The sequence below is a fragment of the Methylomicrobium lacus LW14 genome, assembly GCF_000527095.1.
Classification (GTDB): domain Bacteria; phylum Pseudomonadota; class Gammaproteobacteria; order Methylococcales; family Methylomonadaceae; genus Methylomicrobium; species Methylomicrobium lacus.
Genome location: NZ_AZUN01000001.1, coordinates 1 through 57671, shown reverse-complemented (window position 1 = coordinate 57671; position 57671 = coordinate 1). Strand labels below are relative to the sequence as shown.

At 55.1% G+C, this 57671-nt stretch carries 45 protein-coding genes and 1 CRISPR repeat array (1 of these 46 running past the window's edge); of the genes, 20 read left to right on the top strand and 25 right to left on the bottom strand.

Translation table 11 applies throughout. From position 1 onward, the window contains the following. A protein-coding gene (locus METLA_RS0100225) for an SRPBCC family protein (RefSeq protein ID WP_024296635.1) crosses the window boundary here: on the bottom strand, nt 1-30 show its 5' portion. The gene continues 435 nt to the left of window position 1, outside the view; the window shows 30 of its 465 coding nt (coding positions 1-30); it begins with the start codon at nt 28-30; its stop codon lies off the left edge, out of view. A gap of 156 nt (nt 31-186) precedes the next feature. On the opposite strand from METLA_RS0100225, the gene rimO reads away from it, so the two are divergent. Further along, nucleotides 187-1497: a 30S ribosomal protein S12 methylthiotransferase RimO gene (rimO, locus tag METLA_RS0100220; protein WP_024296634.1), complete on the top strand. Its 1311-nt coding sequence runs from the start codon at nt 187-189 to the stop codon at nt 1495-1497. Nucleotides 1498-1674: 177 nt separating this feature from the next. After that, complete coding sequence (locus METLA_RS0100215; RefSeq protein WP_024296633.1) at nt 1675-2721, top strand: hypothetical protein; 1047 nt, start codon at nt 1675-1677, stop codon at nt 2719-2721. Nucleotides 2722-2725: 4 nt separating this feature from the next. On the opposite strand, the gene METLA_RS0100210 is transcribed toward METLA_RS0100215, so the two are convergent. Genes METLA_RS0100210 through METLA_RS0100200 form a run of 3 tightly spaced genes read right to left on the bottom strand, consistent with a single transcriptional unit; the run spans nt 2726 to nt 4601 of the window. After that, on the bottom strand, nt 2726-2935 hold the full coding sequence (locus METLA_RS0100210; protein WP_024296632.1) for a dodecin: 210 nt from the start codon (nt 2933-2935) through the stop codon (nt 2726-2728). After that, on the bottom strand, nt 2932-3612 hold the full coding sequence (murU, locus tag METLA_RS0100205) for an N-acetylmuramate alpha-1-phosphate uridylyltransferase MurU (RefSeq protein ID WP_024296631.1): 681 nt from the start codon (nt 3610-3612) through the stop codon (nt 2932-2934). Before murU ends, METLA_RS0100210 begins: the two co-directional genes overlap by 4 nt. Then, entirely contained in the window at nt 3609-4601 is a 993-nt protein-coding gene (locus tag METLA_RS0100200) for an aminoglycoside phosphotransferase family protein (protein WP_024296630.1), read from the bottom strand. The genes murU and METLA_RS0100200 overlap by 4 nt, the downstream gene beginning before the upstream one ends. 109 nt (nt 4602-4710) lie before the next feature. Between METLA_RS0100200 and METLA_RS0100195 the strand changes: the two genes are divergently transcribed. From METLA_RS0100195 to rnd, 4 genes are all read left to right on the top strand, one after another. Then, nucleotides 4711-7671 carry an LPS-assembly protein LptD gene (locus METLA_RS0100195; RefSeq protein ID WP_024296629.1) on the top strand — a complete coding sequence of 987 codons (2961 nt, stop codon included), beginning with the start codon at nt 4711-4713 and terminating at the stop codon, nt 7669-7671. Then, a complete protein-coding gene (locus METLA_RS0100190) occupies nt 7671-8957 on the top strand; it encodes a peptidylprolyl isomerase (protein ID WP_029646262.1) in 1287 nt (428 codons plus the stop codon). Before METLA_RS0100195 ends, METLA_RS0100190 begins: the two co-directional genes overlap by 1 nt. Before the next feature lie 79 nt (nt 8958-9036). Next, nucleotides 9037-9627 carry a DbpA RNA binding domain-containing protein gene (locus METLA_RS0100185; RefSeq protein ID WP_024296627.1) on the top strand — a complete coding sequence of 197 codons (591 nt, stop codon included), beginning with the start codon at nt 9037-9039 and terminating at the stop codon, nt 9625-9627. Between the two features lie 159 nt (nt 9628-9786). Beyond that, the gene (gene rnd / locus METLA_RS0100180; RefSeq protein ID WP_024296626.1) at nt 9787-10953 is read left to right on the top strand and encodes a ribonuclease D; all 1167 of its coding nucleotides are present in this window, start codon (nt 9787-9789) and stop codon (nt 10951-10953) included. A 178-nt stretch (nt 10954-11131) separates the two neighbouring features. Here rnd and METLA_RS0100175 read toward each other — a convergent pair whose 3' ends face one another. The 5 genes from METLA_RS0100175 to adk all read right to left on the bottom strand — a co-directional run bounded on the left by METLA_RS0100175 (nt 11132) and on the right by adk (nt 17778). Then, nucleotides 11132-13834, bottom strand: a complete 2703-nt coding sequence (locus METLA_RS0100175; protein ID WP_245598705.1) for a motility hub landmark protein FimV — start codon at nt 13832-13834, stop codon at nt 11132-11134. A 79-nt stretch (nt 13835-13913) separates the two neighbouring features. Next, a complete protein-coding gene (locus tag METLA_RS0100170) occupies nt 13914-14936 on the bottom strand; it encodes an aspartate-semialdehyde dehydrogenase (RefSeq protein WP_024296624.1) in 1023 nt (340 codons plus the stop codon). A 101-nt stretch (nt 14937-15037) separates the two neighbouring features. Beyond that, nucleotides 15038-15673: a 3-isopropylmalate dehydratase small subunit gene (gene leuD / locus METLA_RS0100165; RefSeq protein WP_024296623.1), complete on the bottom strand. Its 636-nt coding sequence runs from the start codon at nt 15671-15673 to the stop codon at nt 15038-15040. Beyond that, nucleotides 15670-17091 carry a 3-isopropylmalate dehydratase large subunit gene (gene leuC / locus METLA_RS0100160; RefSeq protein ID WP_024296622.1) on the bottom strand — a complete coding sequence of 474 codons (1422 nt, stop codon included), beginning with the start codon at nt 17089-17091 and terminating at the stop codon, nt 15670-15672. The genes leuD and leuC overlap by 4 nt, the downstream gene beginning before the upstream one ends. Before the next feature lie 48 nt (nt 17092-17139). Then, a complete protein-coding gene (adk, locus tag METLA_RS0100155; protein ID WP_024296621.1) occupies nt 17140-17778 on the bottom strand; it encodes an adenylate kinase in 639 nt (212 codons plus the stop codon). A gap of 212 nt (nt 17779-17990) precedes the next feature. Between adk and METLA_RS0100150 the strand changes: the two genes are divergently transcribed. Further along, complete coding sequence (locus METLA_RS0100150; RefSeq protein WP_024296620.1) at nt 17991-19241, top strand: HlyC/CorC family transporter; 1251 nt, start codon at nt 17991-17993, stop codon at nt 19239-19241. A gap of 9 nt (nt 19242-19250) precedes the next feature. Here the strand turns inward: METLA_RS0100150 and METLA_RS0100145 are convergent, their stop codons facing one another. Then, entirely contained in the window at nt 19251-19910 is a 660-nt protein-coding gene (locus METLA_RS0100145; protein WP_024296619.1) for a protein-L-isoaspartate(D-aspartate) O-methyltransferase, read from the bottom strand. Next, nucleotides 19907-20665, bottom strand: coding sequence for a 5'/3'-nucleotidase SurE (gene surE / locus METLA_RS0100140; protein ID WP_024296618.1), 759 nt, complete (start codon nt 20663-20665; stop codon nt 19907-19909). The genes METLA_RS0100145 and surE overlap by 4 nt, the downstream gene beginning before the upstream one ends. A 76-nt stretch (nt 20666-20741) precedes the next feature. On the opposite strand from surE, the gene METLA_RS0100135 reads away from it, so the two are divergent. After that, nucleotides 20742-21317 (top strand): Smr/MutS family protein, encoded by a 576-nt coding sequence (locus METLA_RS0100135; RefSeq protein WP_024296617.1) that lies wholly within the window; start codon nt 20742-20744, stop codon nt 21315-21317. On the opposite strand, the gene truD is transcribed toward METLA_RS0100135, so the two are convergent. Further along, nucleotides 21311-22339 (bottom strand): tRNA pseudouridine(13) synthase TruD, encoded by a 1029-nt coding sequence (gene truD / locus METLA_RS0100130; RefSeq protein WP_024296616.1) that lies wholly within the window; start codon nt 22337-22339, stop codon nt 21311-21313. The two genes, METLA_RS0100135 and truD, sit on opposite strands and share 7 nt — an antisense overlap. Nucleotides 22340-22616: 277 nt before the next feature. On the opposite strand from truD, the gene METLA_RS0100125 reads away from it, so the two are divergent. From METLA_RS0100125 to METLA_RS0100115, 3 genes are all read left to right on the top strand, one after another. Further along, nucleotides 22617-24722 (top strand): Ig domain-containing protein, encoded by a 2106-nt coding sequence (locus tag METLA_RS0100125; RefSeq protein WP_024296615.1) that lies wholly within the window; start codon nt 22617-22619, stop codon nt 24720-24722. Nucleotides 24723-24798: 76 nt separating this feature from the next. Beyond that, a complete protein-coding gene (locus tag METLA_RS0100120) occupies nt 24799-26376 on the top strand; it encodes a PD40 domain-containing protein (RefSeq protein ID WP_161635365.1) in 1578 nt (525 codons plus the stop codon). A 268-nt stretch (nt 26377-26644) separates the two neighbouring features. Then, entirely contained in the window at nt 26645-28900 is a 2256-nt protein-coding gene (locus METLA_RS0100115; protein ID WP_024296613.1) for a TonB-dependent receptor, read from the top strand. A gap of 1 nt (nt 28901) precedes the next feature. On the opposite strand, the gene METLA_RS0100110 is transcribed toward METLA_RS0100115, so the two are convergent. The 9 genes from METLA_RS0100110 to METLA_RS0100075 form a co-directional block, all read right to left on the bottom strand. Further along, entirely contained in the window at nt 28902-29540 is a 639-nt protein-coding gene (locus tag METLA_RS0100110) for a response regulator (RefSeq protein WP_024296612.1), read from the bottom strand. Beyond that, the gene (locus tag METLA_RS23670) at nt 29540-29665 is read right to left on the bottom strand and encodes a hypothetical protein (protein ID WP_281171914.1); all 126 of its coding nucleotides are present in this window, start codon (nt 29663-29665) and stop codon (nt 29540-29542) included. Before METLA_RS23670 ends, METLA_RS0100110 begins: the two co-directional genes overlap by 1 nt. Nucleotides 29666-30070: 405 nt before the next feature. Then, nucleotides 30071-30685: direct repeats of the CRISPR family, unit length 37 nt; unit sequence GCTTCAATGAGGCCCCGGCTCTATGCCGGGGAAAACA. A gap of 204 nt (nt 30686-30889) precedes the next feature. After that, the gene (gene cas2, locus METLA_RS0100105) at nt 30890-31186 is read right to left on the bottom strand and encodes a CRISPR-associated endonuclease Cas2 (RefSeq protein ID WP_024296611.1); all 297 of its coding nucleotides are present in this window, start codon (nt 31184-31186) and stop codon (nt 30890-30892) included. Next, nucleotides 31186-32907 carry a CRISPR-associated endonuclease Cas4/Cas1 gene (locus METLA_RS0100100; protein WP_024296610.1) on the bottom strand — a complete coding sequence of 574 codons (1722 nt, stop codon included), beginning with the start codon at nt 32905-32907 and terminating at the stop codon, nt 31186-31188. Before METLA_RS0100100 ends, cas2 begins: the two co-directional genes overlap by 1 nt. 102 nt (nt 32908-33009) lie before the next feature. Next, nucleotides 33010-33531: an REP-associated tyrosine transposase gene (locus METLA_RS0100095; protein WP_024296609.1), complete on the bottom strand. Its 522-nt coding sequence runs from the start codon at nt 33529-33531 to the stop codon at nt 33010-33012. A 133-nt stretch (nt 33532-33664) separates the two neighbouring features. Then, nucleotides 33665-35173 (bottom strand): type I-G CRISPR-associated protein Csb2, encoded by a 1509-nt coding sequence (gene csb2 / locus METLA_RS0100090; protein ID WP_024296608.1) that lies wholly within the window; start codon nt 35171-35173, stop codon nt 33665-33667. A gap of 3 nt (nt 35174-35176) precedes the next feature. Continuing rightward, on the bottom strand, nt 35177-36178 hold the full coding sequence (gene cas7g / locus METLA_RS0100085; RefSeq protein ID WP_024296607.1) for a type I-G CRISPR-associated RAMP protein Csb1/Cas7g: 1002 nt from the start codon (nt 36176-36178) through the stop codon (nt 35177-35179). A 121-nt stretch (nt 36179-36299) separates the two neighbouring features. After that, entirely contained in the window at nt 36300-38495 is a 2196-nt protein-coding gene (gene cas8g1 / locus METLA_RS0100080; protein ID WP_024296606.1) for a type I-G CRISPR-associated protein Cas8g1/Csx17, read from the bottom strand. Next, entirely contained in the window at nt 38485-40851 is a 2367-nt protein-coding gene (locus METLA_RS0100075; RefSeq protein ID WP_024296605.1) for a CRISPR-associated helicase/endonuclease Cas3, read from the bottom strand. Before METLA_RS0100075 ends, cas8g1 begins: the two co-directional genes overlap by 11 nt. 339 nt (nt 40852-41190) lie before the next feature. On the opposite strand from METLA_RS0100075, the gene METLA_RS21185 reads away from it, so the two are divergent. Beyond that, nucleotides 41191-42051 carry a helix-turn-helix transcriptional regulator gene (locus METLA_RS21185; RefSeq protein WP_024296604.1) on the top strand — a complete coding sequence of 287 codons (861 nt, stop codon included), beginning with the start codon at nt 41191-41193 and terminating at the stop codon, nt 42049-42051. Between the two features lie 95 nt (nt 42052-42146). Here the strand turns inward: METLA_RS21185 and METLA_RS0100065 are convergent, their stop codons facing one another. The 3 genes from METLA_RS0100065 to METLA_RS0100055 form a co-directional block, all read right to left on the bottom strand. Beyond that, complete coding sequence (locus METLA_RS0100065) at nt 42147-42680, bottom strand: hypothetical protein (RefSeq protein WP_024296603.1); 534 nt, start codon at nt 42678-42680, stop codon at nt 42147-42149. Nucleotides 42681-43116: 436 nt separating this feature from the next. After that, nucleotides 43117-45528: a phosphoenolpyruvate synthase gene (gene ppsA / locus METLA_RS0100060; RefSeq protein WP_024296602.1), complete on the bottom strand. Its 2412-nt coding sequence runs from the start codon at nt 45526-45528 to the stop codon at nt 43117-43119. Nucleotides 45529-45612: 84 nt separating this feature from the next. Then, nucleotides 45613-46209, bottom strand: a complete 597-nt coding sequence (locus tag METLA_RS0100055; RefSeq protein ID WP_024296601.1) for a Uma2 family endonuclease — start codon at nt 46207-46209, stop codon at nt 45613-45615. 294 nt (nt 46210-46503) lie between these two features. Here METLA_RS0100055 and gcvT point away from each other — a divergent pair, with 294 nt between their 5' ends. The 4 genes from gcvT (at nt 46504) to METLA_RS0100035 (ending at nt 52594) form a co-directional block, all read left to right on the top strand. Next, nucleotides 46504-47580 carry a glycine cleavage system aminomethyltransferase GcvT gene (gcvT, locus tag METLA_RS0100050; RefSeq protein ID WP_024296600.1) on the top strand — a complete coding sequence of 359 codons (1077 nt, stop codon included), beginning with the start codon at nt 46504-46506 and terminating at the stop codon, nt 47578-47580. A 3-nt stretch (nt 47581-47583) separates the two neighbouring features. Then, nucleotides 47584-50478: an aminomethyl-transferring glycine dehydrogenase gene (gene gcvP / locus METLA_RS0100045; protein ID WP_024296599.1), complete on the top strand. Its 2895-nt coding sequence runs from the start codon at nt 47584-47586 to the stop codon at nt 50476-50478. 148 nt (nt 50479-50626) lie between these two features. Next, complete coding sequence (locus METLA_RS0100040; RefSeq protein WP_024296598.1) at nt 50627-51655, top strand: hypothetical protein; 1029 nt, start codon at nt 50627-50629, stop codon at nt 51653-51655. 132 nt (nt 51656-51787) lie between these two features. After that, nucleotides 51788-52594: an SDR family NAD(P)-dependent oxidoreductase gene (locus METLA_RS0100035; RefSeq protein ID WP_051459721.1), complete on the top strand. Its 807-nt coding sequence runs from the start codon at nt 51788-51790 to the stop codon at nt 52592-52594. Nucleotides 52595-52695: 101 nt separating this feature from the next. On the opposite strand, the gene METLA_RS0100030 is transcribed toward METLA_RS0100035, so the two are convergent. Continuing rightward, on the bottom strand, nt 52696-53022 hold the full coding sequence (locus METLA_RS0100030) for a hypothetical protein (RefSeq protein WP_024296596.1): 327 nt from the start codon (nt 53020-53022) through the stop codon (nt 52696-52698). Nucleotides 53023-53377: 355 nt separating this feature from the next. On the opposite strand from METLA_RS0100030, the gene METLA_RS0100025 reads away from it, so the two are divergent. From METLA_RS0100025 to METLA_RS0100010, 4 genes are all read left to right on the top strand, one after another. Next, a complete protein-coding gene (locus METLA_RS0100025) occupies nt 53378-54595 on the top strand; it encodes a porin (RefSeq protein WP_024296595.1) in 1218 nt (405 codons plus the stop codon). A gap of 220 nt (nt 54596-54815) precedes the next feature. After that, a complete protein-coding gene (locus tag METLA_RS0100020; RefSeq protein WP_024296594.1) occupies nt 54816-56099 on the top strand; it encodes an ammonium transporter in 1284 nt (427 codons plus the stop codon). Between the two features lie 51 nt (nt 56100-56150). Then, nucleotides 56151-56477, top strand: a complete 327-nt coding sequence (locus METLA_RS0100015) for a hypothetical protein (protein WP_024296593.1) — start codon at nt 56151-56153, stop codon at nt 56475-56477. 262 nt (nt 56478-56739) lie between these two features. Continuing rightward, complete coding sequence (locus METLA_RS0100010; RefSeq protein ID WP_245598704.1) at nt 56740-57417, top strand: phytochelatin synthase family protein; 678 nt, start codon at nt 56740-56742, stop codon at nt 57415-57417. The last annotated feature ends 254 nt before the right edge of the window (nt 57418-57671 follow it).

Below are 57671 nucleotides of genomic sequence, written 5' to 3'. Positions count from 1 at the left end.
CCAGCGCGTCGTTAATGAGAAATCGGACATACGCACAGACTCCCCGTCCCAAGCCATTTTGACCAGGCTTTGCTTAACGGATGGCCACCAGCCTTCCGCACATTTTTAATAAAAAACAAGCTTTTCAATTTTTAATCGCGCCCGCACTCATATAAACTAAGCAGGTTTTACACTCATGAGAAAAGAATGACTGCTCCAAATATTGGATTCATCAGTTTGGGCTGCCCGAAAGCGCTGGTCGACAGCGAGCGGATTTTAACCAAGCTGCGATCCGAAGGCTATACGATTTCGCCCACTTATAAAGACGCCGATCTGGTGGTCGTGAATACCTGCGGCTTTATCGACGCCGCGGTCGAAGAATCGCTGGACAGCATCGGCGAGGCGCTCGCCGAAAACGGCCGGGTGATCGTGACCGGCTGTCTCGGCGCACGGGAAAGCGAAATTCGCGCCAGGCACCCCGAAGTCTTGAAAGTGACCGGCGCGCATGCGCTCGAGGAAGTGATCGCCTCGGTGCACGAATATCTGCCGCCGCCGCACGACCCCTTCACCAGCCTGGTGCCGCCGCAAGGCATCAAACTGACGCCGCGGCATTATGCCTATCTGAAGATCTCGGAAGGCTGCAATCACCGCTGCACCTTCTGCATCATCCCGTCGATGCGCGGCGATCTGGTCAGCCGACCGATCGATGACGTGATGCGCGAAGCCGAGCGCCTGGCATTGGCCGGCGTGAAGGAACTGCTGATCGTCTCGCAGGACACCAGCGCCTACGGCCTGGATTTGAAATATCAGGAATTCGACTGGAAAGGCCGTCAGGTGCGCACCCGTTTCTACGAGTTGGCCGAGGCGCTTGGCGAACTCGGCATCTGGGTACGGATGCACTATGTCTATCCTTATCCGCACGTCGATGAAGTAATTCCGTTAATGGCCGAAGGTAAAATTTTGCCTTACCTGGACATTCCGTTCCAGCATGCGAACAGCCGGATTCTGAAACTGATGAAACGCCCGGCGGCCACCCAGAACAATCTGGAGCGCATCAAGGCCTGGCGCGCGATTTGTCCGGACATCACTTTGCGCAGCACGTTTATCGTCGGCTTTCCGGGCGAAACCGAGGAAGAGTTCGAGGAACTCTTGCAATTTTTGACCGAGGCGCGACTCGACCGGGTCGGCTGTTTCGCTTACTCGCCGGTCAAGGGCGCGGCCGCCAACGATTTGCCGAATGCGGTGCCGGAAGCAGTCAAAGAAGAACGTCTGGCCCGTTTCATGGCGCATCAGGCCGAGATCAGCGCCGCCCGCCTGCAGCGACGGATCGGCCGAATCGAGACCGTCTTGATCGACGAAGTGGTCGAAGAAGGCGCGGTCGCGCGCAGCAAGGCCGATGCGCCGGAAATCGACGGCCAGGTCTATATCGACGGCGCCACGCACCTTAGAGTCGGTGACTTGGTGCAAGTCGAACTGGAAGAAGCCGACGATTACGATTTATGGGGCCGCTTGGTATAAAATACACTCCTAAATCAGTGCTTAATAAAACGTAGCTGCGGCGAATGGCGCCGCTCGATTCCGACCGGATCGATCCGCCGCCATTCCCGCCCTACTTTGCATTTGAGTGAATTTACACGCTTCATGCCCTTAAGGAATTCATACACCATCATGTAAATCAATGCGGGATCATTTTTTATGTCTGCTCAAGCCGTTTCCTCACAAGATTTTTCAGCACCAGCCCGGATAACCGTTTCGTTTCGCCTGATTCTGGCGCTGTATCTGATCATTCCGGTCTGCATCCTGCTCCAGTTGTTCGACGGCTGGTTCTGGCAGTATTTTCTGAAAGAAAATCTGCCCAGCAACACCGGGCATTTTTTGCTATATCAAATTTTGTTCGGCACGCCGCACATCATCGCCAGCGCGATTCTGTTGTGCAGCAACGGCGATTATTTGAAGCTTTATAAGCCCCGCATTTTCCGGATGACGCTCGCGCTCGCAATCATCTTCGGCATCGGCAGTCTGTATCTGCCCTACTCCGTTTTTTACGTCGCGGTCGCCGCCTGGACCGTCCTGCATGTGTTGAAGCAGCAGCATGGCCTGGCGCGAGGGCTGTGCAAACTACCCGCTGCGCATTTCTATGGCTTGCTTGGACTCAGCGTCGGCGCGGGCCTGTTGATTTATCTCGGCATCTTTCTGCAAGCGAGACTGACGCCGGACCAAGTCGAATGGATCAAACTCATCGCCGGCAATTTGTGCGTGCTGCTCGCGCTCGGCACCGTGTACTGCCAACGCCTGGTATCGGCCGCATTCGGCAAATGGTTTATGTGGTCCAATACCTTGCTGGTGTTGAGCAGTTATTATCTGTTCATCCAGCAATACTATTTTTTGGCGATTCTCGGGCCCCGGCTGGTGCATGATGCGACCGCCTATTTCTTTTATGTGACGCACGATTACAACCGCCACCAGCAACAGCCGCAAAACTGGCTCTACCGTCAGGCCAAAAGCTGGCACGTGCACTGCTTCATCGTGTTGCCGGCGCTGTCTTTCGGCCTCGCCTTCGTGCTGCAAGCCTATGGCGACCAACTGGTCAGCCTGCTTACCAACTACTGGTTCGGCATCGAGATCCGCAAAGCAGTTACCCTGGGCCTGTTGGGTTACCTGGGCCTGATGCACTATTACACCGAGTCTTTCACCTGGAAGCAGGACTCGCCGTACCGGCGTTACATCGCCTTCAGCAAATGAGGACTCATTCGTTCAGCGCAAAGCCGACCTTGATCGTGACCTGCCAATGCGCGATCTTGCCGTTTTCGATTTGGCCGCGCGTTTCGACCACTTCGAACCAGCGCATGTTCTGAATCGTTTTCGAGGCGCGAGCAATCGCGTTCTCGATCGCGTCCTGCAAACCGACGGAGGAAGAACCGGTCAGTTCGATTTTCTTGTAGATATGATCGCTCATGAGGATGCTCCTGTTTGGGAATAGTAAATATCAAGAGTCTCTAGGCGCTCTGGAGTTCCAATATCCATCCAGAACCCGTCATATTTCTGCCCGGAAACCCGCTGCCGGCCGATCGCCCAGCGCAGCAACGGGCCGAGCTTGCTGACGCCCGCCGGCGTATCGCCAAACAAGGCGGGATCGTAAATTCCGATGCCGCTGAAGGTAAAGGTCTCTTTGCCGCTTTCGATCACGCCCCCCTCGCCGTCCAGGCCGAAATCGCCCTGGGCGTGATGCTCCGGATTATCGACCAGAATCAGATGCGCCAGATCGACCGGCACCTGATGCAAGGTTTCAAACGGAAAATCGGTCGCAATATCGCCATTCACGACCAGAAACGGCTCTTTGCCCAATAACGGCAACGCGTGGATGATGCCGCCGGCGGTTTCGAGCGCCTGCGCGCCCTCGGGCGAATAGCGGATGCGCGCGCCGTAGCGCTCGCCGTAGCCGAGCGCGGCTTCGATCTGCGCGCCGAGGTGCGCATGATTGATCACGATCTCGGTAAATCCTGCGCCGACCAATTGGGCGATGGTATGCTCGATCAAGGCCTTGCCGGCCACTTTTAACAAGGGCTTCGGCGTGTGATCGGTCAACGGGCGCATCCGCTCGCCGCGTCCGGCGGCCAGTATCATCGCTTTCATGCGGCGACCTCCGGCAACGGCAATACCTTCTCACGCAAAAATTCGGCGAATTCGGCGAACTCGGGATAGGCATTGGCCTGCGCAAGCACATAGCTCAAGGTGCGCGGAATATCTTTCAGATAGCCGGGTTTGCCGTCGCGCAGGTTCAAGCGCGCAAAAATGCCGATCGCTTTCAGATGGCGCTGCATACCCATCCAGTCGAACCAGCGCCGAAATTGTTCAAGACTGCAATCGATCAATTGCGCAGAGAGCAGCCGTTGATAATAGCCGCTCATCCAGTCTTCGACCTGCTGCTCGGGCCAGGCGATATAGCAATCTCTCAGCAGAGACACCAGATCATAGGTGACCGGGCCTATCACCGCATCCTGAAAATCGAGAACGCCGGGCGAGTCCGCGTCCAGCGCCATCAGATTGCGCGAATGATAATCCCGATGCACGCAGAGCTGCGGCTGCTCCAGCGCCGCGGCGATCAAGTGCTCATGCAGCGGACCGCGGATTCCGGACGGCATCTCGATATCGAGCCACTGCCCCAGGAACCACTCATCGAAAATACCCAACTCACGCGTCAACAGCGCGTGATCGTAACTTGGCAAACCGCAGGATGCGATCGACGTCCCGGTCTGCAAGCGGAACAGACTGTCCAGCGCGTCCTGATACATCGCCCCGGCATTCTCCGCCGTCACCCGGCCCAGAAAATCGGCGCTGCCGAAGTCTTCGAGCAGCAGAAAGCCTTCCTCGGGATTTTGCGCAAAGATCTCGGGCACGTGCACGCCGGCCGCTTTCAGCAAATGATCGACCCTGATGAACGCCGCCACGTTTTCTTTCTCGGGCGGCGCGTCCATCACCACAAACTGACCTTCGGGGCCCTTGACTCTGAAATAGCGCCGAAAACTGGCGTCGCTGGAAGCCGGCTCGCAGCCGGTTATCGTCATCAACAGGTCATGCCGAAGCCAGTCGAGCAGGCCTAAGATGCGTAAATCTTCAATCATGATGATCCAGTTAGATTAGTTTATTACGGGCAGGTAAATTAAGGTAAAATGTCAGTCTGGCATTTTAGTCTATTTACGAAACGTTTCGCTACTGATACCCCAACACCGCATGCATTTTTGGCTCATCCTGTTTTTTTTCGCGTTACTGCAGACTCCGGGTTTTGCGGATGACGCCGCCTGGAATTGCCATCAGGACAAAAACAGCAAGGAATGGGTTTGCTCCGGCGAAAAAGCCCAGCCTTCCACCGACACCGACACCGACACCAACACCGACACCAACACCAACACCAACAACGAGCCCTTAGCGCAGCAGCCCGCACCGGTGCCGCCTGCGCCGACCGAAGTGAAGGAAACCGCCGCCAGCGAATCGGCGCCGGCGCCGATTCCGGAAACCCCAGCCGAAGCCAAACCTGAGCTTCAGCCGAAACCGGTCGCCGAAAAACCGATTCCGGTGCAAGCGACCGTGCACAAGGCCATCGCCGTTAAGGAAAACCTGCGCCAGGAAGATACCCGGCAGGCCGGCTGGCACTGTAAATCCGGAGACGGCAGCCAGGACTGGGATTGCAACCTGACCGGCCCCGACCCGCAAGGCCAGCCGCGCACCGTCGCTGCCGAGAAACACGGCTTCAGCCTGCTCGATCCGGCATTCGACGCAAAGCAGGAGCAGGTATTCGGCTCACTGGCCTCCCAGCTCAAATACGATCCGTGGGCAAATTGCAGCATCGAGCCGGGAGCCCCCGGCGGATTTACGCCGGGCCGGCATTTGCGAGACGTGTCGCCACTGGATGTACATGCCAATTATGGCGAAGTCTTCGACAATGAAATCAGCAGTTATGAGGGCAATGTTGAAATTACCCGCGCCGACCAGCACTCGCTGTCACACACCGCACAGTATGACAGCGTTTCGCAAAACTTAGATCTGCAAGGCGAGGTGTATTACAGCGAGGACAATTTATCGATTTACAGTAACTCCGCGAATCTAAAACTGGCGCAAGACCAGGCGACCTTGAGAAACGTGCAGTTCATCAATCCGTCCGCGCCGCTCAGAGGCCGCGCCGCCGCCGCGTACCGGGAAAGCAAATCGCTTTCGCGTTACAAGGACGTCGCCTACACCACCTGTCCTCCGGGCAATACGGACTGGGTCGTGCATGCATCCGATCTGAAAGTGAACGACGCCACCGGTAAAGGCGCCGCCAAAAATGCCTGGGTCGAATTCAAAGGCACGCCGGTCTTTTACTCGCCGTATTTGTCTTTCCCGGTCGATAACCGGCGTTTATCGGGCTTCCTGGCGCCTTCCTACGGCAATACGCAACTGGGCGGCTTCCACGCTACGGTGCCTTATTACTGGAACATCGCGCCGAACTATGACGCCACCTTTAAACCGCGCTATTATACGAAACGGGGCTTGATGCTGGCCGGCGATTTCAGACTATTGACTCCCTACTCGAACAGCAAATTGGGGCTTGAAGTTGTACCGAATGACCAAGAGCGCCATATCTCGCGTTTTCTGGGGTCGTTCAAAAACAACAGCCAGTTCGGCCAGTACATCAGCTCGAATCTGGATCTGAATTATGTTTCGGACAAGGAATATTTCGGTGAGCTCGGCAACGCGCTGAGCTTTCCAAATTTCAGTCACATCAAAAGCACGGCCGATTTGGGCTACAGAGATAGAAGCAAAGGTATTTCGTTGGTCGGCCGTCTCGAGAATTATCAAACGATCGATAAAACATTGACCGGCCACAAACGTCCCTATCGGCGACTGCCTCAAATCAATCTCGACCTAAATCACGCCTTCGATTTTATGCCGCTGAATGCGGCTCTGGATGGCGAATACGTCTATTTTCAACATCAAAATCTTGTCAACGGCCAGCGTTTAAATATCAAGCCTTCGATCAGTTCGCCGCTGCACAACGAATGGGGCTTTTTAACACCCAAAGTTTCACTACAGCACACAGATTATCAGCTCTCTGAAAAAAGTAGTACGGACCCTAATAATGTCCCCAAAAACTGGCCTGGTGCTGTCACCCGCACCTTGCCGATCTTTTCAATGGACAGCGGCATGACGTTCGAACGGGATCTCGGCAGCGCCGGCTCGTCCTTGAAGCATACGATCGAACCGCGGTTGTTTTATTTATACATCCCTAAAAAGGACCAAACAAATATTCCTTTGTTTGATACCTCGAACTACGACTTATGGTTCAGCAATCTGTTCCGTGAAAACCGTTTCAGCGGCACCGACAGGGTCCAGGATGCCAATCAAATCACCGCCGCACTGACGACGCGCCTGCTCGATCCTGAAAGCGGCCGTGAAAGATTGAAATTCAACATCGGGCAGATTTTTTATTTCCAGGACCGCGAAGTGACCGCGCCAATCAGGATTCGCAACCTGCCTGATTTCGTGACGGTCCCTGAGGAAGGCTTTGAAACACCTCCCGAAACCGACAGTGTGTCGCCGCTGATTGCCGAACTCAGCAGCGAATTTACCGAGCACTGGTCCGGAGAAACCGGTATCCAGTGGAACCCACAGACCAATGACATCGTCAGAGGCAAAGCGGTGCTCCATTTTGTGGATGAGTCCGAGAGGATTCTGAATCTGGGCTTCCATTATCGACGTACCGATCTCGTTGAACGAACCTTAATAGCAAACCAAAACATTTGGCAGCAGTCCGCCGCCGATAATAATTATAATCCGCTGACCGATCCGGCCGTGCTGCACAGCAACGATCTAGTGCAAAGCGACGTAAGCTTCCGCTGGCCTCTGCTCGACAACTGGTACGCGATCGGCCGCTGGCAATATTCATGGCTTTATAACAACACGCAGGAAACCTTTATCGGCGTCGAAAAAGAGAATTGCTGCTGGCGTTTCCGCCTGATCGGCCGCCGCTATATCAACAATATCAATACGGTTAATAGCGCGAATACGCAGCTAGCGGAAGGCACCAGCCAATCCGGAGTTTTCTTTCAGGTTGAGTTCAAAGGCTTGACCGGCCTGGGTGAAAGGCTCGACACCTTCTTAGAACAAAGTATTTTCGGCTATCAAAGCCGCCAAAATGAATTGACCACACCGTAATGAAACAATTTTTTATTGCTTTTTTTCTGCTCCATTGGCTAGCTGGCGCCAATGTCGCCCGCGCCGAAATGCTCGACAACATCGTCGCGATCGTCGAGGAAGACGTAGTATTGGAACACGAACTGGAAAAAGAAACTGATATGATCGCGCAGCGTATGCGCGCCTCCAATGTCGAGATGCCGCCGGCGTCCACGCTGCGCCGCCAAGTACTCGAAAAACTGATTGTCGACAGGCTGCAGAAGCAATTGGCCGAAAAAGCCGGCATCACGGTCAGCGACGAAATGCTGAACAGTTCGGTCACCGAAATCGCGCGCAATAACAATATGAGCCCTGACGAGTTCAGAAACGAACTGATCAGCCAAGGCATGGCCTATAAAAGCTTTCTGGATAATGTGCGCAATGAAATCATGGTCAATCAGTTGCGCGCGCGCGAGATTGGCGCCCGCATCAAGGTGACCGACCGGGAAGTCGAACACTATCTCGAAACCCAGGGCAAAGTCGGTTCCGACTCGGTACAATACCATTTAGGACACATTCTTATCGCCCTGAAAGAAGGCGCTTCCGCCGCGGAGATACAGGCCGCCAAAAGCAAGGCCGATGACATCGTCGCCAAGCTGCGCGAAGGCCAGGATTTTACCCATACCGCGGTCAGCAACTCGGACGATGACAATGCTTTGTCAGGCGGCGATCTGGGCTGGCGCAACCTGAACGATATCCCGAGTATTTTTGCCGATACCGCGAAAAAAATGAGTGTCGGCGCCGTATCCGATCCGATACGCAGCCCCAGCGGCTTTCATGTGATCAAGCTGCTCGAGTCGAAAGGCAGCGAAAACCACATGGTCACCAAAACCGAAGTTCGGCACATTTTGATCAAAACCAACGAATTAATCGACGATAATGAAGCCAAAAAACGCTTGCTGGCGTTGAAGGAGCGCATTACCGATGGCGATGACTTCGCCGCGCTCGCGCGCGCGCACTCGGACGATAAAGGCTCGGCCTTGAAAGGCGGCTCCCTGGGCAGGGTGAGCCCAGGCGACTTGGTCAAAGAATTCGAAAATACGATGAATGAACTGGCGATCAAACAAATCAGCGACCCGGTGCAGACTCAATTCGGTTGGCACTTGATCCAGGTGCTCGATCGCGAAACCAAAGACAATAGCAACGAACACCAAAAAAATATGGCCCGGGAGGCGATACGCAAACGGAAAATCGAAGAAGAAACCGAACTCTGGCTGCGCCGTATTCGTGATGAAGCCTATGTCGAAATATTTGAAGACAGGCTCTAATCCAAACCTGACGCCTGATTCCGCCGCCATTTTTTGCTGACATTGACTTGAATAGTCCACCCGAGCGCTCATTTCCAGGATGAACAATACCGATAAACCCAGCCTATCAACAGGCTTGGATGGCCAAATACAACAGATCATCAACAGCGAGGATCTCGGCGGCCAAAGAGCCCATCTGAAGAATCTCAGCGCAAGCCTGGGGGCCGATCCCTTGGACTGCGCCGCTGCCCTGCTGTTTTTACTGCAAAACCCGGCGAGATCTCAGGCCGCCGCCATTCCTCCCGCCCAAGCGCAGCGGGGGGCCGGCGCACTTCGGCAAGCCATACCGCAAACGATAAAAATGGTCCGTTATCGGCTCGATGTCGGCCGTCAACATCAAGTCACGGCCGAAGAAATCAAAAAAGTCTTGGTGGAAGAATCGGGGGTCGATAAAAACAATATCGCCAATATCGACATTCAGGACTTTTACACGCTGATCGAATTGCCCGATGAAATGCCGCCGGACATCTTTCAACATTTAAAAGCGGTCGAGATCAATCGCCAAGCCCTGGATATTCGGCGGGTAAAAAACCGGCGCCCCAAAAAGCGCGGCAATTCGCGTTATGGACGCCATCGTCAGCAGAGCGCCAAACCACAGTCCGAAGCGGCCGGCTTTTCCGGTAAAAATTGAATCGCTTTCGTTGGCTCGCGCGCATTTCCTCGGCGCTTCTCTGCGAATATGAAAACGATTAAACCAGCGCATCCGGCTCAATTCTCCGGCGCAAGACCATGATCCCGTTCTTATTGCAACGATCTTTATGGGCGGCCGCCTCAATTTAAGGTTCGACACGTGAATACAACTGCCATTGAATACATCGACACCCCCGCAAAACTTTCTGAAATTTGCGCGCGCATCAAATCGGCTCCATGGATCGCACTCGATACCGAGTTTTTACGCGAGAAAACCTATTATCCGAAGTTCTGCTTATTACAGATCGCCACGCCTGACTGGGTGGCTTGCATCGACCCAATCGCCCTCACCCAACTCGACGAACTTTTTGAGGTCTTATACAACCCCGACCTCATCAAGGTGCTGCATTCCAGCCGCCAGGATCTGGAAATATTTTATCAATTGACCGGAAAACTGCCCTCGCCGATCTTTGACACGCAAGTCGCGGCGCCTTTACTGGGTTACCAGGACAATCCGGGCTATGCGATGCTGGTCTCGCACCTGTTGAACGTGAACCTGAACAAGGCCCACACGCGCGCGGATTGGAGTAAACGCCCGCTCACCGAAGCGGAAATCCAATATGCCGCAGACGATGTGATTTATCTGTGCAAAATCTATCAAATCATGCTCGACAAGCTGAGTGCATTGGGGCGTCTCGATTGGCTGCAGCTGGATTTTGCCGAACTGTCCAATCCGGGGCTTTACGAAGTCGTGCCGGAGCACGCCTGGCATAAAATCAAGGGCAAAAACAAACTGACCGGCAAGCAACTTTCGATCATCCAGGCTCTCGCCGAATGGCGCGAAAGCACCGCGCAAAGCGAAAACCGCCCGAAAGGCTGGCTGATCCGCGATGAACTGTTGTTCGATATCGCGAAACTTCAACCGGAAACGGTGGGAGAGCTGGCACAAGTCCGCGGCATCAACGAACGCACAGTCAACCGTTATGGCGCCGCCTTGTGCAAGATCATCGGCGCGGCGAAAAACCGTCCGCCGATTCCCCTGCATGAGGATGGCCGCCCCGTCAAGAAAACCCAGCAGCAGGAAGCGATCGTTGACCTGTTGACCGCAATCGTCAGGATCAGGGCCGAAGAGAACGCCTTGAATCCGAACATCCTCGCCACCCGAAAAGACTTGGAAGCCTTGCTGTTCAATAACGACGATGGCGACTGCCCGTTACTGCACGGATGGCGATACAGCATGGCCGGCAAGGAATTGCTCGGAATTTTGCAGGGCGAATTGCTGCTCGGGATCAAAGAGAATAATCTTCAGATCATTGCCAGGGAATGACCTTGGCAATGCCGTGTGATGGCGTGGTAGGAAATTAGGGAGATTTTGCGCTGAGATCCGCCACGCTTCGCATATATGAGCGCTTCGCGGCAAATCAAAAGCGCTTGGCGGCATCGATCCGGGAGCAAGCCTATTGGCTTTGCTTCCGGATCGATGCCGCAGTCAAAAAAGAGGGGGGTTAAATCAACTCATCAAGCAGGACTTGCGCCAGCTTTTTTTGTTCGGAGCTGCCTTTTTCAAGCACTTCGGTGACGATGTCCTTGGCCGACTCATTATCGCCCATGTCCCGATAGGCTCTGGCGAGATCCAGCTTGGTCTCCAGCTCATCCATATCGGTCAAATCGGAAACCCCTGAGATTTCAAGGTCTTCGTCCTCTGATCCTTCATCTCCGAGCGAGGAAAAATCAAAATCAAAGTTAAAATCGTCGGGAAAAACACTGTCCGCATTGCCGTCGGCAGACTCTGTCGTCAAATCGAGCTGCTCGATCGTTGCCGTTTCGAAATCATCCAAGGGTTCCACCGCCGCGGATGAAGCCAGATCGAAAGCCAAAGACTCAAAATCAAATTCATTTTTATCGGCGGATAACTGAAGATCAGCCGAAGCATCCGGGCTTGAGGCGGCGGATGTCGATGCCTCTGCGGAGAACTGACCGAGGTCGAAATCGATGCTGGCATTGTTACGCGGTTCATCTTGATCAACCGTGTTTTCTACAGCAAAAGCGGCCGGATCGAAATCCGCAAACGCGTTGTCGGCAGTGGCTTGTTCCGGCTCGGCTGGCTCTGCAAAAGAAGCTTCGAATGCATCCAGATCAAAGCCGATATCGAAATCCTCTTGCGAAGGCGCGTCCTGCTTGGCCAGGCTGACCGGTTCAGGCTCGACGGCAACCGCTTTGCCTGCACTCGGAAGCGTTGACGCACCGGGTGAAAACAATGCCGAATCAGGACACATTTCCAGCCCCATTTCAGAGACCTTTTCCCAAAAACCCGGGTCCTGGCTTTTTCCGGCCGCGACTAATTCTTTCGCAAACGCTTCGAAACCTGTTTTGTTTTCGCTGGCATAGTAAATTTCAAGCAGCTTCAGCTTACACTCATCCCGTTCGGAATGGGCTTCGATCGCGTTGCGTATCAGCTCTTCGGCCTGCTGATAACGCCCGTAAGCCAGATAGACATCCGCCTCGGAGATCGGGTCGATTTCACCTTGATCGTTGTCGAAGGCGTCAAAATCGCTCGGCGTGAACTCGCTTAGGAAAGAACTCTCGCCAACCGGATTGACTTCGTAGGCGGTCTTTTCATTCAGCACCGGCATCGAAAAACCTGACTCGGTTTCCGGCGCTTTGTAAATGATGGACGGCGAAAACATGCTTTCGGTATTCAGCGAGTCTTCGCTTTCGCTTCGACGTTTCCGCCACCAAAACCACCCCAACAACGAGAGAACGGCCGCACCGGCACTGCCGATCAAGGCCAAGGGCAACGGCTCCTCGATCGGCTCAGGCACAGACGCAGGGCGGACAACCGGTTTATGAACCGGAGCCGGTTTTGCCGCCAGATCAGGCGCAGACGGCGACGGCTGAGCCGATTGCGCCGGAGTTGGAGTTACAGGTTCAGAGACCGGCTTCGCAGCTTGCTCGGCGGCAGCTTGTTCGGACGGCAGCGGAGCCGCCGCCGGGTCCGGTTGCGCTTGAGCGACGGTCGCTGCCGGCTGAGCCGGTGTGACGCCAGGCGCGGCTGCCGGCTGAGCCACAGGTTGAGTCTGATTCTGCAACGCGGCCAATTGCTGCTCTTTTATCGTCAGCAAGGCCTGTATTTTCGCCAACTGCTGCTCCATCGTCGCTAATCTTGCCTCCATTTCGGCGTTGGCCTTGGCGCTGGATGACGCGCCTTCCGCGTTGACCGCGTCGGTTTTGGCCGCATTTTGCTCCTGTCCCGGAGTAATGACCGCTTTTTCAGCCACCGTCGCTTCGGCAGGCGCCGCCAAAGTCAACTGATTCTCGATCGGTTTTTCAGCTGAACCCTCTTGTTTCAGGGCCGTTTCGTTGACATTGCTCGCAACCGATTGCGCCGGATTTTTCCAGGCTTGGGTTTGACGATTGAATTCGGCTAAGGCTTCCTGATGCGACAATTTGACGACGGTCTCGCGATCTGGAATCTTGACTTTGACCCTGGCCTGCAGGGCGTGCATATTGTCTTTATAGAATGCGCCCGGATTGGTCTGATAGATCGCGACCATCATTTGCTCGACCGAGACTCTGTAGGGCCTGCTCGCCTTTTCGGCAATGCCCCACAGCGTGTCGTTCTTCCGGGTCGGTCCGTAGACCCCCTTGACAATGTCATCTCTGCGCGCCTGACGCACTGGGTTTGGTGCCAAAGCGGGCGCCGAAGCCAGCGGACGCGGCTCCGGCGCAAAGGATGATGCCGGGTTAGCAGATGGCGCCGAGTAAGCCTGTGTACTGGCAATCGTCTCCGGAACCCGCATCATGGGCACGGTCGGCTGCGCATAGGCGGCCGGCGGGTCAACCATCAGCGAAAATTGACGATAGGAAGTGCCTTTCGGCCAAGTCACCTGTAACAACAGATCTAAAATCGGCTCTTTTAACGCTTCCCGCGATCTGACCCGGATCACCGCCGAGCCGTCGGCGCGCACGCTCGGCTCGAAGCTGATGTTCGACAAGAAATACGACCACGGCACGCCGCGCTCATCAAATTTATCGGGGGGCGCAAGGCTGACTTTCACGTCGGAAACTCTTTCGCCCGCCGACAACATCAAGGAAATCTCGGCATCCAGATTTTGATTGAGGGCCGAATGCAATTTAATTTCCCCTATGCCTAACGGATAGGCGGCTGCCGGTGTCAATAACGATAATACCGCTAAAGTCCTGGTCAAATTGCTTACGTTACTCTCTTTCACAATAATTACCTCGGTCTATCGCCGCAAACAGTTCAAATATGCTGTTAAGCTTAGACTAGATGTAATTTTTTACCAGCACCTCCGCGATTTGCACGCTGTTCAAGGCGGCGCCCTTGCGAACGTTGTCGCCGACCACCCAAAGGTCGAGTCCCAAGGGGTGCGAAACGTCTTCCCGGATACGCCCGACGAACACGTCGTCATGGCCTGAAGACTCGGTCACCGCGGTCGGCCAGCCGCCGTTTTTGCGTTCGTCGACCACTTTTACGCCCGGCGCGTGCGCGAGCAGTTCCCTGGCCTTTTCGGCGCTGATTTTGTGACGCGTTTCAATATGCACCGCTTCGGAATGGCCATAAAAAACCGGCACCCTGACCGCCGTCGCATTGACCTTCACCGAGGCATCGCCGAGGATCTTCTGGGTTTCCCAGACCATCTTCATCTCTTCCTTGGTATAGCCGTTGTCCATGAACACATCGATCTGCGGCAACACATTGAACGCGATCTGCTTCGGATAGACCTTGCTCTCGATCGGCTGGCCGTTCAGCAGTTTCGCCGTTTGGCTCACGACTTCATCAATGCCTTTCTTACCGGTGCCGGAAACGGCCTGATAAGTGCAGACATTGATGCGGTCGATGCCGACCGCATCGTAAATCGGCTTCAGCGCGACTAACATCTGAATTGTAGAGCAATTTGGATTCGCGATGATACCCCGGTTTTTATAGTCGGCGATTTTTTCCGGATTGACTTCCGGAACGATCAGCGGAATATCGTCTTCATAACGGAAATGCGAGGTATTGTCGACGACGATGCAGCCGGCCGCCGCCGCTTTCGGGGCGTATTCGGCGGACACCGAGCCGCCGGCCGAAAACAGGCCGATCTGCGCCTTCGAAAAATCGAATGTCGCCAGATCCTCGACTTTTAACGAGCCGCCCTTGAACGGAATGCGCTTGCCGACCGACTTGCTGCTGGCCAGCGCGTAGACTTCGCCAACCGGAAAATTGCGCTCTTCCAAAATCGACAGCATGGCTTCGCCGACGGCGCCGGTCGCGCCGACCACTGCAACGTTATAAACTTTTGACATTGAACAACCCTTCGAAAACAGCCGACGCACGGCTTATGCTGAAATAAAAACGCAGGCGGATGAAGCAGACCGCTTCATCCGCCAATGGCATGGAACCGGGATCAGCCTGCAAACAACCAAGGCGCGCGCTTGGCGCGTTTGACTTCATACTCTCTGATCTTGTCCGCCTGTTGCAGAGTCAAGGCAATATCGTCGAGCCCGTTCAGCAAACGATGCTTGCGGGCCGGATCGATATCGAAGCGAATCACCCGGCCGGACGGCGTGGTGATCGTTTGCGCGGCCAGATCGATCGTCAAACGGTAGCCCGGAACCAGTTCCTGGAACAAGCTATCCACCTCGGCGGCCGGCAACGCGATCGGCAACAGGCCGTTCTTGAAGCAGTTGTTGTAAAAAATGTCCGCGAAGCTCGGCGCGATGATCGCGCGGAAACCGTAGTCTTCCAGAGCCCATGGCGCATGCTCGCGCGACGAGCCGCAGCCGAAGTTTTCGCGGGTCAGCAGGATTTCCGAGCCTTGGTAGTCCGACTGGTTCAAGATGAAATTCTCGTTCAGCGGACGATTAGCGCAATCCATCTCGGGTTCGCCGCGATCGAGATAACGCCACTCGTCGAACAAATAAGGGCCGAAGCCGGCCCGGCGGATCGATTTCAAAAATTGTTTCGGGATGATCGCATCGGTGTCGATATTCGCGCGGTCAATCGGCGCAACCAGTCCTGTTATTTGTGTAAACGCTCTCATTGACGTACCTCCTTCTCCCAAGTGCTCACATCGACAAAATGACCCGCAATCGCGGCCGCTGCCGCCATTTCCGGACTGACCAGATGCGTGCGTCCGCCGTAGCCTTGCCGGCCCTCGAAATTGCGGTTCGAGGTTGACGCGCAGCGTTCGCCCGGCTCCAGCCGGTCCGCGTTCATCGCCAGACACATCGAACAGCCGGGATCGCGCCATTCAAAGCCCGCCTCGGTGAAGACCTTGTCCAGGCCTTCCGCTTCGGCCTGATGCTTGACCAGACCGGAACCCGGCACGACCATCGCCAGCTTGATGCTCGACGCCACCTTCTTGCCTTTCGCAACCGCGGCGGCCGCGCGCAAATCCTCGATACGGGAGTTGGTGCAGGAGCCGATGAAAATCTTGTCAAGTTTGATGTCGGTAATCGCCTGGCCCGGTTTCAGGTCCATGTATTTCAAGGCCTGAATCATGCTTTGCTTCTTGGTCGCATCCGCTTCGAGCGCCGGATCCGGCACCTTGTCGTCGACCGCGACCACCAACTCCGGCGACGTGCCCCAGGTCACCTGCGGCCGGATCGAAGCGGCGTCGATATCGATGGTCTTGTCGAATACCGCATCCGGGTCCGAATGCAGATTCTGCCATACGCGTTCGGCCATGAACCAGTCGTTGCCTTTCGGCGCATACGGACGGCCCCGGTAATACTCGATCGTGGTTTCGTCGACGCCGATCAGGCCCGCGCGCGCGCCGGCTTCGATCGCCATATTGCAAATCGTCATGCGGCCTTCCATCGACAAGGCACGGATCGCCTCGCCGGCAAATTCGAGCGTATAGCCGTTGCCGCCGGCGGTGCCGATCTTGCCGATGATCGCCAGTACGATGTCTTTCGCAGTCACGCCGGGGCCGGTCTTGCCATTGACCCGAATCAGCATGTTTTTGGCTTTTTTCTGCACCAGACATTGCGTCGCCAACACGTGCTCGACCTCGGAGGTGCCGATGCCGAACGCCAACGCGCCGGAGGCGCCGTGCGTCGAAGTATGCGAATCGCCGCAGACGATGGTCATGCCTGGCAAGGTCGCGCCCTGCTCGGGGCCGATCACATGCACGATGCCTTGACGCTCATCTGCCATGCTAAATTCGGTAATGCCGAATTCGGCGCAGTTCTTTTCGAGGGTCTCGACCTGCAAACGTGAAACCGGATCGGCGATGCCCTTGTCGCGATCGGTGGTCGGCACGTTATGGTCGGCCACCGCCAGGTTTCTGTCGGTACGCCACGGTTTGCGTCCGGCTAGGCGCAAGCCTTCAAAAGCCTGCGGCGACGTCACTTCGTGCACCAGTTGGCGGTCGATATAAATCAATGAAGAACCGTCGTCCTCGGTATGGACGACATGATCTTCCCATAATTTGTCATATAAAGTTTTACCCGGCATAGCTCTTATGTGTAGTTGGGCCGATGGGTACGGCGGAATGAAAGTGAATTAGTCTAAGACGGCAAGCAGTTTGGCGGTGATCTGCCCGACATCGCCGACACCGGCGATCGTAGCGAATTTAGCGCTTTGGCCCGCGGCGGAATAGTAGCCGACCAGCGGCTTGGTCTGATTATGATAAACCTCTAGGCGCTTGCGGACCGTTTCTTCCTTGTCGTCGTCGCGCTGAATCAATGGCTCGCCGGTCACATCATCGACACCCTCGACTTTCGGCGGATTGAAGATCACATGATAACTGCGCCCCGAGACCGGATGCACACGCCGGCCAGCCATCCGTTTGACGATTTCCTCGTCGTCGACCGCGATTTCGACGACATGGCTGATGTCGATGCCCATCGCCTTCAAGCCTTCGGCCTGTGCGATCGTGCGCGGAAACCCGTCGAGCAGGAAGCCGTTCGTGCAGTCATCCTGCGCGATCCGCTCCTTGATCAAACCCAGAATGATGTCGTCGGACACCAATCCGCCCGCATCCATCACTTTTTTGGCTTCAATTCCCAAAGGCGTTCCGGCTCTGACCGCGGCGCGCAGCATATCGCCCGTCGAAATCTGGGGAATATCATACTTTTGAGTAATGAACTGAGCCTGAGTTCCCTTGCCGGAACCCGGACTCCCTAAGAGGATGATGCGCATGAAATAACTCCCGGTTTTGCGTCGTTAAAAAGGCTTCTGCGTAAGAAGCTTGACCGCATATTCTATAACAATTCAGTTATAAACTGTTGTAAAATTTGATCACTTTTTGACAGGACATATTGACATTCGCGCCTGATTGCCGCAAGAAACTTGACAAAAATTTCTCACTTCGTAGAGACTAAACACTTCTTCCCTCACAGAGACTCCCTTCCTTGAACGATTTACCCCTCGGCCTGCTATGGGGCTTGCTTGCCCTGATGCTCGTTTTATCCTCATTTTTTTCCGGGTCCGAAACCGCTTTGATGATGTTGAACCGGTACCGGCTCAAACATCTGGTCAAATTAAAGCATGCCGGCGCGGTCAAGGCGCACACCCTGCTGCAGCGTCCCGACCGCCTGATCAGTCTGATTCTGCTCGGCAACGTATTTGTGAATATCGCGGCTTCCTCGATCGCGACGGTGATCGCGATCCGGCTCTATGGCGAGGATGAGTCCGTCATTACGATTGCAGCCGTGTTGTTGACGCTCGTGGTGTTGATTTTTTCCGAAGTCACGCCGAAGACGCTGGCCGCGGTCAAGCCTGAAATGCTGGCTTTCCCGGCCGCCTGGATTTATGTCCCGCTGCTGAAGGCGGCTTATCCCTTGGTGTTAAGCATCAACCTGATCGCTAACCTGCTGCTCCGTATGGTCGGAGTCCGGGTACACAAACACAATCACGAAACCTTGAACAAGGACGAACTCCGCAGCATCGTGGCCGAAGCGGAAAGCCTGCTGCCCACGCGCTATCAAAAAATGCTGCTCGGCATTCTCGATCTCGAATCGGCCACGGTCGAGGACATCATGACGCCGCGCAACGACATTTACGGCATTGATCTGGAATTGCCGACCGAAGACATCATCAACCAAATCAAGAACAGCCCGCACACCCGTCTGCCGGTCTATAAAAAAAGTATCGACCGGGTGGTCGGTTTTTTGCACTTACGCAACGTGCTGATCAAGGTCAATCAGGAAAACTTCGATAAGACCCAGCTGATGAATGCGCTGACCAAACCGGCATTCATTCCGGAAAGCACGCCGATTCATGAGCAAATTCAGCATTTCAAGATCGAGAAGCTGCGGATCGGTCTGGTCGTCGATGAATACGGCGACGTGCAGGGACTGGTGACGCTCGATGATCTGTTGCAGGAAATCGTCGGCGGACTGGTCGTCGATGAAGTCATCTTCAGAAAACAGACCGACGGCAGTTATTTGGTCGATGCCGGCATCACCGTCCGCGAATTGAACCGGCTGATGCAATGGGAACTGCCGACCGAAGGCCCCAAAACGCTGAACGGACTGATCATCGAATTCATGGAAACGATCCCGGAGGAAGGCACCGGCATCAAGCTGCATGGCTATCCGCTCGAAATCATCAAGCGCGACCAGAGTTCGGTCAAACTGGTCAAGTTTTTGTCTGGAAAATAAGACGCAGGCTCACGCCCGGCCGGCCAGAAACGGCACGAAGTTGACCGGCTCCAGCTCTTCGACTTCATAGCCGTTTTCGGTTCTGAACACGCGCAGCAATTCCTGGCGTTCGCCGCGTCCGATCGGGATGATCATCACGCCGCCGACCGCCATTTGTTCGAGCAGCATTTCGGGAATTTCGGAGGGCGCGGCGGCGACCAGGATGCCGTCATAAGGCGCATGTTCGGGCCAGCCCCAGCCGCCGTCGCTGTGCTGATAGCTGATATTTTTCAGCTTCAGGCTCCACAAATGATCTTTGGCCTTCTTCTGCAACGGCATGATGCGTTCGACCGTGTACACATGCTCGACCAGTTGCGCCAGAATCGCGGTCTGGTAGCCGCAACCGGTGCCGATTTCGAGCACCTTGTGGAGACCTCCGAATTCGAGCAGCAATTCGGTCATCTTGCCGACGATATAGGGCTGCGAAATGGTCTGATTGAATCCGATCGGCAGCGCGGTATCTTCATAGGCCCGGCTCGACAACGCCTCGTCGACAAAAATATGCCGCGGCGTCCGCCCCATCACATCGAGCACTTTATTGCTCTTGATACCCTGTTCGAGCAAACGCCGGGCCATCCTTTCCCGCGTCCGCCGGGAGGTCATGCCGATACCTTGTAGGGTTGGATTCATGCGCTGGTTTCCTCCGAAAGCCAAGTCCTGATCGTATTCACCCTATCATACCAGGTCAAATCCAGTTGCAGCGGCGTAATAGAGACATAGCCCGCACTGACCGCATCGAAATCGGTGCCGGGCCCCGCATCCTGTTCCGCGCCCGGAGGACCCACCCAATAGATCGCGCGTCCGCGCGGATCGCTCTGTTTGATCACCGGTTCCGACTTGTGCCGCTGCCCCAGGCGGGTTGCCCGATAGCCTTTCAGCGCTTCGAGCGGAATATCCGGCACGTTCACATTCAGCAAGGTATCCTGCGGCAAGGGCTTGGCGAGCAGACGCTTCAACAACACGACCGCGACCTCGGCCGCGGTCGCAAAATGTTTCGGCTCCTCGCTGCAAACCAGTGAAATCGCGACCGCCGGCAAACCCAAAAAGCGGCCTTCGGTCGCCGCGGCGACCGTGCCCGAATACAACACGTCATCCCCCATATTGGCGCCGTGGTTGATGCCGGCGATCACCATGTCCGGTTCCGGTTCCAACAGCCCGGTAATCGCCAGATGCACGCAATCGGTCGGCGTGCCGTCGACCTTGATGAAACCGTTGTCGGCGACATGCGCGCGCAGCGGCAGGTCCAGGGTCAATGAATTACTGGCCGCGCTGCGATTGCGGTCGGGCGCCACGACCGAAATATCGGCGTACGGGCGCAAGGCCGCGGCCAGCGCGGCAAGCCCTTCGGCCAGATAGCCGTCGTCATTACTCAACAAAATATGCATTTATCGTTCGCTCAAAAGCCGAATTCGCTATAAAATCCCGAAATATTAGCAACAATGCCCCACAAAATCAGCTTTCGTGACAAAAAAAATCCAGGATTCCGCAGACAGTGAGTTGTTTCGTCTTGCCATCGGCACAGTGCGCGCGATAAAAGACGACAAGATAACCCGCGCGAAAGCTGAAAAACCGAAACCCTACCCGAAAAACAAGCCGGTCGAGATCGAAAACCGGCTTGTCGAGCATCACGATTACGACCTGGACACGGTCAGCATCGAAGACCGGCTCAGTTATATCGCGCCGGGCCTGCAAAAAAATGTGCACGCCAAGATGCGCAAGGGCCAGTTCGGCCTGGACGCCGAAATCGATCTGCACGGCCTGACCAGCGCCGAAGCGAAGCGGCAACTGCTGGTCTTTTTGCATCGAGCTGTCACCGACGGCTACCGCTCCGTTCTGATCATTCACGGCAAAGGCTATCGCTCGCAAGACAACCTGCCGGTCCTGAAAAACAACCTGAATCTCTGGCTGCGCCAGCACCAGGACGTGTTGGCGTTTTGCTCGGCCAAGCCCAGACACGGCGGCGCCGGCGCGGTGCTGGTGCTGTTGCGGTTGGCGGAAAAATTCGCCAAAAAAGACGAGGCCGAGTGGGACTATTGATCATCCCAAGCCAGCACCTCCCTGAGCAGCGCGGTCGCATAACTGCCGGCTGGCAGCGAAAAGCTCAAGTGTAATTGATCCTCCGCAAACCGCCACGCCAGATCGGGCACATTGACCCGTAATGGCCGCCGCTCGCTTTCGACGCCGCTGTTTTGCAGCCCCTCCGCCAGCTCGGGAAAGCGCTCGATCACTTCGGCTTCCAAAGCCGACGCCGCCTCGGACACCCCACTGTCGCCCTTCCCCCACAACACGCCGGTCGGATGAATCTCGCCGGCGTTGAGGCGCCCGGCTATCGCCTGATCTTGTGCGTCGGCCTTGAAGCGGCTGTGCGAACGGTCGAACATATACACATCGCCCGGCAGCGGCAGATTCCAGTTTTGCGCCGCGACCCTAGCCGCCAGCAGCTGATTGAAGAGGAACGAGCGGGCCGCCGACAGATAGATGCCGCGCAACTCGCGGCCGATTTTCTTGCCCTGAAACAGGCTCAAGGCCTGCTCGACATTGCGGCCCTGATGCCCGAAACGCTGCTCGCCGAAATAATTGGCGATGCCGCTCGCCTTGATCGCCGCCAGTTTCTCCGCGGTTTGATCCTGGTCGCCCTGCCAGTCCCTAATCACCAGTTTGAAGCGGTTGCCGGCCAGCGCGCCGCGCTGCAATTTACGCGCATGGCGGACCGATTGCAGCACCTCGATCGAAGCCGAGGCGAACGCGGCCCAATCCGGGTCTGGCTTGCCCGGCAGCCAAACGCTGAACCATTGCGTGGTGACCGCATGCCGGTCCTTCAGTCCCGCAAAGCCGATATCGCGTTGCCTGACCTCCGCAAAACGGGCCAATTGCCTGGCCACATACTCGGTGTTCTCGCCGGTCTTGCGAATGAGCAAAAAAGCATGCTCGCCGCTACCTGAAGGCTCGAACGCCAGGATTTCTTCGACGCTAAAGTCTTCGGGCAGGACACGGATTTTGCCTGATCCCGAAGGACCGCCGTAAACAAAAGGCCAGGCAGGAATGGAATATAACGACATTTCAAATCAAATTTCAGTTGCGATGAATTCACCGGAAGCACCACGATAACAACACGGATGCGAATTGTCGATGCCGTCGCGTTCCTCTACACAATCAATCGTCTTCGATAATCCCTCAAAAAGATTTATTTAACTACACTTAAAAAATCAAATTCTATGGACAAATGATGCCTAATGCCTTTTTGCCGACCGAAAAAGACGAGGCCGTTTGTTTTTAGCACAGATTGTTCAATGTTCAGCTCTCGGCCAAACAATCATCTTCTTCGGAGATTTTTTAATGCGCAAAATTATTTCAACACGATTCATCATGGCTGCCTGCCTCCTAGGCTGGCTGTTAGCGTTTGCCTCAATGGCTCAGGCGGGCGGCACTTTCCGGTTTCTAACCCAAACCTTGCCTGGCGGCACAACCAATCAGGAATATTTCGCGGTTTTACTGACCGCAAATGCGGCAGGGCCCGTCACCTTCTCGGCTGTGAACTTACCAGACGGTTTGTCGCTCAATCCCCAGACCGGTTACATCACCGGCACCCCGACCAAATCCCAAAACTATACGCCTACCTTGTCAGCCTCTGACGGGCATACGACAGTCCAATTCACGATCACCGTTCATATTTCGGCGAGCGGTGGCGGCGGCAACGGCGGCTTGGACATTGTCACCTCGTCCCTGCCCAATGGTACGGTTGGGGTCGACTATACCTCTCCTCCCCTAACGCAGGCAAACGCCGTCTCGCCTTACCGATGGGGAGCCCAGAATTTACCGACGGGACTTTCTCTGAATGGGATTACCGGCGAAATCTCCGGCCAGCCAGTGGCCGCGGGTACTTTTTACGTGACTTTCACCTTGGCTGACGCAACGCCGCTGCAAGTCATTACGACTATCCCTATCACCCTATTTCCGGTTAACTCCTCTTTGAAATTCACGACTTTCCTTTTGAATAACGGCGAAGCCGGCACCCCCTATTCTGACACCTGGCATACCACAGGCGCCGCCGTCTGTGACAACTTGCCGGATCCAAACCAGATCACCTACTCCGCTTCGGGATTGCCGAAAGGTCTCAACGTTGATGCGGATACAGGAATAGTCAGCGGTACGCCTCAGGAGAACGGTACCTTTTCGGTCACGCTGACCGCAACGGATTGTGCCGGAAAAACCATCACGACCAACCTCTGGATATGGATCGCCCCTTCCAGCACCAGCAATTTTTACTGGAATTACTTCGGCATTCCCACTGCAATATATGGTATGCAATATGGAAGTACCAACTTTCCCATCCTCGTTTCCGCCGTAAACGGAGCGAACGTAACTTACTCCGCAATCGGCTTGCCTTCAGGCATCAATTACAACTCAACCACCGGCGAACTCTCAGGCATTTCCTATGAACCCGGCATCTATCCCGTCGTGTTTACCGCAACCGACACCGGGCCCGATCCGGATATCGTGATCACGTTAGCGACCGAATTCATCGTCCTGCCTCCGAATGGCGGCGATACCAACAGCCTCGCCGTCAATCTTTGGGTCAAGCGTTTACAGGTCGATACCGGCAATCCGGGCGGTAACGATGACAGTTGGAGCGCCACCTTTTTGTATAACGCCAACCGTACCGGCGGCGCGCTGTTCAACCCCGCCACGGAAACTTTCTATACCTCGCTAGGCGGCAGCGAAATCGAAATCAAGCCCGGAAGCTTGAAAAAAATCACCTCCGGCACGCTGGGAGTTTTGGCTTACGCCGCCCCGGATCAATCGGTCAAAGTCAGGATAGCGCCGAGACAGCAGACCCTCATTGTCGAAGCTCGCAACACCAATCTTGGGACCGGCCTGCCGGCAGACTTGCTGCCGAACGTGCTGATTCTGGGCGGCAAGGGCTTCAAGCTGAAAGAATTCCTGGATCAAAGCGGCACTTTCCGCGCACCGTTCGGTTACCGCAGCGCGGCATTTGTGGCGGTTAACGGTTTGCTGCACACCAATGCGACCGCCGCCAAAAATTATGCGCGCTTCAACCTGTTGCTGGCCGATCCGGCTTATGACTACGCCCCCGGCGATCCGGTCAGCATCAGACTATTGGATGGACAAACCGAGTTGGTCGACAAGGATTTGACATCGCTGCTTGTATCTTCAACCGGAGTGGACCGCGTAACCGGTATTTCAACTTTTAGCCTGAAAAAGACCTGGAAGAGCGATCCGGAAAGCAACAATAAGCTCGCGAAATTCTCTTTCGACTCGGCATCCGGAAAGCTCGGTTTTGAACTGAAAGCTCCAACCCTTGCCGCCCTGACTGATTCGGAAGAGCATCTGGGAGTTGAAATCAGCATCGGGCCTAAAACCTATTTCACGTCGGTGACTCTGTTCAAGATCACCGATGGCCGCTACTCGACAGCCAAATAACCCTGCCGATATTTAATTTAATACCACCTTACACGGAGATTTCCGCATGAAAACACTTTGCAAAGCCATATTCATCGTGCTGGCCGTCACACCGGCTGCTTTTGCAGCCAGCAAGGGAGGCACGACACTGATCAGCAAGTCATCCTTGGGCAATGCCGGCAACAAAGCCAGTCAGGCCGCCGCGGTTTCGACGGGCGGTAAAGCGGTCGCCTTCGAATCCGAAGCGACTAATTTCGTTTTGGGCGACACCAACCTGTCAAGAGATATTTTTGTCGTTAACGGTAAAACCATACAAAGAGCCAGCATCAACAGCAACGGTTATGAAGCCCAGGACGAAGCGTTCGGCTGGGACGGAGACCCCGAACGAGCCGATAGCTGGACACCGGTGATTTCGGCCAAAGGCTCCTCCGTGGTGTTTGTATCCCGCGCAACCAATCTGGATTTGGAAACCGATAAAGGGCTGATCACCACCAAGGAGACAGATCCTTCGTATGTTTATAACGAATCACAGGATACAAACGGCGTAGACGATATTTTCCTCCGCGACATTGCCAAAAAAAGGACTTATCGGGTCAGCGGAAAAATGAACGACTGTACCGCTACACCGAAAGATTGCACCAAACTCGGAGCACTGAAGATTATTACGGAAACCACTGAGGACAGCGAAAATCCGTCTATCTCGGGCGATGGCCGTTTCGTAGCCTACACGACTGAAACCCCGGCGGACTTGATTGCTCATAACGTATCGGGAACCGATTCCGCAAATAAAAAAGATGTCTTTTTACATGACACAAAAACCCATAGAACCGAGCTAATCAGCGGCCAACATGACGGTAACGGAAATGTCACGAGCTTTGCGGCTCCCGGCGACAGCGACTTCTCCGCCATCTCTCCAGATGGTCGGTTGGTGGTTTTGACTTCCAACGCAACGAACTTAGTGCCTGGCGATGTCAACGATACGGATACCGATGGTGATGCCGATGCGGGTGACAGCGATGTTTTCGCTTACGATACCCTCAATCGCAAAATGATTCGGATCAGCGGCCATATCAACAACGGCGTCGTCGATAGCGAAGCAAACGGAGAAAGTATCAGCAACCGCTTCTCGGTCGCCGGTACGAAAGGGCGCTATTTCGTCGCCTTTCATTCGAAAGCGACCAATCTGGATAGCTTGCAGGAAGCGGAATCGGACCCGAATGATTATGATGACGATGTCTTTGTCGCCGATTTACAGACCGATAAAACGACGAACCAGTTATCCATCGCCGAAATCCGCCGTGTCAGCGGCAAAGTCGACTTGGCAACGGGCCTGGTGTCCGAAGAAGCCAACGGCAGAAGCCGATACCCTGCGATCGCCGCGACAAAAACCGCCTATAGCGTAGCTTTTGAATCCGATGCTTACAACATACTGACTCCATTGTTCTCATGGCAGGAAGATTCCAATGACGTTCAGGACATTTATGTTTATGACGGTACCACCAAGCTGATGTCCCGCGCCAGCCTGGACCTGGAAGGATTCGAGCCTCAGGAAAACTCGGAGAATCCAGCCATTTCCTCGGATGGCAGAGCCGTAGCTTTTGATACTACAGACCCTTATATGGTGCTTCTGGACGGCAACCAAACCACTCGCGATGTGTTCCTGCGCCGCCGCTAAATCTGCCGTAATTGACCGATCGCCCGTTCAAGCGTGCGATCGGCTCTCAATATCAACAAGCTTGCGTGAGTCGTCATCGAAAGCCTGTTGTCGACTTTCACTTTCATATGAATTGTCCCTTCCTGATCCACTCCCGCGAGTCTCTATAGTGCTTTTGCCTACTTTTCGAAGCTATTTCCAATAAAGCAGAAAAGGAAATTTTCCTACTTCCTTTAGCATCCAGCCATGAAATAATACGCGCACTTTTAGCCTTGTCCGATTTTGATTGATGAAAAAGCGCACCACCTTCCTGGCCCTCACGCTAATGTTTCCTTTGGCGCAAGCCGCCGATAATCCGCCTGAAAATGAGCCGACGAAGCTCGACGCCTTCGAACTCCCCGAAGTCGAAGTGGTCAGCGATACGCCCCTCGGTGCAACCGGTTTGTCGCGCGAGAAAGTGTCCGGCAATGTGCAATCGGCCGAAGACGAAGACATCCATCGCCACGAAGCGCTTGAATTATCCGATTTCATGCGGCGCAATCTCGCCGGAGTCAATATCAACGACAACCAGAACAACCCCTTCCAGCCGGATATCACCTATCGCGGCTACAATGTGTCGCCGTTGCTCGGCACCCCGATCGGGCTTTCGGTCTATCAGGACGGTGTGCGCGTCAACGAAGCATTCGGCGATACGGTCAATTGGGATTTGATTCCCCAGAACGCCATCGCCAATATCGACTTGATCCCCGGCTCGAATCCTTTGTTCGGACTGAACACCTTGGGCGGCGCCTTGTCGGTGCGCACCAAGAGCGGTTTTAGCCATGCCGGCAGCCGCGCCCAGGCCTACGGCGGCTCGTTCGGACGCAAGGCGTTCGAGGCGGAGCACGGCGGCTACAAGGATAACTTCGACTGGTTTTTTGCCGGCAATATTTTCGAAGACGACGGCTGGCGGCCGTTTACGCATAGCGCCTTGCACCAGGCTTTCGGCAAGGTCGGCTGGGAAAACGACGATACCGACCTGGATTTGAGCTTCACGTTCGCCGATAACAAATTGAACGGTGTCGGGCCGGCGCCGGTCAGCGAGCTCGATAAGGACCGCAGGGCAATCTATACCGCTCCCGACACTACCGAAAACACCCTGTATTTCTTCAATCTGAAAGGCGAGCACCGTTTCAGCGAGCATTTCAGCATGGCCGGCAATGCCTATTACCGCGGCAATACGACCGATTCCGTCAACAGCAACACCGGTAACGTCGAAGAGACCTGCGAAACTTTGCTCAATCTGAGCGAATGCGACGACGGCACCGGCACTAGCGTCGCGCCGGCCTCGAATGTCGCAAACCGGATCGTGCAGGACGGCGCCGGTTTCAATGTACAAGCGACATCTACGCTGCCGATTCTGGATCACGACAATCAATTTACTCTCGGCAGCGGCTATAACGCCAGCCGGACTCATTTTACGCAATTGACGCAGGACGCAATTTTCAGTCCGAGCCACGCAACCATCGGCACGACGCCGTTCGCGACCGATGTGAATGTCAATGGCGAGAACGAATATGTGAACGCTTTTGCGACCGATACGTTCTCGGTTTTTCCCTGGCTGCACCTGAACGCCTCGGCGGGCTGGAACCGAGCCAACGTCGTGCTGCGCGACAATATCGGCACCGCGTTGAACGGCGACCACACCTTCGACCGGCTCAATCCGTCGGCGGGCTTTACCCTGAACCCGTTAAAGGCGCTCGGCCTCAAAACGCCGTTGCAGGAGCTGACCGCCTATGGCAATTACAACGAAGGCTTCCGCGCGCCGACGCCGATCGAATTGAGCTGCGCCGACCCCAATGCGCCGTGTTCGCTGCCGAACAGTTTCACCTCCGATCCGCCGTTGAAGCCGGTGGTTTCTAAAACGTTCGAGGCCGGGCTGCGCGGAAAATTCAGTGATGCCTTGCAGTGGCGCATGGCGTTGTACCGCTCACGGCTGAATGACGACATTTTGTTCATCAACGCGCCCGGCAGCGCGGTCAGCGGTTATTTTCAGAATGTCGGCGTGACCCAACGGCAAGGCGGCGAACTCGGTCTGAACGGCGTATGGAAAAAATTGAACTGGTACCTCAACTACAGTTTTGTCGATGCCACCTTCCGCACGGCCGCGACCCTCAATAATGCGGTCGGGCAAGTCAACGTCAAACCCGGCAACCACATTCCCGCCATTCCGCAGCAAACCGTCAAACTCGGCGCCGAATACGAAATTCTGAACGGCTGGTTTTTCGGCGGCGACCTGCAATACGTATCCAGCCAATATTTACGCGGCGACGACAGCAACCAGTATGCTAAGGTCAGTGAATACGCGATCGTAAATTTGAACACCCGCTATGAAGTCACCAAAAACGTCGAGCTATTTGCGATGGCGCGCAACGTGTTTGACGCGAACTACGAAACCTACGGCATCGTGAACCGGAATTTTTTCAAGGGTGGCAACCCCGAAGCCTTTTTGGGACCGGGCGCTCCGATTTCCGGTTGGGCCGGCATCCGGGTCAAATTCGAATGATTCAGATGATCTTCAAATCGATCGCGATGCGCGCCAGCTCGGCGGCGGTATTCACGTTTAATTTTGCCTTGATCTGCGTGCTGTAATTGGCCACGGTCTTCACGCCGAGGCATAATTCGTTGGCCGCTTCGTGCGTGGTCAAGCCCTTGGCGAGCAGCCGGAACACATCGAACTCCTTCGGCGACAGCGCCGCGAGCAAGGACTGCCGGCCGCTCTGCCCGGCCGGCGGCGCATATGCGGCATTCAAGCCGGCCTCGATGAAGGCGTTGCCGCCGGCGATTTCGCACACGGCCGTAATCAGCATCTCCGGCGCGCTGTTTTTGGTGATGTAACCCTTCGCGCCGGCCGCCAGCGCCCGATCGACATAGACTTTTTCGTCATGGATGCTGAAGACCAGAATCTTCGCCTCCGGATCGCGCGCCACGATCCGGCGGATGCCTTCCAGACCGCCGATGCCCGGCATCGACAAGTCCATCACCACCACATCCGGCCTGCAATCCTCATACAGCTTGCAGGCCTCCTCGCAGCGCGCCGCCTCGGCCACGACCTCGATCGCATCGACCGAAGCCAACAGCAACCGAAACCCGGCCCGCACCACCGCATGATCATCGACCAGCAATACCCTGATTTTCGTATCCATCACACTCCAACCTCATTGAACAGCCACCACAATAGCACGCCGGCCGCGATCAGAGCCAGCGCGATGACTTCTTCCGCAGGAGGTCGGGAGATACGACGCCAGAAGTTGGCTTTGCATCGATCCATCCATGTTTCAATCCGCTCCCGGCGGCTAGGCCGGGATATGCTCTGGACTGGTCTATAGGGAAGCAGAAGAAGGTGCTAAACCTGGTTAGATCGGCTTTGAAGATCGATGCAAATGCGCTGCTTGATCGGAGTCGCTATAAAGTTTTGAATTGATACCGAAGGTAGGAGGTCGGCAGTTCCTCCATCCCTGGTTGGCATATGCCCGCCAGTTGACCGGACGCCGATTTTCCGGTCGTCACCCTCGACAGCTATATGATACCAGCCTATAAAAATTGTTCATTTCTTTGTTTTTCACATCCTGAAAACTCTTTTTATTTTTGTTCCGTTTCATCTCTCTTCATTTTGTTTTATTTCCATTTATCTAATCTCTGTTCAGCAAGCGCCACGCGGCGACCGGCGGACATCGCTTCAATGAGGCCCCGGCTCTATGCCGGGGAAAACATGTGCTCAGCGATTTCCTGCGCGGCCAGTACGGCAGCTTCAATGAGGCCCCGGCTCTATGCCGGGGAAAACAATTTTTGTTACTACTCTTGAGCCGTACACTACATGCTTCAATGAGGCCCCGGCTCTATGCCGGGGAAAACAGGCACAGTAAAAGGAATGCCATCATCAGAAATCGATGCTTCAATGAGGCCCCGGCTCTATGCCGGGGAAAACGTAGAGTGCGGTTATATTTGCAGCCTTAGTATTAGCGCTTCAATGAGGCCCCGGCTCTATGCCGGGGAAAACCTGAAACAACGCGGTAATTTGAGCTTTAATAGAATCAGCTTCAATGAGGCCCCGGCTCTATGCCGGGGAAAACGATACGGTTTTAAGGCCGTCTTCGGAATCGGCTATGCTTCAATGAGGCCCCGGCTCTATGCCGGGGAAAACGAATCGGAACGCACAGACTCCCAGGCGGCGGTTTCATGCTTCAATGAGGCCCCGGCTCTATGCCGGGGAAAACAAAAAATCGGTCATGTGCTGCGATCATCTTCAATCAAGCTTCAATGAGGCCCCGGCTCTATGCCGGGGAAAACAGCCTGCTCTGAAAGGCTTGGTTTACGAGTCTTCCAGCGGCCAATTGCGAGCACTGCCAAAACAGCACGCCTGCCATTATACAAAACCCTCATCCAAAGCCAATCTTCATGTATAAAAACCTGATTTTTAAAGAACAATCGTTCGCGAGCGCTGACCGTGATTTTGACACCACAACAGCGCTCGCCGTGCTCGGCAAGAATAGCATCAAACGATCACCGGCTGCCGCTGCAAAACTTCAAAATCCTTGCCCAGGCTGACCACCTGCGGCTTGACCGATTCGGCGGGACCGATGTTGATGATCAGCACATGATCCTCGCTATGATGAATGATGCCATCCAACAACGCAATCAGCTCGGCATGGCGCTTGCGGCTCAAGCGGCATTGAAACACCGACAACTGTAACCAATCACCATAGCCCTTCATCAATCGGAACACGCGCCTCCAGCGTTTTGGGTCGCTGATATCGTAAGTGACCAGATACAAATATTCGTAAGTCGCCATCAACGTGTCGTAAAGTTAGGATACTCGGGCAATTCGCCGAGCAGATAACGGCCGAACAGCCGCGCCTGAATTTCAAACAATCGCCGGTATTCGATTTTATAGCCGAACAGCGGATGCGTGACCTCCTGCGCCAGACGGCGTTCGAAAGCCGCGATGAAACGTTTGCGCCCTGTGTCGTTCAGCGCCACGCTGCCGGCCGCGCTGACGAAATCGCTCGGCCGGACTTCGCCGTTGTTGATTACCTGCAATACGGCCGAATCGGCGATCAGCGGTCGGAAGGGCTCCATCAAATCGAGCGCCAATGCCGGGCGGCCGTAACGCGGCTGATGATAGAAACCTCGGTAGGCATCCAGCCCCACCGCGGTCACGTTCATCGTCCAGACCCTAACCAGCATCGAATAGGCGAAAGACAGCAAAGCATTGACCGGATCGGTCGGCGGCCTGCGGTTGCGAGTTGTAAAGTCGAAACTCATCTGCCGGGGATCGTCCGCTTTTTTGATCAGTTTGTCGAATGCACCAAAATACAAGGCCGCGGCCGCCCCTTCCACGCCCAAAAGATGCGCCAGATCGGTCGCGCGCATGGCTTTTTCGCCGAGCGCCTTCAGTTGATCGAGCAAGTCATCCGGCGTATCATCGCCGCGCCAATTACGCCGAAGCAGCGTCCGGCAATTTTGAATCTTCGCGCGCACCAACCCGCGCGCAATCGCCAGACACGTATGATCTTCAAAACTGGCTCGGTATTGTGCGGTGCGCAGTTCGACATTCTTGTGGCCGGTGCCGACGGTATGCCCGATAAACCAGCCGCCATAGCTGTGCCAGCTGACCGGAATATCGCGTCTCATCAAGTCCTGCAAACACGGCGTGGTAATATAGACATTGCCCATCACCACGACCTGAGAAACATCGATCAGCCGCGCGCTGTGCACAACCGTATCGTCGATGCTGATTTCGAGTTCTTCGGCTTTCTTCGCGATCTTGCCTTTGTAGGATTGTACATATACCGGCAGCGCCTCGTCGCGCATCACCGCCAAAGGACGCGGCTCGATCTCGCCGCCTTGCAGAAAATTGACTTCATCAGGCAGACAGATGCCGACCAGCGAACAGCGCGGGCATTTGGGGCTGTCGGCCAACGGCTGCGGAATGTGTCCGCCGGCAGCAATCAAGCGCAAGCCATTCACCGCATTCAGCGTCAAATCCTGCAAGTCCTGATCAAATTCGACCCGCACCCGTTCGCGGCTTTCGGCAAAATACAGTTCGCCTGCCTCGCAAACATAGCCGTGTTCCTTCAGTATCAGACCCTGCACGCAAAGCTGTACGCGCTCCGGATCGTAAGCGTTCTTGGCGATGTGCGGACGGCTGCCGCGCTTGTAGTCGACCGGCGTTATCTTGCCGTCTTCGGCTTCGATCAAGTCCAGTTTGGCAATCAGCCCCAACCGGTTCGACGACAGCGTGATCGAGCGGCCATGCAGCACGTCCCGTTGCTCGATCCCGCCCGCCTCGGGAAAATCCCTTTCCGGCCTATCCACGCGCCGGTGCGTATGTTTGCCTTCGACGGTATCGGCAGACGCCGCCCACTCGCCCTGCACCCATTCCAGATACGCCAGCCGCGGACAATACTGATACTCGTTGACCATCCGTGCCGGCAGCAGCGGCAGGTCGCCGCCGAGTTCCGGGAACGGCATCGGGAGTTCGAGCTGGATGGGATTGGCTTCGTCGGACATCGCCTTTTTTCAATCGCAAAAGTAGGGTGGATAAGCGCAGCGCATCCACCATAGGGGCCTAAAAGGTGGATGCGCTGCGCTTATCCACCCTACAGCATAGCTTCATTCCAAATCTATGCCACTTATCGATTCGGGCTCTCCTGTTACCTCCCAGTTTTCCGGATACCATCCCCTGGCTACTGCTTTATGAAACGACGAATATGGCCAGTCTGCGGGCGAGGCAGCCAAGCCGTGCTTGACCGGATTGTAATGGATGTAATCCATGTGCATTCGCCAATCTTCCTCATCGCGCAGCACATGATCCCAAAACCGCGGCTGCCACACGTCCATCGCATTGCGTGTTTTTCTTTTCGTACCGATTCGCTTCGAAACGTATTTTTTGATTTCCCGCCAACGTCCCGAAAAATCCGCATCGGCTTCGGGCAAGCGCCAAATACAGTGCAGATGATCGGGCAGCACGACGATGCCGTCGATCATAAACGGACGGCTTGCCATGACGTGATTAAACGCCTCGCGCAACACATCGACGTTTTCCGGCGCGGAGAAAATGGGCCGCCGCAGATAGGTTACGACGGTGAAGAAATAAACGCCGCCGGGAATGAAGACGCGTCGATAATTGCTCATGGACTCCTGCTTACGGATAGCGTAGCGTAGGGTGGATAAGCGCAGCGCATCCACCAAGAAGGCTCAGTACGGTGGATGCGCTGCGCTTATCCACCCTACAAACTTCCCCTTATCTGCCCTACGAAATTAACTATTATTCTAACGGCCTAAACAAGCCTAATCCAAAATGATTTCCAAATCCCAATGCCAAAATGCCGGGTATCGACTCGCTGAATCTCAGTTGCCATAATGATCCATGAGTATCAGGCTGAATCAATCCGCGTTTGCGCCGGAAGCGGTGAAAGTCAATCGGACATAAGTTGCGGCCTTCCACCGATACCTCATCAATCGGTTGCAGCCAGTCCAATGCAGGCAACCCGCGTTCCCGGCATTCCCTGCGAATTTGCGCTTCCACATCGAAATTTTTCTTGCGGTGCCAAGGATGCAAGTAGGGCGTAACCGATTGCCAAACTGCCGCTTGTCGCAACAACGGCACTTTCCCACCGAATTCGGACTTTTCGCCAATGTGCTCCAGCAACAACCGCCATTCCTGTCCGTCGCGGTTTTTGATCTTGTCCAAGCTTTCCAGAACTCGGCGAATGTCCACACCAAAACCATCGGGTATATGAATGATCGCATGATCGATTCGGCCTGAGGCATTCGATTCTGGAATGAAAAAGGCGTGTTTATGACGGTTATCAACAGGCAGTCCGTGGCCGGACAATAAAGAAGGGATGGCATCCTCACCAAGTAAACGCTTGGCCCTACCCATTGCCGCCTGACGCAAACATTCGCCAAACCTGACCGCATCTTCGATGCGCGGCAAGGGCTTGCCGTAGACGGCGTAGCGCACGGTATCGGCCGGTAAAATCAAGCGTGAGCGCGGACGGCTTGCGGCATTCGCACGCAATGCCTCGATCGGGCGCTGATACAGCCGTTTTTGCGCGGCGGGCGGCGCGCTCCAGCCGGCGGCTTGTAAATCGGCGGTATCCAAACCCAACGCATTCAGCCAGTTTTCAGGCAATGTGTTTTCGATCGGCTTGCGCTCCTTGCTTTTGATCTCTCGTGCCGCGAGTCCCTGCAAAAAATGCTCGCGAAAAGACGCATAGCTCTCCTGAGACAACGGGCAATAGAGAAATACCGGCTCGCCCACCATTTCACCAGTTTCGGTATCGACGGTGGATTCGCCCGGACAACAATTCAACTCACCGTTCCAATCGGATAGACGTTTGGCCTCGACCCATGATTCCGCGCGTCCCAGATAACCCAGCGCTTCGAGCAAAACATCGAGCAATTCGGTTTGCGCCTCATCCAATACCAGATTCGGCCAGCAAACGATCACTTCTTGATCGGCATCGATTCTCGCGAAGGCGTCGAAGATCAACGTGCTTTTTTGTCTGACAGGCATATAGTGCCGGGTATGGGCATGGACTGCGGCGGGCAACCGGTAATGCGGCGCTTCGCCGGCAAGCGCCGACAATAACCGTCCCAGATGCTCTTGCGGGTAGCGTTGCGGATCGAGCTTTCGATGCCAGACCGCAACCAGCGCGCGGCAAATCCGCCAACTATCGGGCGGCCAGGCAACGTCGGCCTCGTTGACATGCCGGCCCCACGGCGTGGCGTGATAACGCCCGCCTGGAAAGGTAAGCGACAGTGTCAACATGGTTTATTCCTCGGCTTCCGAACCGTCTTCGGCTTTTTTCTTTTTCTCCGCGCCTTTCTCCCAACGCACCACGGTCACGCGCGGCTCGGCAAAACGGTTCTCTTGCCCGGTTTTCTCTATCAAACCGGGCAAGGCCGATTCTAAATCGGCACATTCGGGAAGCATCCAGGATTTCGGGCGGGTCAACGTCAATTGCCGGACCTCCAGATCGCAAGCCGTTCTCAGTCGTAATCCTTCGTCAAGAAAACGACGAATTTTATAGAGCGCCAGACTGATTAGTAGTTGCTCGACGTTCTGTCCCAAGCCAAAACCACGAATTTGCGCCAGATCGATATTGAAATAGGCGGTGATCTTGGGAGCGGTGTAGTCGTCGCGGGAATAAGGAACGTTACCGAAACCTTTGGCGGTATCGCCGGATGGATTGACGTGATCGTTTTTTACGCCGCCGCTTTGCGCCAAGTTGACATCTTCGGCTTCGATAAACGCCGATAAAACGCGCGGCAAACGCAAACGTCCGCCCGCCAATTGGCTTTTTGCCAAAAAGATACCGTGCAACAAAGCATTGCAGTCATACTTCAACACGACCGCCGCGAGTTTCCGAATATCGACCGCGCCTTCGTCCATGTCCGCCAGTTCCTTTTTCAGCATGTCGAAAACCGACGTGTCTTTGCCTTCCAGGATATACGGCGAGTTGAGCCGATGCGCTTCCAGGACGGTATTGGTCAACGGCTTGCCCTGCTTATCGACGACTTTGACCAAAGGCAGATTTTTCAACGGTTCGACCCAATCGTCGGCAACACTATTCCAGCAGACGGTTTCAAGTCGATTGGCCATGCTTTGCGCGGATTCAACCAAGAGCAAGCGGTTGCCGTTGGGCCCATCATAGACGGCTGCGCCCAAATCCGGAAAGCCCGTCGGCTGGAAACGTGCGCCTTGCAACGGTTGCAAATCGGCTTCGATCAATAAACGCGGGGCGCTTTGTAATGCGGAAAAATCTATGCTCATGTTTTAAGTCCTTATTGATAAATTGGGTTGTCTTTAAAACCGTAGGGTGGATAAGCGTAGCGCATCCACCATGATGGCTACGGTGGATGCGCTACGCTTATCCACCCTACAGAAAATCTCTTCATTCCTTCGTAATACGCCGCAGCAATTGCGCGATGTCGGCAAAGGCGATTGGGATTGCCAATGCCGCCAACAGACGCTCGCCATCGATGCCAATCACGGAAGGCGGACTATTGGGGAAGGCCGGCAACGGTATGCCCGCTTGACGCAGCTTGGACCAACCCAGTTTCACAGCGCGGCCGGTATGTCCGGCGGCAAGCCAGGCGAGTAATTCCGGCGGTTGAGGCAATTTGGCGTCCTCCGGTAAAAAACCGATCTTGCGCAGCACGTGGTCTTCGACGAAAAACGGCTTCAAGACAGCATACGTGGCAGGCAACACGCTTGCTTCCCGATGGTTCGCTCTTTCGCCCAGATGACGCGGAAAATCGTTGACCAGGGCTAAACCTTGCGCCAAATCACCGATGCGCCGGTCATCCGTTTTTGTCGAAAGAAAGTCGGCAATGTCCATGCTGTCCACGCCGAAGTGAAAAGCAAAGGGCTTGTCCTTGCTCTGCAAGCGTTCCGCCGCCAACATCCGCGACCGCAGCAAGGCCACCATGTTGCGCTCGAATGGGCCTTCCCCCCACACGGCCAGCCGCGACTCGGTATCCCAACTCCATTTGCCAACCTTGTCTACGCTCGTCGCCGCAAAGTGCAGGCGCATCGGCAAGTTTTTCGCTTCAATATTTGCCAAGGCGCAAGCCAGCCGAAACTCCGCCGAACCATCATCGGCTTTCAGCACCCAATCGGGCTTGAGCACGCAAATCGGCGCTTTGACGGCTTCCCTGCCCTTTCCACTCAAGCTCAGCGCTCGTTGAAGCTGTCCCAGCAGGATCAAAACATCCTGGACAGTTTTTGGAGAGCCCTTTTGTGCAAGCTCGAACAGCTTGCTTTCCAATTGCCGGGTCAACGATACGAGACGGCCGGGTGCTTCGTTTTTTCGGGCAAAACCGCGCAAATTTTCGAGGAAACGAGTTTTGTCGAGATCATGAATCAAATCGGCGGCAGGATTGCGCTGCGTTTTGAGACGGCCGAACGGAGTCGCAAGATAGGCTTTGCCGGAACGCATCACAAAGCCGTAGCGTTGAAATTCGCTGATGCCGCGATCAACGCCCAAACCGGCAACGGCGCGGGCAAAATCCAGCCCGTCTTTGGCTGGGCGACGGCCGAGCGTGGCGCGGCCTTCCTGGAACAGAATTTTCAATTCCGCCAACGTTGCGGCGTTGCGCCACAGCGGAAGCCAGATTTCGGCGCGCGCATTCGCTTCATCGGTTTGGCTGCTGGCTCCTGAACCGCCGCCGGTGTTGTGTACCGTAAACGGATAGCTCAATGCGCCGCTCCGATCCTGTTGGAGCCTGCGCGTAGTGGCGGCGGCAAAAAGCAAAGCCCCTTCGACCATGAAAATAAAGTCCCAGGCATTAAACAGCGAACTGGACTCGAAACCCACCGTGCCGTTCGGTCCTCCCGCGCCGCCGGGAAAAAACTGTCCGATTGCCGCATTTGTCGTCAACTGCACTGTTGCTTTGGCAAACACAGCTCCGTCAAGCCATTGTCCGGCACCCGCATCGGTGGTTCCTTTATCGAGGTCAAACAATTGCCGAAGACGCTGCATAAAATTGTTGGTAAAGTCCAGATTGCCGTCATTGCCACCGGTTCCCAACAACGGTGGAAAAAACGTTTTATCCTGGCTGATCAACAGCGCCGCATCCATCCAGATAAGAAAATTGTCGGGAAACGAATTTCTAATGATTTGCAGCAATCGGCTTTTGCCTTCATTTTTTGGCGCTTCCTGAAATCCGCATTGTTCAAGTGCCTGCCTGGACAGTTCTATCATTTGGCGATAAGTTGAAAAACGCTGCGCCGCACAGTTCGCCATCGCATCGATAGTACGGGTCGCTTCGGTTGGCTGGTTGCGAACGCCGGTTTTCAGTTTTTTACCGGTCAGCGGGTCTTTTTCCTTCGTTTTACCTTCCTGATAGAAAAAACCGCTGCCGCCGTTCCAGGGCGCAACAATCGGTGTAGGCTGATAATCTTCGAGAAAAAACCGCAGTAGATCATCCTTATCCATCGTGGTTCTCAAAACAAAGCGCTCGTTTTCCCAATAACCCGCCGCATCCGGGTCCTTTTGTTCGGCAACCAGACGCAAAATGCCCAGTGCTTTCAGGTAATGCGCCAGCGGGACTGGAGCGCAGCCGTTCAAACAAATGTCATTCTCCATTATGTTCATTCCCCGTTTTTTGTTCTTGCTCCGAAGCGCACCAGTCGGCGATACGCACCAAGGTTTCATACCAGGCCAACAAAAACGGCCCGTGTTCGGCCAGCAGTTTTTGCGTGCGGTGCGTCCAGGACGGTCCCATCTCGCCGACGCCCAATTCCATCACGTCCAGTCGTAAAGTGGTCTCCGGCAGGATAGTGCCGTCGATGTTCACCGGCGGTAATTTATCGCCCTCGTGGATGCCGCGCGCATAGCGTTTACCGTCTGGCGCTTCCGGTTCGTCCGGCATCGCGCGAAGATTCATGCGCACCTTGCCGTGATGGGCAACAATCAAATAGGCAATCAGGTCGTGGGTAGGCGATCTTTCGCCGTGAGCCAGCCAGGCCAGCATGGAAGCCAACTCGTGGCGAAAATAACGGCGTTTGTGTCTGGCGGTCGCCGCCGATTTGGCCCAAAGCCGCAGCCGTTGCGGGGCGTCTTCGCTCCAAACGCTTTTCAGCGTCTCCTGAAAAATTGCATGCGCCTTGCCGACATCGTGCCAAAATGCGGCCGTCACAATCGCTTCGGCCTTGTCTTGCGGCAGTTGCAACACGAGGAGCAATTGTTTGACGGCCGCCGCAACATGGCAAAGATGGTCTTCCAATAGAATCGGAATCGTTTTTATGCTATCCGGATCTTTCTGGTAAACCTGATTGCTGGCTTCACGATGCGCGAGCACTTCCACAATCTGTTTGTGTGCCGCAACAAAACCCAATGTATTGTCGTAACCGCCGTCCTGTGCGCGCAGCAACAGCGTTTGACCGGGATAGACGTTGTTTTGGCCGACACTTTTCCATGATCCGGCCACGGAATCCCAAACGAACGCGGAGATGGCTTTGTTTTTCAAGTGGCTTTTGATTTGGCTGATCGATACCGGGCAAAGCTCGGCCCGGTCCGGCTGCGCTTGTTCGGGACGATTGCCGTCGAAATCCCGCCAAAAGACAAACAGAGGCGGGGGGCCGCTGTCGCGGATATAACCGGAAATGTCAGTATCGAAGCCGGTCAAGTCGGAGTCGGTGTTGAACAAATCGAGAAAGTCCTTGCGCCGCAAAACATCCGTTGTCGGCTGCTTTCCGGTCGTTTTCGGCAACGCGCTCAACCCTGCGTTGGTCAGTGTTTGCAAAGTCGCGCGCGCTTGCTCCATGTCCGCATAGTCGTAAGGCAGCGCGGACGCTTCATCCTCGATTTCCAGCCAATAAATGTTCGCCTCCGCATATTCGCCATAGCGGTTGCAACGGCCGAAGCGCTGCACCAGCGACGACCACGGCGCCAATTCGGTGAATAGGTTTTTCGCGGAGATGTCGACGCCGGCTTCGATCGCCTGAGTCGCCACGAGGATGCGGCCGGACGGCGGTGCCGTCTGCTGGATCGCCTGATTCAGCGCTTTGCGTTCATTGGCGCGAAAACGGGCATGGACCAGCAGCAATTCCGCATCCGGCTTGCGTTTTTTCAGCAGTTTCAGTAAGTTCTGCGACCGCTCGACGCGGTTGAGAATTACCATCGTATTCGTAGCCGCTTCGTGCGCGGACAAAATTTGCGTTGCCAAATCGGCCAAGTATTTTTCACCGCTGCCTTTTTTGCTTTCCGCTTTGAGCACCGCGCTTCCGGTCTGAAGCGTTTTTGAAGCGGAAAGGCGCTGGCCCGCCAAATTCTGATCGTCTTCGTCGATCTTCAACACGGTAGCGTTGTCGAGATGCGATGCAAAATCGACGGTTTTGAGCCAGTCGGTATTTAACGTGGCGGACAACCACAAACTGCGGGCGCCGCCGTGGACGTTAAACTCACGGCGGAACGCTTCCAATTGCGCCGAAGTGCGAAGGCCGGCGCCCATCAATTGCACTTCGTCGAAAACCCACAGCGCATCGTTGTGCAGCAAAGCAAAATGCACCGGCCATTGGTATCGGCTCATCCCGTAGCCGCGCATCAACGCGCGCGACAACAGCATGTCCTGCGTGCCGATCAAAATAGCGTTTCGATCGGGTTGCAAGGTCCAGGATTGCAAATCCTCCTCGCCACCCATCAGCAGATGAACGGAAATAGCCGCAGCATCTCCGCCTAACCTGCGCAGCCAATGACGAATGTTGGCTTCGGTTTGCTCCGCCAAAACCCGCATCGGCAAGCAATAGACCAAACGCCGCGGCGTATCCGGGTCGTGCTTTATGATCCGTTTGTAAAGCCAAGCCAACACGACTGCCGCCGTTTTACCCAGGCCGGTCGGAATTTCCAGAAAATCAGGCCAAGGCTGAGTACCCAAGCGCTGCTGGTAAGGATACGGCGCTCCGATTTCAGTCGCCTTGTTGAAAAAGTCACTGTAATCCATCTCTATTACCCAATACTGTCATTGCCGTGAATCCTATTGTTTCAGTTTGCAGGGTGAACAAGCGCAGCGCATCCACTCATGAAGCATCAAAAGGTGGATGCGCTGCGCTTATCCACCCTACGCTAAAGTTCTCAGACTGATTTAGCATTTGTGTTTTTTGCCCTCATTGCTGATCAGTGATGGATAAAAATACTCCATCGGGTTCATTTGCGGCATTCCGCAAAACCGCGAGCATGTATTCTTTCATTCCTTAGGCGCACGATTGGTGGTAATCTATTGCTTAACAGAAAACTAAGTTTATATGAAAATAATATTTACATATAAATTAACACCTTTACTATGCCGACACAACAGAATTTAAAGCGTGAACAACAGCAACGATTAACCCTGCTCGAAGCGACGGTGTTCTGGAGCGGCGAGGTATCGACGGCCGCGCTGATGGGTAACTTCGGCATCAGCCGGGTGCAGGCGTCTAAAGATTTGACGACTTATCAGCGCTTATGCCCCAGTAACATCCGCTATGACAAGCACAAGAAGCGCTATGTCATCACGGAAGCGTTCACACCGGCTTTTATGACCGGCACGGCCGCCGAATTCTTGCAGGTACTGAAATCCAATCAAAGCCAGGATAACGGCTTCATCGTGCCGTTGATCCAGAATCTGCCGGCGGTTGAAGTGCTCGAACCGGTCTTTAGAAAAATCGACCGCACGATCTTGCAGACGGTCAATCAGGCGATTGTGCAACGCAAGGAGATTCAGGTTCGCTATCAATCGATGAGCAATCACCTGCCCCAGGACTATTTTTTGAGTCCGCATACCCTGGTGTTTGACGGTTTGCGCTGGCATGTGCGGGCTTTCAGCCAAAGCCACGGGCAATTTCGCGATTTCGTGCTGTCCCGCATTGTCAGCGCCGAGACTATCGGCGGGGCGATGAAAGACCGGGACGAAGACCGGATCTGGAATACTTATGTCCAGGCCGTGATTGCGCCGCATCCGGGCCTGACCGAGTCACAGCGGGCGGCGATAGAATTTGATTATGCGATGGAAAACGGCGAATTGAAATTGCGCATTCGCGCGGCCTTGCTGAATTATTATCTCTCGGCGATCAGAATCGGCCCCGATGATCTACAGAGGCCCGCGTATGCGCAGCAAATCATTCTGGCGAACCGCGAGGAATTGGAGATCTATCTATGGGACTGACCTGTAACGTATTGGATCAACTCTTCTTCCGACGGGAGCGAAGCCGGTTGCGATTCTCGTCCCCAAGTAGCCGCAACCGGGCTGTCTGTCATAGGTTATTCGACTCCATCTATTTCGGGTGAACTTGTCTCACATTTTTCAACCGCCGTAACCGAATAGGCCGTGGTGTTCGGATCGGCGTTTATCGCCCGCAGTTTTTTGATGAAGTCGCTGAAAGCATTGGGCTGGACGAATCTGCCTTCTTGCACGCAACCCGAAAATCCGCCTTCGACCCCATAACCGTAAACGATAAAGCGCGAAATCACATTGTCCGCGACCGCTTTGCCGATGGTCTTACGCACCCTGCGGTAAGCGTCTTCGTCCACCGCGGGCCCGATACCGTTGATAGAGATTTCCGCCGCATTGCCTGCAAATGCAGCCTCTTCCTCGCATGGCGCTTCGCTGGCATCCGGCCAATCGCTAAGCGGCTGAAAACCTAAGTCGGAGGCGTCGCCGAGCTTTTTGGCGGGAATATCGAAGAGATTCAGGCGGCCCGTTTCGCCGCCGCAGACCGCCGGATAAAGCAGACCATTAGTACCGCAACGCGCATGCTTGGCCGGAATTTTCGCTTCGATCAGCTCTTTTTTCATGGTTTTTGGACTGATGCCGGCGCTTTCACACTGGATAGAACCATCAGACTTTGCCACTGTGACCCACTTAGTCTCCGCCTGAACAGCAAACGCCGCGGTTAAGCCGATACTAAGCAATACATGACGCTTTAGCTGATTCATAATTTTTCCCGGTAGAGTAATGATTTTAAACGATCGGACAGGGCCGGACTTGCAAATCCCGACGGTTAGCGGCCTCTGAACACACAGAAGACTGAGCAAAAACGGGCCGCACGATAAAAAACGACGGGGGCGCGCGACACGATCAACTCATCCTAAATGATAAGTTGATTTGTCGAATGGCGCAATAGCCGATGGCGAGAAGGAAAAAGCCATCAGGAATAGGGCGATAAATAACATCCCGGCAAAAGACCTGCCAGTTTTTTAAAACCTGGCAGGTCGGTCTATGATGAAATTATTACTTACCCAGCCGCTTCTCGGTTTCCAGGATCCGCTGCGTGGTTTGCAGCACCGTATCCGGATTCAGGCTCATCGAATCGATGCCGACTTCGACCAGAAACTCGGCCATTTCCGGGTAATCGGAAGGCGCCTGACCGCATAGCCCCGAGTGGCGGCCGTTGCGGCGCGCGCCGGTGACCGCGAGGCGGATCATTTCCTTCACCCCCGGATCGCGCTCGTCGAAATCGCTTGCGACGATTTCGGAATCGCGGTCGACGCCGAGCGTCAATTGTGTCAGGTCGTTCGAGCCGATCGAGAAGCCGTCGAAATGCTTGGCGAATTCGTCGATCTGGATCACGTTGTTCGGAATCTCGCACATCACATAGATTTGAAGTCCGTTCTCGCCGCGCTTCAGCCCCAACTCGGCCATGTATGCGAGCACCTTCTCGGCCTCGCCGACGCGCCGGCAGAACGGAATCATCAGGATCACGTTGCTCAGCCCCATCACCTCGCGCACATGCTTCATCGCCGCGCATTCGAGCGCGAAGCCTTCGGCATAGGCCGGGTGGATATAGCGCGAGGCGCCGCGGAAGCCGATCATCGGGTTCGCCTCGTCGAATTCGAACCAGCGCCCGCCGAGCAGCGTCGCGTATTCATTGGTCTTGAAGTCGGACATCCGGACTACGACCGGCTTCGGATAAAACGCCGCCGCGATCGTGCCGACGCCTTCGGCCAGGCGCTGAATGAAAAAGTCCCGGCCGCTGTCGAACTGCTGCGTCAACGCTTGCAGTTGGGCCTTCTCGGCTTCGTCCTGCACCTTCTCGGGATGAATCAGCGCCATCGGATGCGCCTTGATGGTTTCGGTGATGATGAATTCCATCCGCGCCAGGCCGACGCCGTCGTTCGGCAAAAAGCTGTGCTTGAAGGCCGCCTCGGGATTGCCGATGTTCAGCATGATGTGGGTCTTTGGATGCGCCAAACCGGACAGGTCGGTGGTGATTTTTTCGAAGTAGAGCATCCCTGGATACACCTTGCCGACGTCGCCTTCCGCGCAGGACACGGTCACCGGCGCATTGCTCTTGAGCACGGTGGTCGCATTCTCGCAGCCGACCACGGCCGGCACGCCGAGTTCGCGGGCGACGATCGCCGCATGACAGGTGCGGCCGCCGCGGTTGGTCACGATCGCGGAGGCGATCTTCATCACCGGCTCCCAATCCGGGGTGGTGATGTCCGCGACCAGCACGTCACCGGCCTTGAATTCGGACAACTGCTCGACCTTGTTGATGATCCGCGCTTTGCCCTGGGCGATCCGGCCGCCGACCGCATGGCCGGTGACCAGCGGGACTGCAGAGCCCTTCAACACAAACTGTTCGAGCGTCGAGCCTTTCTGCATCGAAGCGACCGTTTCCGGCCGCGCCTGCACGATATAGAGCTGGCCGTCAATGCCGTCCTTCGCCCATTCGATGTCCATCGGCCGCGGCACGCCGGCCCTGGCGCTGTAATGCTTTTCGATACTGATCGCGTAACCGGCGAGCGTCAGCGCGTCCTGGTCGTTGATGCAGCTTTGGTTACGCTCGTACTCGCTGGTCGCGATATTGCGCGTCGACTCGCGTGTGCTGCCGTCGCTGTAGATCATCTTGATCTTCTTCGCGCCGAGCGAGCGCCTGAGCACGCTGCGGAAGCCCAACTCGTAAGTCGGCTTGTGCACGTAAAACTCGTCCGGATCGACCGCGCCCTGCACGACGTTTTCGCCGAGGCCGTAGGCGCCGGTGATGAACACCACATCCTTGAAGCCCGAATCGGTGTCGAGCGTAAACATCACGCCGCTGGCCGAGAGGTCGGAGCGGACCATCTTCATCACCCCGACCGACAGCGCCAGCTTGAAATGATCGAAGCCTTGATCGACCCGGTAATGGATCGCTCGATCGGTAAACAGGCTGGCCATGCAGCGCTTGCACGAATCCAACAGCGCAAGGTCTCCGCTGACGTTCAGATAGGTATCTTGTTGCCCGGCGAAACTGGCGTTCGGCAAGTCTTCGGCGGTGGCGGAACTGCGCACCGCGACGCTCAAGTCGTCGCCGTATTCCTTTTTCAACTGCGCATAAGCTGCGAGAATTTCGTGCGCGAGATCGGCCGGAAACGGCGCGCCATAGATAATTTCGCGAGCCCGGCGCGCGCGTTTGGCCAGATCGGAGACATTGCCCGGATCGAGATCGTCCAGCGCTGCATGCAAAGCATCCCAGGCATTGGCATGATCGAGCAGGTAGCGGTAGGCTTCCGCGGTCACCGCAAAGCCGTTCGGAATCCTGATGCCTTCCGGCGTCAGTTCGCGGTACATTTCGCCGAGCGAGGCATTCTTGCCGCCGACCAAAGGCACATCATCGATCGACAGTTCATTGAACCAACGGATATATTGCAGTTGTTCGGACATTCGTGTCTCCTTGCTGGATGATAGTTGCGTTCGTGATTTTCGTGGATATTCATCATGCGTGATGCCGCATGCCCCAGTCTGGATTTACCGCCGCGCATTTTTTTCTTCGAGGAAAGACTTCATGTCATCGTTCTCGACCCGGTAATAAATTTCTTCGACCGGCAAGGCCAATCCTACCGACTCGAAGATAACGGTATCGCCGAGGAAATAATGTTCGGACACCCAACCTTCGCTGCGGCGGCAAACTTCCACATCGACAAAGTCTTGCTCGATCAGCACATATTCCCGCAAAAACGGCATGGCCTGATAAGCGGTACTTTTGAGCGTCTCGTCCATCCGCCGCGTCGATTGCGACAACACCTCGACGATGAGGACCGGCGTTTCGGCGTAATAGTCGTTGCGGCTGGTATCCTCGCAGACGACCATCACGTCGGGGTAGAAAAAAGCGTGCGCGGTTTTGACTTTCAGGTCGGACGCAAAGGGTTCGCAAGGCGTATTCCGTAACAGCGCGCGTAATTCGCCGAAAATATTCCCGGCGATGCGCTCGTGATTTTTACTCGCCCCGGCCATTGCGTAAATATAGCCGTCGATATATTCATGCTTGATCGTGCCGGCCAGTTCGCCTTGCAGGTAGTCTTCCTCGCTGATCGGCAAATCTTCGCCTTGATGCTGGAGAGCCATGTTTTTTCCCTCATATCTTCTTCGATACGCAGCCATTTTAGCAGGGTTTGGCGGCGGGTTGCTGATATGCTGTCAAACGCCGGTGCGCCGTCCAAAAGGGTTCATCCATACGGGCTTTCTCAGAGGAGAAGACGGTAAAATTGATTTTGTTTATTACGCTATGGGTTAGCGCGTGGAAGTAACTGAATTTCGCGAAGTTAATTTTACCTAACGCCTAAGCCGACAAATAATACGACCCACGCCGCAAAAATTCGGATAAACTGACCGTTCAATAACATTCAGGTTCTCTATGCCATGATATTGAAAACCCTGCCTTTGAACGCTTTACATCTCGAACTGGGCGCGAAGATGGCGCCCTTTGCGGGTTACGCGATGCCTTTGCACTACGGCACCGGCATCATCCAGGAACACCTGCATTGCCGGAGTCATGCGGGATTTTTCGACATCTCGCATATGGGGCAATTCAGCGTAGCGGGCGATGACGCCGCAAGCGCGCTGGAAAGGCTGACGCCGAGCGACATTTCGGGCCTCCTGCCCGGCTTCGAGAAATATACCGTGCTGACGCAGGACAACGGCGGCGTGCTCGACGACATCATCGTGAGCCGTACCGCTTCGGGCTTGTTCATCATCGTGAACGCGGCCTGCAAGGACAAGGATTTCGACTATCTAAGCCTGCATCTGCCTGGCCTCAGGGATTTACAGGAGCGCGCGTTGTTTGCGTTGCAGGGACCTTTGGCCGAGGCCGTAATCCGAAAGTTTTCAGCGACTGCCTCCAGCCTCAAATTCATGCAAAGTTGCGATACCGAACTCGACGGCATCGCCTGCTTCATCAGCCGCAGCGGCTATACCGGCGAGGACGGCTTCGAAATTTCGGTCGGAATTCCCGATGCGGAGCGCCTGGCCCGCCTGCTGCTGGCGGAGAACGGCGTCGCGCCGGTCGGCCTCGGCGCGCGCGACACCTTGCGCCTGGAAGCGGGGCTTTGCCTCTACGGCCACGAACTGAACGAAACGATCACGCCGGTCGAGGCGGGACTCAACTGGATCATCAAAAAAGGCCACGCCCGCTTTCCCGGCGCCCCAAAAATCCTGGCGCAGCTTCGAGACGGCACTGAGATGATCCGCGCCGGCCTGATCGTCGAAGGCAAGGCGCCGACCCGGGAAGGCGCGGCCTTATCCAATGCTCAAGGCCAAAGCGTCGGCCATGTCACCAGCGGCAGTTTCGCGCCGAGCCTCGGCAAACCGGTCGCGCTGGCGCGGCTCGACAAGGCCTATGCAGCGGTCGGAACTCGCCTGTTTACCGAAATCCGGGGGCGAGAGGTCGCACTGTCCGTCTCCCCTCTGCCTTTCATTCCTCATCGCTACCGTCGTTAAGCTATGACAAAACCTCGCCCGAACCTGAACCAACTGGAAATGCGCGGCGATTTCATCCGCCGCCATATCGGCCCGAATCCCGAACAAATCCGGGCGATGCTGGCCGAACTGGGCCTGACAGATCTCGAACAGATCATCGCCAAGGCGCTGCCCGCCGACATCCTGAACGCCGAGCCCTTGAAACTGACCGAAACGATAAGCGAAAATGCGGTGATCAAGCACCTGCGCAAGATCCGCGAACGCAACAAGGTCTTCACCTCGCTGATCGGCATGGGCTACTACGATACGATCATGCCGGCCGTGATCAAGCGCAATGTGCTCGAAAATCCGGGCTGGTACACCGCTTATACGCCGTATCAACCCGAGGTCAGCCAGGGCCGGCTCGAAGCACTGCTGAACTTTCAGCAGATGATCATCGATTTGACCGGCATGGAAATCGCGAACGCCTCGCTGCTCGATGAAGCGACCGCTGCAGCCGAGGCGATCACAATGGCGCGCAGGCTGTCGCATAATCCGGTGCAGGCCGTTTTTGTCGACCGGGACTGCCATCCGCAAACGATCGCGGTGGTGCAAACCCGCGCGCGCTCCTTAGGCTATCAGGTGATCGTCGGCGATCCTTATCAGGGTCTCGATCAGCACGATTTTTTCGCGGTGCTCGTGCAGTATCCGGGCTCGCAGGGCGAGATACACGACCTCGGCGAGATCGTCGAAATCGCGCATAAAAAATCCGCTCTGGCCGTGGCCGCGGCTGACTTGTTGAGCCTGGTGCTGCTGAAACCGCCCGGCGCCTTCGGCGTCGACATCGTGGTCGGCAGCGCGCAGCGCTTCGGCGTGCCGATGGGCTACGGCGGCCCGCATCCGGCCTTTTTCGCGACCCAGGACGAATACAAGCGCTCGATGCCGGGACGACTGATCGGGGTGTCGAAGGACAGCCACGGCCACACCGCCCTGCGCATGGCGCTGCAAACGCGCGAACAGCATATCCGGCGCGACAAGGCGACCAGCAATATCTGCACGTCGCAGGTCCTGCTCGCGGTGATCGCCGGATTTTATGCGGTGTATCACGGCGCGGAGGGACTCAGGATGATCGCCGGGCGCGTGCACCGCTACGCGCAAATACTCGCGGCCGGCCTCGCGCTGATGGGTTACGAGGTGGTCAGCCGCCGTTATTTCGACACGCTCGTCGTGCGCGTACCGAACCGCGCCAAACGGATCGCCGCGCAGGCGATGGAAGCAACGATCAATCTGCGCGTGATCGATCTGGACCATCTCGGCATTGCGCTCGATGAGACGACGACCCGAAAGACGCTCAGGGCGATCTGGCAGGTGTTCGCCACGCCGGCGGCCGAGTTTCCGGACATCAATAGGCTGCACTCTAGCCTCGACGAATGCATCCCGGACGCGCTCCTCCGCACCGATCCTATCCTGCAGCACCCGGTGTTCGCGCGCTACCATTCCGAAACCGAGATGATGCGCTACATGCGGAGATTGGCCCGGCGCGACATCGCCTTGGACCGCTCGATGATTCCCTTGGGCTCGTGCACGATGAAGCTGAACGCGGCGACCGAGATGCAAGCGCTGTCGTATCACGAATTCAGCGGCCTGCATCCTTTCGCGCCGCTGTACCAGACGCTCGGCTACCAGCAGATGTTTTCAGAACTCGAGGACATGCTCTGCGACCTGACCGGCTTCGATGCGTTTTCGTTGCAGCCGAACGCGGGCTCGCAGGGCGAATACACGGGGCTGTTGGTAATCCGGAAATATCACGAAGTGAACGGTCAGGGCCAGCGTACTATCTGCCTGATCCCGGCGTCCGCGCACGGCACCAACCCGGCCAGCGCAGTGCTGGCCGGGCTCAAGGTCGTCGTGGTCGCCTGCGACGACAACGGCAACGTCAGCCTCGACGACCTGAAGGCCAAGCTTGCCGAACATCACGACACGGTCGCCGCGCTGATGATCACCTATCCTTCGACGCACGGCGTGTTCGAGGAAGCGTTCCGGACGATCTGCGATCTGGTCCACGCGCACGGCGGCCAGGTCTATCTGGACGGCGCCAATTTCAACGCGCTGGTCGGCCTCAGCCGGCCCGGCAAGATCGGCGCGGATGTCGCGCATTTAAATCTGCACAAGACCTTCAGCATCCCGCACGGCGGCGGCGGTCCCGGCGTCGGCCCGATCGGCGTCGGCGCGCATCTGGCGCCTTACTTGCCGGATCATCCGGTCGTCAAGAACGTCAATCCGAACAAAGGCCCGCACGGCACGGTCGGCACGGTCGCGGCCGCGCCCTGGGGCTCGGCCAGCATCTATACGATTTCCTGGGCCTATATCGCGATGATGGGCGCGGCAGGGCTCAAACGCGCGACGCTGACCGCGATCCTGAACGCGAACTACATCGCCAAACGGCTCGCGCCGCACTACCCGATCCTGTACACCGGCAAGAACGGCTGGGTCGCGCACGAATGCATCATCGACTGCCGTGCGTTCAAACATGCCTGCGGCATCACCGTCGAAGACATCGCGAAAAGGCTGATCGATTTCGGCTTCCATGCACCGACCGTGTCGTTTCCGGTGCCCGAAACCCTGATGATCGAGCCGACCGAAAGCGAGGACAATAACGAGATCGACCGCTTCTGCGACGCCTTGATCGCGATCCGTCAGGAAATCGCCGAGATCGAGAACGGCAAGGCCGATCCGGAAAACAATGTGCTGCGCCATGCACCGCACACGCACAAGCTGTTGCTGGAAGAATGGACCCTGCCCTATTCGCGGCAACAGGCATTCTTTCCGGACGACGATCAGGAGGACGACAAATACTGGCCGCCGGTCGGACGCATCGACAATGTCTACGGCGACCGGCATGTGGTGTGCACCTGTCCGCCGCTGGAGGATTTTCAATAAGCCGACATATAGGATGCTCCGAACAACGTGAGGCGAATCAATCGCGATCGCTGCAATGAGCTTCGCTTCCGCTCAACATATCCTACGACTCCACGTTATATTAAGTGACGCAAAATAAGTACTTATTTTCTATTTGAGGTAGATAAGCATGACTTTTAAAGAATATACATATAACTATCAAGAAGCAATTGAACGAATCATCAGCACCATTAAAATCCCCAATAAATCTAACAGAGATATTATCAATCTAGCCCACCCAAACATACCTAATAAATTTATTAAACCGAAATCTTTTTTCAGCATCAATGGCATCAACGGAAATCAGATAGCCATAGTTATTAAAATCAATTTTCATGAAGCAAAAGTTCCTTTTTTAAAATATAAGTGCTGCATATCTGAAATTAATTCAGCATTACTTGCCGACTCTATTTTTAAATTTGAAATTCACCCAGATAACAATTTCATATTAGCAAAATATGATATATTTGGAGTTTTTAAAACACCGCATTTCATTGATTATTACAATAAAATCAGACACCAATTTTATACAACAATTTTAAGACTGTCATCAATTATAGATATTTTAAATGTGCAATTTAAAATTAATGGGTATTCATGCATAGAAGCGAAAATTGGCATTTCATGCAGAAAACTTGAAGAAGCCGAAAGGATGTGTTTAATATGCCCAGCAAACGCCAAGATTATGCTGGATAAAGATGCTTTTGATTATATAGACAGCCTTATTGATGAAGATAATAAAAAATCACTAAAAATAAACAATGAATTAAATTGCTATCAGGGAAGCTTAATAAATAAGGCAATGAACAAATGGGTTGTAGAAAATAATAATTTTCAACCCTCCAATCCAAGGGAGATTAATACTATAACGACACACAATATAAAACGTGAACTTGATAAGAACTTACTTAAAAACTCTATATGTCCTATATGTAATGGAGATGGCGGCACTAGAGGAGGTTGTTCTAAATGCGAAGGCACAGGATTGGTGACCGAACAAGATATATCTAATTATTCCTCATTACCAAAAGCTTTATATGGAGGAAGAGGTGATAGCAAGATATCAAATTACGACTATATTGGTGGTCATATTGGCGCTCATTATAGAGATCGAGATGGTACCATTGGATCAATCCCCGATTACGATAAAGATGAATAAGCCCGCGTGAGTCCGATTACGCTACGCTAATCGAACTTACGCGGGCTCGATAATAAACAAACATTAGACCTCGCAGTCTTCCCTTTGTGAAATCGTTAAAACCTCAACCACATCCTTCGGAAAGGAGGCCCCATGAATGCGATTTCAAAGTCAGCAAATCCAACCTCCCAATGGGCCTTAATTACCGGCGCGTCCGGCGGCATGGGCTATGAGTTCAGCAAGCTATTTGCAAAAGATAAAATCAATACGGTTCTGGTCGCACGCAACGAAGCACAGTTGCAAAAAGTTAGCGAGGAACTGCAACGGGATTACGGCATTTCTACCGTAATTGCAGAGCTGGACCTGTCGCGGCCGGACACGCCGGAAAAACTCCATCAAATCGTCCAGGGCCAGGGCTTGACGATCGATTATTTGGTCAACAATGCCGGCATCGGTTTTTATGGGCCGTTTGCGGATTCCGACCCGACGGCGAATACCGGGATGATCAATCTGAACGTAGCGGCGCTGGTGCAACTGACCCGCTTTTTTCTTCCGGGTATGATCCAACAAGGCCGGGGGCGCATCCTGAATGTGGCGTCTCTGACCGCTTATCAGCCGGGCGGTCCGGGCGCCACAGTCTATTATGCAAGCAAAAGTTTCGTGCTTGCGTTCAACCGGGGACTGGCCGTCGAACTGAAGGGCAGCGGCGTCACCACGACCGCGCTGTGTCCGGGAGCGATGAAGACCGCCTTTGAGACGAAAGGCGGATTTTCCCGAACCCGTTTATACCGCTTTTTGGCCAGCGATCCGCAGAGCAATGCCGAAGCGGGTTATCAAGCGATGCGGAAAGGAAAATCGGCTGTCGTACCGGGATGGATCAGCAAACTATTGGCGATCGGCGGCGAAATGCCGCCACGACGGTTCGCGTTGTGGGTTAACAAGATGCTGCTAACGTCTTAGAGGGTGACGCTTGACCGCATCCTAATAGCTTTTTATGCAGAAGGTTTGAATGAGGAATATCACCTTATTCAGACCTTCCGCACGAAAGGGTATTCTTTGGCTTATGTCCCGCAGTGATAAGCCGTGCCTGTGACAGTGCCGTTAAAAGCGCCGGCCGGGTAAAAATGCTCCCATACGACATGGCTTGCGCCCATCTGGCCGGCATGCTTGACGGCCGATTGTTTTGCCAGACGTTGCCAATCGCTATTCTTGCCATAGCCCGATGAGCCTTCGATTTTGCCGACGAGTTGGCAACCTTGTACCTTTTCTACGGGCACTTCATCGGGTTTCGCGCAAACACTGAACGGGACGCCGGACAGCAACGCGGCAGCCAACAAAACCTTGGATATATTTCCGCGTTTTGCTTTAAAAAACGCAAATTTTGCCATCAGATTTCTCCTTATTGTAATTATTGGACGGCTCTTGCCGATGCGCCTATGCTTCCTGATCAACGCCAAATGCGCACGGTGGAGAATCTTACTTCGTATCGAATCGAAAGTAAATACCCGATTAATCCCGGATGCTAAAAATCACCCGGCTCTATTGATCGGAAGCATGCGTGGACTGCAAAAAATCACGATTGCTTGATTTTAGTATCGACTCGATACTATTTAAGTAATATAATTTTTTACCTTCCTGCAAACTGTGATAAAAAACTACGCTGCAGGATGAAATGTTTTTGTAACGCAACGCATCGCTACACAAATAACAACCTGACATCAACGGCAACGCTTGGCTAGGGACATGAAACAATCGAAAGCTGTTCTCTGCGCATCCCCGCTCACTATCGACAAGGCATCGATATTCTTCCTGCTTTTGCTCCTCTACAGTCATTTCGCCTCGACGGTGATGGCGCATGACGACGGCGCCTTCTTCGCGTTGACGGGCCGGGATTTCAGCCAAAGCCGATTGTTCAAGGAGCATGGTATCAACATCGACGGCTGGCTCTCGATGGGCGGAACCTATCTGACCCGTAATCCGGATAATCACTCGAACGCACCGATCACGTTCAATGACCGCAGCGGAGAACTCCAGGTCAATCAGTTGAATATGTATCTGGAAAAACCGGTGGACATGGAGTCGAAACACTGGAACTTCGGCGGCCGGGTCGATCTGATGTTCGGCACCGACAGCCGTTTCACCCAGGCGACAGGGCTCGACAACCGCTGGATCAGCGACAAGGATCTGCGTTTTTACGATCTGGCGCTGCCGCAAAGCTATCTCGAAATATTCGCGCCGTTCGGTAACGGCCTGTCGGCCAAGATCGGCCATTTTTATACGATTCTTGGCGAGGAAGTGGTCACCGCCCCGAACAATTTTTTTTATTCGCACGCCTACACGATGCAGTACGGCGAACCGTTCACGCATACCGGCGCGCTGTTCAGCTATGCGCTGAATGAAAATTTCACGCTGAATGCGGGCTCGGTCGCCGGTTGGGATAATTTCGACGAAAATCTGGCCAACTGGAATTTTCTGGGCGGCATGTCCTGGACCAATGACGAAGCGACCAGCGCGGTGTCCTGGTCGGTGATCAGCGGCGATACCGATGATGTGCAGGCCGCCAACCGGACAGTGTCCAGTCTGGTCATTTCGCACAGCTTTACCGACAAACTGCAATATGTTCTGCAACACGATTTCGGTTTTCAGGAGCAGGCCGCGGCAACAGGTCAGGACGCCTTCTGGTACGGCATCAATCAATATCTGATTTATGACATTACCGACTCCATTTCTGCCGGATTACGCGGCGAATGGTTTCGGGATGCGAACGGCACCCGCGTAATCGCCGACAATCCCGGCCACTATTTCGCGCTGACCGCGGGGGTGAACTGGAAGCCCAAAGGCTGGCTCACCTTGCGGCCCGAGGTGCGTTATGACTGGGCCGACGCCAAAATCAATCCCTACATCAATCAAAGCAAGGATCACCAGTTGCAGTTTGCAATGGACATGGTGATCGAGTTTTGAGGTTTTTTCTTTGTCATGCTTTGCCCCAGCCATTCCCGCTTCGCCTTCCTTAATCTCGTCGCACTCGCTCAAAGTTTCGTACTCGAGCAAAAAAAACAACCGATCCTCCAAGTAATTCCTTGCATTTTTTGCGCATCTAGGCTAAAAAGCGCGATCCTTTGACCATCGCGGGTCAAACTTCTGCCCCCCACTGACAACAAAAATAAATAAGGTGGAAATCATGCGAAAGATAGCCTTGGCAATCCTGCCCGCTGCCCTCCCGCTTCCGGCTTTTGCCGAAGACGGCCTGAACTCGGCCGATACCGCCTGGATATTGACGTCGGCGGGCCTGGTGCTGTTCATGACCATGCCCGGCCTCGCGCTGTTTTACGGCGGACTCGTGCGCACCCGCAACGTGCTGTCGGTGATCATGGCCTGTTTTTCGATCACCTCCTTGATGTCGTTGATCTGGGCGATCGCCGGGTATAGCCTGGCGTTGACCGATGGCGGCGCGCATCAGACCTTGCTCGGCGGCATGTCGCAAGTGTTTCTGGTCAACATGGATGCGGACAAGCTGGTCGGCAATCTGCCCGAGTCGGTCTTTGCGATGTATCACATGACCTTCGCGATCTTCGCACCGGCGCTGATCGTCGGCGCGATGGTCGAAAGAGCCCGCTTTTTTCCGCTGCTGTTTTTTTGCGCGCTCTGGGAAATGCTCGTCTATGTGCCGGTTTGCCACTGGATTTGGGGTAACGGCTGGCTGGCCGAATGGGGCGTGATGGATTTTGCGGGCGGCATCGTCGTGCACGGCAGCGCGGGCATTGCGGCCTTGGTCGGCGCGCTGGTGATCGGCCCGCGGCGCGGTTTTCCGCGCGCGCCGTTGATGCCGCATAATCTGACCATGACCGCGATGGGCGCCGGCATTCTCTGGGTCGGCTGGCACGGCTTCAGCGCCGGCAGCGCATTGATGGCAAACGGCTCGGCCGGCATGGCGATGTTGTCGACGCATCTGTGCGCCTCCTCCGCCTCGATCACCTGGATCGTGCTGGACTGGCTCAAGTTCGGCAAACCGAGCGTGCTCGGCGCAATGACCGGCATGGTCGCGGGCCTCGGCATGATCGCGGCCGGCGCGGGTTTCGTGTCGCCCTTCGGCGCGATCGTGATCGGCATCGTCGCCGGCATCGCCTGCTTTTATTCGATTCAACTGATCAAGCAGCGCCTCGCTATCGACGATGCGCTTGACGTATTTCCGGTGCATGGCGTTAGCGGCATTCTCGGCGCGTTGCTGACCGCGGTGTTTGCCGATGCATCGTTCGGCGGCACCGGCATCGTCAGCGAAGACGGCATCGTCAAACAGGTAGCGATCCAGCTTTTCGGCATCGCGGTCACGATCCTCTGGAGCGGTCTGATCAGTTATGGACTCTTCAAGGTGATTGATAAACTGATCGGCATTCGCGTGAATCAGGAAGCGGAAACCAGCGGCCTCGATCTGAACCAGCATGACCAACAAGGCTACAATTTTTAATCCGCTATTTTGGTCATGCGCATTGCATGTATTTCCTGAACCTTTGAATCCATGAAAACAAGCCGTTTTCTTATTCTTAACTTGCTGTTCGCCGCGAATCTGGCCTTTGCCGAGATGCACGAAGCCGAAATAAAAGTAAAAAACTCGCCCTGCCTCGGACAATCGATCGAAGAAGTCTTGAAAAACAAGATTCATATCCGCTCACAACGCGATTTAGGCTGGCAAACTTTCGACGAAGAGGGCCATGTAGAAGTCGAGCGCGCTTTTTTGATGAATAAAAGCATGCAGTTACGCTTTCGCTGGCGGATCAATGCCGACGGCAGCATCACACCGGTCAGCAAACGGGCTGAATCGCTTTGCACGGAGGAGGCAGAATAAAGTATTCTGCCAATTCAACACAGCAGCCCGGCAACGAGTTTAAACGCGATTTACCTCGCCATCATCTCGGCATAAAATGGTTTTTTATCATTCCTACTTTTAATTCGCCAAGAACGGCTACCCACCACTCTGAGGAATCGGCATGTTCTTACACTTGCAAAAAAACGAGACTCGCCCAGCAATCTGGCAGCTCATACCGATCATTCTGGCTTGCCTTCTGCTTCCCGCCTGCTGCTCTTTACCGCAGTCGCCATCGGATACGTTGGCCAAACCAACCGGCACGGGCACTTCACGGCTGATTCCGCTGACTTCATCCGAAGGCGAGCAACTGCTCTACGGCAGCCACGCCAAACAGGACTTCCTGCCCTTGAGCATGCATTTCGTCTCGCAGCAGAATCTCGCCTATTGCGGCGCGGCGAGCATCACGATGGTCTTGAACGCGCTTGAAATTCCGGCGCCGATCGATCCTGCCTATGTGCGCTTTCCGATGTTCACCCAAAACAACGTGTTCAATGCGAAAACCGATCGCATCGTGAGCGTGAAAAAGATCGCAGAGCAAGGCATGACGCTCGATCAACTCGGCGGCCTGCTGGCGACCTATCCGGTCGCGACGCAGGTTTATCACGCCGGCGACAGCAGCCTCGAACAATTCCGCAAACTGGCTGTGGAAAATTTAAGGCAGCCCGGAAACTTCATCCTGGTCAACTATCTGCGCACTTCCCTCGGCCAACAAAGCAGCGGTCATATTTCGCCGCTCGGCGCTTATGACCAGGCCAGCGACCAATTTTTGATCCTGGATGTCGCGCGGTTTAAATATCCGCCGGTCTGGGTCAAGGCCGAAACGCTTTGGCGGGCGATGAATACGATCGACGACGCGTCCGGAAAAAGCCGGGGCTTTGTGGCGGCCAGCCGAACGGCAACGTTGGACCGGGAACGCTAAAGCGGCTATCCGCCGGGGCCGATTGCGAATGCCATCCCTCCTTTGCAAAATTAACTGTTTAGTCCCGCTGAGCCGGGCCGAAACCTTTGCCTCGGGATTATCCTCTTGTTCATCAAAAAGTCGCCAGACCGCATTCCGCGCACCGTATGGACTTTAGGTTTCGTCAGCCTGTTGATGGACTGTTCGTCGGAACTGGTGCACAGTATCCTGCCGGTCTTTCTGGTCGGCACGCTCGGCGCGAGCGCGCTGACTGT

What these genes read in the sequence shown, in the direction of transcription:
- METLA_RS0100125 (WP_024296615.1), top strand. Translation starts at nt 22,617, where the DNA reads ATGCGCAAAATTATTTCAACACGATTCATCATGGCTGCCTGCCTCCTA.
- METLA_RS0100200 (WP_024296630.1), bottom strand. Translation starts at nt 4,601, where the DNA reads ATGATTGAAGATTTACGCATCTTAGGCCTGCTCGACTGGCTTCGGCAT.
- METLA_RS0100215 (WP_024296633.1), top strand. Translation starts at nt 1,675, where the DNA reads ATGTCTGCTCAAGCCGTTTCCTCACAAGATTTTTCAGCACCAGCCCGG.
- truD (WP_024296616.1), bottom strand. Translation starts at nt 22,339, where the DNA reads ATGTCGTTATATTCCATTCCTGCCTGGCCTTTTGTTTACGGCGGTCCT.
- leuC (WP_024296622.1), bottom strand. Translation starts at nt 17,091, where the DNA reads ATGCCGGGTAAAACTTTATATGACAAATTATGGGAAGATCATGTCGTC.
- METLA_RS0100025 (WP_024296595.1), top strand. Translation starts at nt 53,378, where the DNA reads ATGAAACAATCGAAAGCTGTTCTCTGCGCATCCCCGCTCACTATCGAC.
- METLA_RS0100015 (WP_024296593.1), top strand. Translation starts at nt 56,151, where the DNA reads ATGAAAACAAGCCGTTTTCTTATTCTTAACTTGCTGTTCGCCGCGAAT.
- cas8g1 (WP_024296606.1), bottom strand. Translation starts at nt 38,495, where the DNA reads ATGGAGAATGACATTTGTTTGAACGGCTGCGCTCCAGTCCCGCTGGCG.
- METLA_RS0100040 (WP_024296598.1), top strand. Translation starts at nt 50,627, where the DNA reads ATGACTTTTAAAGAATATACATATAACTATCAAGAAGCAATTGAACGA.
- rimO (WP_024296634.1), top strand. Translation starts at nt 187, where the DNA reads ATGACTGCTCCAAATATTGGATTCATCAGTTTGGGCTGCCCGAAAGCG.
- ppsA (WP_024296602.1), bottom strand. Translation starts at nt 45,528, where the DNA reads ATGTCCGAACAACTGCAATATATCCGTTGGTTCAATGAACTGTCGATC.
- METLA_RS0100170 (WP_024296624.1), bottom strand. Translation starts at nt 14,936, where the DNA reads ATGTCAAAAGTTTATAACGTTGCAGTGGTCGGCGCGACCGGCGCCGTC.
- cas2 (WP_024296611.1), bottom strand. Translation starts at nt 31,186, where the DNA reads ATGGCGACTTACGAATATTTGTATCTGGTCACTTACGATATCAGCGAC.
- METLA_RS0100075 (WP_024296605.1), bottom strand. Translation starts at nt 40,851, where the DNA reads ATGGATTACAGTGACTTTTTCAACAAGGCGACTGAAATCGGAGCGCCG.
- METLA_RS0100210 (WP_024296632.1), bottom strand. Translation starts at nt 2,935, where the DNA reads ATGAGCGATCATATCTACAAGAAAATCGAACTGACCGGTTCTTCCTCC.
- adk (WP_024296621.1), bottom strand. Translation starts at nt 17,778, where the DNA reads ATGCGCATCATCCTCTTAGGGAGTCCGGGTTCCGGCAAGGGAACTCAG.
- METLA_RS0100110 (WP_024296612.1), bottom strand. Translation starts at nt 29,540, where the DNA reads ATGGATACGAAAATCAGGGTATTGCTGGTCGATGATCATGCGGTGGTG.
- gcvT (WP_024296600.1), top strand. Translation starts at nt 46,504, where the DNA reads ATGATATTGAAAACCCTGCCTTTGAACGCTTTACATCTCGAACTGGGC.
- murU (WP_024296631.1), bottom strand. Translation starts at nt 3,612, where the DNA reads ATGAAAGCGATGATACTGGCCGCCGGACGCGGCGAGCGGATGCGCCCG.
- csb2 (WP_024296608.1), bottom strand. Translation starts at nt 35,173, where the DNA reads ATGTTGACACTGTCGCTTACCTTTCCAGGCGGGCGTTATCACGCCACG.
- METLA_RS0100020 (WP_024296594.1), top strand. Translation starts at nt 54,816, where the DNA reads ATGCGAAAGATAGCCTTGGCAATCCTGCCCGCTGCCCTCCCGCTTCCG.
- cas7g (WP_024296607.1), bottom strand. Translation starts at nt 36,178, where the DNA reads ATGAGCATAGATTTTTCCGCATTACAAAGCGCCCCGCGTTTATTGATC.
- METLA_RS0100100 (WP_024296610.1), bottom strand. Translation starts at nt 32,907, where the DNA reads ATGTCCGACGAAGCCAATCCCATCCAGCTCGAACTCCCGATGCCGTTC.
- METLA_RS0100190 (WP_029646262.1), top strand. Translation starts at nt 7,671, where the DNA reads ATGAAACAATTTTTTATTGCTTTTTTTCTGCTCCATTGGCTAGCTGGC.
- METLA_RS0100065 (WP_024296603.1), bottom strand. Translation starts at nt 42,680, where the DNA reads ATGAAAAAAGAGCTGATCGAAGCGAAAATTCCGGCCAAGCATGCGCGT.
- METLA_RS0100195 (WP_024296629.1), top strand. Translation starts at nt 4,711, where the DNA reads ATGCATTTTTGGCTCATCCTGTTTTTTTTCGCGTTACTGCAGACTCCG.
- METLA_RS0100145 (WP_024296619.1), bottom strand. Translation starts at nt 19,910, where the DNA reads ATGAATCCAACCCTACAAGGTATCGGCATGACCTCCCGGCGGACGCGG.
- METLA_RS0100030 (WP_024296596.1), bottom strand. Translation starts at nt 53,022, where the DNA reads ATGGCAAAATTTGCGTTTTTTAAAGCAAAACGCGGAAATATATCCAAG.
- METLA_RS0100055 (WP_024296601.1), bottom strand. Translation starts at nt 46,209, where the DNA reads ATGGCTCTCCAGCATCAAGGCGAAGATTTGCCGATCAGCGAGGAAGAC.
- METLA_RS0100115 (WP_024296613.1), top strand. Translation starts at nt 26,645, where the DNA reads ATGAAAAAGCGCACCACCTTCCTGGCCCTCACGCTAATGTTTCCTTTG.
- surE (WP_024296618.1), bottom strand. Translation starts at nt 20,665, where the DNA reads ATGCATATTTTGTTGAGTAATGACGACGGCTATCTGGCCGAAGGGCTT.
- leuD (WP_024296623.1), bottom strand. Translation starts at nt 15,673, where the DNA reads ATGAGAGCGTTTACACAAATAACAGGACTGGTTGCGCCGATTGACCGC.
- METLA_RS0100185 (WP_024296627.1), top strand. Translation starts at nt 9,037, where the DNA reads ATGAACAATACCGATAAACCCAGCCTATCAACAGGCTTGGATGGCCAA.
- METLA_RS0100035 (WP_051459721.1), top strand. Translation starts at nt 51,788, where the DNA reads ATGAATGCGATTTCAAAGTCAGCAAATCCAACCTCCCAATGGGCCTTA.
- METLA_RS0100095 (WP_024296609.1), bottom strand. Translation starts at nt 33,531, where the DNA reads ATGAGCAATTATCGACGCGTCTTCATTCCCGGCGGCGTTTATTTCTTC.
- METLA_RS21185 (WP_024296604.1), top strand. Translation starts at nt 41,191, where the DNA reads ATGCCGACACAACAGAATTTAAAGCGTGAACAACAGCAACGATTAACC.
- gcvP (WP_024296599.1), top strand. Translation starts at nt 47,584, where the DNA reads ATGACAAAACCTCGCCCGAACCTGAACCAACTGGAAATGCGCGGCGAT.
- METLA_RS23670 (WP_281171914.1), bottom strand. Translation starts at nt 29,665, where the DNA reads ATGGATCGATGCAAAGCCAACTTCTGGCGTCGTATCTCCCGACCTCCT.